The 44,552-nt window shown below is 64.6% G+C and carries 43 protein-coding genes (1 of these 43 only partly in view); 16 read left to right on the forward strand and 27 right to left on the reverse strand.

Annotated elements, in window-relative coordinates; genetic code table 11:
* Nucleotides 1-168: the end of a lipid A biosynthesis lauroyl acyltransferase gene (locus AC1VNY_RS19680; RefSeq protein ID WP_482406443.1), read on the forward strand. It extends 768 nt beyond the left edge of the window; only the last 168 of its 936 coding nucleotides appear in the window; its start codon lies off the left edge, out of view; the stop codon is at nucleotides 166-168.
* A gap of 145 nt (nucleotides 169-313) precedes the next feature.
* On the opposite strand, the gene AC1VNY_RS19685 is transcribed toward AC1VNY_RS19680, so the two are convergent.
* From AC1VNY_RS19685 to AC1VNY_RS19715, 7 genes are all read right to left on the reverse strand, one after another.
* Nucleotides 314-1,423 (reverse strand): polyamine ABC transporter substrate-binding protein, encoded by a 1,110-nt coding sequence (locus AC1VNY_RS19685; protein ID WP_482406444.1) that lies wholly within the window; start codon nucleotides 1,421-1,423, stop codon nucleotides 314-316.
* Nucleotides 1,424-1,429: 6 nt separating this feature from the next.
* Nucleotides 1,430-2,599 (reverse strand): aminotransferase, encoded by a 1,170-nt coding sequence (locus AC1VNY_RS19690; protein ID WP_482406445.1) that lies wholly within the window; start codon nucleotides 2,597-2,599, stop codon nucleotides 1,430-1,432.
* Between the two features lie 8 nt (nucleotides 2,600-2,607).
* Entirely contained in the window at nucleotides 2,608-2,937 is a 330-nt protein-coding gene (locus AC1VNY_RS19695; RefSeq protein WP_016848419.1) for a rhodanese-like domain-containing protein, read from the reverse strand.
* A gap of 136 nt (nucleotides 2,938-3,073) precedes the next feature.
* On the reverse strand, nucleotides 3,074-4,999 hold the full coding sequence (locus AC1VNY_RS19700) for a potassium transporter Kup (RefSeq protein WP_482406446.1): 1,926 nt from the start codon (nucleotides 4,997-4,999) through the stop codon (nucleotides 3,074-3,076).
* Nucleotides 5,000-5,150: 151 nt separating this feature from the next.
* The gene (locus tag AC1VNY_RS19705) at nucleotides 5,151-7,049 is read right to left on the reverse strand and encodes a potassium transporter Kup (protein WP_482406447.1); all 1,899 of its coding nucleotides are present in this window, start codon (nucleotides 7,047-7,049) and stop codon (nucleotides 5,151-5,153) included.
* Nucleotides 7,050-7,161: 112 nt separating this feature from the next.
* Nucleotides 7,162-7,992 carry an OmpA/MotB family protein gene (locus AC1VNY_RS19710; protein WP_028334286.1) on the reverse strand — a complete coding sequence of 277 codons (831 nt, stop codon included), beginning with the start codon at nucleotides 7,990-7,992 and terminating at the stop codon, nucleotides 7,162-7,164.
* A 28-nt stretch (nucleotides 7,993-8,020) separates the two neighbouring features.
* A complete protein-coding gene (locus AC1VNY_RS19715) occupies nucleotides 8,021-8,794 on the reverse strand; it encodes a motility protein A (protein ID WP_016848416.1) in 774 nt (257 codons plus the stop codon).
* Between the two features lie 374 nt (nucleotides 8,795-9,168).
* Between AC1VNY_RS19715 and AC1VNY_RS19720 the strand changes: the two genes are divergently transcribed.
* Nucleotides 9,169-10,149, forward strand: a complete 981-nt coding sequence (locus tag AC1VNY_RS19720) for an NADPH:quinone oxidoreductase family protein (RefSeq protein ID WP_482406448.1) — start codon at nucleotides 9,169-9,171, stop codon at nucleotides 10,147-10,149.
* Between the two features lie 855 nt (nucleotides 10,150-11,004).
* A complete protein-coding gene (locus AC1VNY_RS19725) occupies nucleotides 11,005-11,193 on the forward strand; it encodes a hypothetical protein (protein WP_482406477.1) in 189 nt (62 codons plus the stop codon).
* A 6-nt stretch (nucleotides 11,194-11,199) separates the two neighbouring features.
* Here AC1VNY_RS19725 and AC1VNY_RS19730 read toward each other — a convergent pair whose 3' ends face one another.
* Nucleotides 11,200-11,352, reverse strand: a complete 153-nt coding sequence (locus AC1VNY_RS19730) for a hypothetical protein (protein ID WP_482406449.1) — start codon at nucleotides 11,350-11,352, stop codon at nucleotides 11,200-11,202.
* A gap of 334 nt (nucleotides 11,353-11,686) precedes the next feature.
* Here AC1VNY_RS19730 and AC1VNY_RS19735 point away from each other — a divergent pair, with 334 nt between their 5' ends.
* The gene (locus AC1VNY_RS19735; RefSeq protein WP_028334283.1) at nucleotides 11,687-11,920 is read left to right on the forward strand and encodes a hypothetical protein; all 234 of its coding nucleotides are present in this window, start codon (nucleotides 11,687-11,689) and stop codon (nucleotides 11,918-11,920) included.
* A gap of 20 nt (nucleotides 11,921-11,940) precedes the next feature.
* Here AC1VNY_RS19735 and AC1VNY_RS19740 read toward each other — a convergent pair whose 3' ends face one another.
* Together AC1VNY_RS19740 and AC1VNY_RS19745 are read right to left on the reverse strand one after the other, a co-directional pair.
* Nucleotides 11,941-13,212 carry an NAD(P)/FAD-dependent oxidoreductase gene (locus AC1VNY_RS19740; protein WP_482406450.1) on the reverse strand — a complete coding sequence of 424 codons (1,272 nt, stop codon included), beginning with the start codon at nucleotides 13,210-13,212 and terminating at the stop codon, nucleotides 11,941-11,943.
* A gap of 42 nt (nucleotides 13,213-13,254) precedes the next feature.
* A complete protein-coding gene (locus AC1VNY_RS19745; protein WP_482406451.1) occupies nucleotides 13,255-14,916 on the reverse strand; it encodes a thiamine pyrophosphate-binding protein in 1,662 nt (553 codons plus the stop codon).
* A gap of 493 nt (nucleotides 14,917-15,409) precedes the next feature.
* Here AC1VNY_RS19745 and AC1VNY_RS19750 point away from each other — a divergent pair, with 493 nt between their 5' ends.
* Together AC1VNY_RS19750 and AC1VNY_RS19755 are read left to right on the forward strand one after the other, a co-directional pair.
* Nucleotides 15,410-15,703: a hypothetical protein gene (locus tag AC1VNY_RS19750; RefSeq protein ID WP_482406452.1), complete on the forward strand. Its 294-nt coding sequence runs from the start codon at nucleotides 15,410-15,412 to the stop codon at nucleotides 15,701-15,703.
* A 106-nt stretch (nucleotides 15,704-15,809) separates the two neighbouring features.
* Entirely contained in the window at nucleotides 15,810-17,300 is a 1,491-nt protein-coding gene (locus AC1VNY_RS19755) for a methyl-accepting chemotaxis protein (RefSeq protein WP_461191203.1), read from the forward strand.
* Between the two features lie 20 nt (nucleotides 17,301-17,320).
* Here AC1VNY_RS19755 and AC1VNY_RS19760 read toward each other — a convergent pair whose 3' ends face one another.
* From AC1VNY_RS19760 to AC1VNY_RS19780, 5 genes are read right to left on the reverse strand one after another with little or no spacing between them, the layout of a single operon-like run.
* Nucleotides 17,321-18,466 carry an acyl-CoA dehydrogenase family protein gene (locus AC1VNY_RS19760; RefSeq protein WP_482406453.1) on the reverse strand — a complete coding sequence of 382 codons (1,146 nt, stop codon included), beginning with the start codon at nucleotides 18,464-18,466 and terminating at the stop codon, nucleotides 17,321-17,323.
* Between the two features lie 12 nt (nucleotides 18,467-18,478).
* The gene (locus AC1VNY_RS19765) at nucleotides 18,479-19,306 is read right to left on the reverse strand and encodes an SDR family NAD(P)-dependent oxidoreductase (protein ID WP_482406454.1); all 828 of its coding nucleotides are present in this window, start codon (nucleotides 19,304-19,306) and stop codon (nucleotides 18,479-18,481) included.
* Between the two features lie 8 nt (nucleotides 19,307-19,314).
* Entirely contained in the window at nucleotides 19,315-19,719 is a 405-nt protein-coding gene (locus AC1VNY_RS19770) for a MaoC family dehydratase (protein WP_482406455.1), read from the reverse strand.
* The gene (locus tag AC1VNY_RS19775) at nucleotides 19,716-20,171 is read right to left on the reverse strand and encodes a MaoC family dehydratase N-terminal domain-containing protein (protein WP_028344581.1); all 456 of its coding nucleotides are present in this window, start codon (nucleotides 20,169-20,171) and stop codon (nucleotides 19,716-19,718) included. Before AC1VNY_RS19775 ends, AC1VNY_RS19770 begins: the two co-directional genes overlap by 4 nt.
* An 8-nt stretch (nucleotides 20,172-20,179) precedes the next feature.
* A complete protein-coding gene (locus tag AC1VNY_RS19780) occupies nucleotides 20,180-21,364 on the reverse strand; it encodes a lipid-transfer protein (protein ID WP_482406456.1) in 1,185 nt (394 codons plus the stop codon).
* 95 nt (nucleotides 21,365-21,459) lie between these two features.
* Between AC1VNY_RS19780 and AC1VNY_RS19785 the strand changes: the two genes are divergently transcribed.
* From AC1VNY_RS19785 to AC1VNY_RS19795, 3 genes are all read left to right on the forward strand, one after another.
* Nucleotides 21,460-22,254, forward strand: a complete 795-nt coding sequence (locus AC1VNY_RS19785; RefSeq protein WP_482406457.1) for a TetR/AcrR family transcriptional regulator — start codon at nucleotides 21,460-21,462, stop codon at nucleotides 22,252-22,254.
* Entirely contained in the window at nucleotides 22,184-23,740 is a 1,557-nt protein-coding gene (locus tag AC1VNY_RS19790; RefSeq protein WP_482406458.1) for an acyl-CoA synthetase, read from the forward strand. The genes AC1VNY_RS19785 and AC1VNY_RS19790 overlap by 71 nt, the downstream gene beginning before the upstream one ends.
* Before the next feature lie 193 nt (nucleotides 23,741-23,933).
* A complete protein-coding gene (locus tag AC1VNY_RS19795; RefSeq protein WP_283062095.1) occupies nucleotides 23,934-24,530 on the forward strand; it encodes a DUF2889 domain-containing protein in 597 nt (198 codons plus the stop codon).
* Between the two features lie 110 nt (nucleotides 24,531-24,640).
* On the opposite strand, the gene AC1VNY_RS19800 is transcribed toward AC1VNY_RS19795, so the two are convergent.
* Nucleotides 24,641-26,254 carry a winged helix-turn-helix domain-containing protein gene (locus AC1VNY_RS19800; protein WP_482406459.1) on the reverse strand — a complete coding sequence of 538 codons (1,614 nt, stop codon included), beginning with the start codon at nucleotides 26,252-26,254 and terminating at the stop codon, nucleotides 24,641-24,643.
* A 363-nt stretch (nucleotides 26,255-26,617) separates the two neighbouring features.
* On the opposite strand from AC1VNY_RS19800, the gene AC1VNY_RS19805 reads away from it, so the two are divergent.
* Both AC1VNY_RS19805 and AC1VNY_RS19810 read left to right on the forward strand, forming a co-directional pair.
* Entirely contained in the window at nucleotides 26,618-27,631 is a 1,014-nt protein-coding gene (locus AC1VNY_RS19805) for a methyltransferase (RefSeq protein WP_482406460.1), read from the forward strand.
* Nucleotides 27,632-27,723: 92 nt separating this feature from the next.
* Nucleotides 27,724-29,064, forward strand: coding sequence for an MFS transporter (locus tag AC1VNY_RS19810; protein WP_482406461.1), 1,341 nt, complete (start codon nucleotides 27,724-27,726; stop codon nucleotides 29,062-29,064).
* Nucleotides 29,065-29,078: 14 nt separating this feature from the next.
* On the opposite strand, the gene AC1VNY_RS19815 is transcribed toward AC1VNY_RS19810, so the two are convergent.
* Both AC1VNY_RS19815 and AC1VNY_RS19820 read right to left on the reverse strand, forming a co-directional pair.
* Nucleotides 29,079-29,549 (reverse strand): carboxymuconolactone decarboxylase family protein, encoded by a 471-nt coding sequence (locus AC1VNY_RS19815; protein ID WP_482406462.1) that lies wholly within the window; start codon nucleotides 29,547-29,549, stop codon nucleotides 29,079-29,081.
* Nucleotides 29,546-29,953 carry a cupin domain-containing protein gene (locus tag AC1VNY_RS19820; protein ID WP_057017276.1) on the reverse strand — a complete coding sequence of 136 codons (408 nt, stop codon included), beginning with the start codon at nucleotides 29,951-29,953 and terminating at the stop codon, nucleotides 29,546-29,548. Before AC1VNY_RS19820 ends, AC1VNY_RS19815 begins: the two co-directional genes overlap by 4 nt.
* 88 nt (nucleotides 29,954-30,041) lie before the next feature.
* On the opposite strand from AC1VNY_RS19820, the gene pdxR reads away from it, so the two are divergent.
* Nucleotides 30,042-31,496 (forward strand): MocR-like pyridoxine biosynthesis transcription factor PdxR, encoded by a 1,455-nt coding sequence (gene pdxR, locus AC1VNY_RS19825; RefSeq protein ID WP_482406463.1) that lies wholly within the window; start codon nucleotides 30,042-30,044, stop codon nucleotides 31,494-31,496.
* On the opposite strand, the gene AC1VNY_RS19830 is transcribed toward pdxR, so the two are convergent.
* Nucleotides 31,474-32,301: an SDR family NAD(P)-dependent oxidoreductase gene (locus tag AC1VNY_RS19830; protein ID WP_304499721.1), complete on the reverse strand. Its 828-nt coding sequence runs from the start codon at nucleotides 32,299-32,301 to the stop codon at nucleotides 31,474-31,476. The genes pdxR and AC1VNY_RS19830 overlap by 23 nt on opposite strands.
* Nucleotides 32,302-32,631: 330 nt before the next feature.
* Between AC1VNY_RS19830 and AC1VNY_RS19835 the strand changes: the two genes are divergently transcribed.
* Both AC1VNY_RS19835 and AC1VNY_RS19840 read left to right on the forward strand, forming a co-directional pair.
* Nucleotides 32,632-32,925, forward strand: a complete 294-nt coding sequence (locus tag AC1VNY_RS19835) for a hypothetical protein (RefSeq protein WP_028344571.1) — start codon at nucleotides 32,632-32,634, stop codon at nucleotides 32,923-32,925.
* Nucleotides 32,926-33,103: 178 nt separating this feature from the next.
* Entirely contained in the window at nucleotides 33,104-33,736 is a 633-nt protein-coding gene (locus AC1VNY_RS19840) for a TerC family protein (protein WP_482406464.1), read from the forward strand.
* Between the two features lie 56 nt (nucleotides 33,737-33,792).
* Here AC1VNY_RS19840 and AC1VNY_RS19845 read toward each other — a convergent pair whose 3' ends face one another.
* From AC1VNY_RS19845 to AC1VNY_RS19860, 4 genes are all read right to left on the reverse strand, one after another.
* Nucleotides 33,793-34,512: an RraA family protein gene (locus AC1VNY_RS19845; RefSeq protein WP_482406465.1), complete on the reverse strand. Its 720-nt coding sequence runs from the start codon at nucleotides 34,510-34,512 to the stop codon at nucleotides 33,793-33,795.
* Nucleotides 34,513-34,877: 365 nt separating this feature from the next.
* Entirely contained in the window at nucleotides 34,878-35,756 is an 879-nt protein-coding gene (gene pssA / locus AC1VNY_RS19850; protein WP_482406466.1) for a CDP-diacylglycerol--serine O-phosphatidyltransferase, read from the reverse strand.
* Between the two features lie 221 nt (nucleotides 35,757-35,977).
* Nucleotides 35,978-36,676 (reverse strand): phosphatidylserine decarboxylase, encoded by a 699-nt coding sequence (locus AC1VNY_RS19855; RefSeq protein ID WP_028344567.1) that lies wholly within the window; start codon nucleotides 36,674-36,676, stop codon nucleotides 35,978-35,980.
* 53 nt (nucleotides 36,677-36,729) lie between these two features.
* Nucleotides 36,730-38,718 carry an ABCB family ABC transporter ATP-binding protein/permease gene (locus tag AC1VNY_RS19860; RefSeq protein ID WP_482406467.1) on the reverse strand — a complete coding sequence of 663 codons (1,989 nt, stop codon included), beginning with the start codon at nucleotides 38,716-38,718 and terminating at the stop codon, nucleotides 36,730-36,732.
* Nucleotides 38,719-38,931: 213 nt separating this feature from the next.
* Between AC1VNY_RS19860 and AC1VNY_RS19865 the strand changes: the two genes are divergently transcribed.
* A complete protein-coding gene (locus AC1VNY_RS19865) occupies nucleotides 38,932-39,537 on the forward strand; it encodes an LOG family protein (RefSeq protein ID WP_482406468.1) in 606 nt (201 codons plus the stop codon).
* Nucleotides 39,538-39,697: 160 nt separating this feature from the next.
* On the opposite strand, the gene AC1VNY_RS19870 is transcribed toward AC1VNY_RS19865, so the two are convergent.
* The 4 genes from AC1VNY_RS19870 to cysS all read right to left on the reverse strand — a co-directional run bounded on the left by AC1VNY_RS19870 (nucleotide 39,698) and on the right by cysS (nucleotide 43,689).
* On the reverse strand, nucleotides 39,698-40,075 hold the full coding sequence (locus tag AC1VNY_RS19870) for a VOC family protein (RefSeq protein ID WP_304499715.1): 378 nt from the start codon (nucleotides 40,073-40,075) through the stop codon (nucleotides 39,698-39,700).
* 100 nt (nucleotides 40,076-40,175) lie between these two features.
* Nucleotides 40,176-41,774, reverse strand: coding sequence for a citramalate synthase (gene cimA / locus AC1VNY_RS19875; protein WP_482406469.1), 1,599 nt, complete (start codon nucleotides 41,772-41,774; stop codon nucleotides 40,176-40,178).
* A complete protein-coding gene (locus tag AC1VNY_RS19880) occupies nucleotides 41,771-42,277 on the reverse strand; it encodes a GNAT family N-acetyltransferase (RefSeq protein ID WP_482406470.1) in 507 nt (168 codons plus the stop codon). Before AC1VNY_RS19880 ends, cimA begins: the two co-directional genes overlap by 4 nt.
* Entirely contained in the window at nucleotides 42,274-43,689 is a 1,416-nt protein-coding gene (cysS, locus tag AC1VNY_RS19885; RefSeq protein ID WP_482406471.1) for a cysteine--tRNA ligase, read from the reverse strand. The genes AC1VNY_RS19880 and cysS overlap by 4 nt, the downstream gene beginning before the upstream one ends.
* A 457-nt stretch (nucleotides 43,690-44,146) precedes the next feature.
* Between cysS and AC1VNY_RS19890 the strand changes: the two genes are divergently transcribed.
* Nucleotides 44,147-44,470, forward strand: a complete 324-nt coding sequence (locus AC1VNY_RS19890; RefSeq protein ID WP_482406478.1) for a hypothetical protein — start codon at nucleotides 44,147-44,149, stop codon at nucleotides 44,468-44,470.
* Nucleotides 44,471-44,552: the final 82 nt, after the last annotated feature.

Raw genomic sequence — 44,552 nt, forward strand, 5'->3', positions numbered from 1 at the left:
CCCGACGGCCGCTTCCGCGGCGAGGTCACCGAGGAAATCAAGCCGGTGTTCGACGCATCCGGCCAGATCGATATCCAGGGCACGATGCAGGCGATCACCGACGTCGTCGAGGGCTGGGTCCGTGAGTATCCCGATCAATGGCTCTGGCTGCACCGGCGCTGGCGGTAGGCTCATCCGACTTGTCATTCCGGGCGATGCGAAGCATCGAACCCTCAGGTGCGCAATTGCGCACCGAGAATCTCGAGATTCCCCGATGCGCAATTGCGCATCTCAGGTCTAGTGCTGACGCACCATCCCGGAATGACGCGTCGCGTCATTTCCCGGTCTTCACTCTCGTCCACAGCCGGTTGATGATCCGCTGCGTCGCCGGATCGCGCGCGGTGATCACGAACAGCTTCTTCTGCATCGCTTCGTCGGGATAGATGTTCTTGTCGTTGAAGATCTTCGGATCGATCAGCTTCTGGCTCGCCAGATTGCCGTTGGCGTAGGACAGGAAGTTCGAGTTCTTCGCCGCGACCTCGGGACGGTAGAGGTAGTTGATCAGCTCATAGGCCTCGGCGACGTTCTTCGCGTCCGACGGAATCGCGAGATTGTCGAAGAACATCTGCGCGCCCTCCTTCGGGATCGTGTAACCGATCTCGACGCCGGTGTTGGCTTCCGCCGCCCGGCTGCGCGCCTGCATGATGTCGCCCGACCATCCGACCACGAAGCAGATTTCGCCCGAGGCCAGCGCGCTGAGATATTCGGACGAGTGGAATTTGCGCACATAGGGCCGGATCTTGATGACGAGATCGGCGGCCTTCTCGAGGTCGGCCTGCTTGGTCGAATTCGGATCGAGGCCGAGATAGCTCAGCGCCGCCGGCAGGATGTCGTCGGCGGAATCCAGCATGTGGATGCCGCAATCCTTGAACTTGGCGAGGTTCTCCGGCTTGAATACCATGTCCCAGCTGTCGATCTTCGCGTCGGGACCGAGAATCTTCTCCGCGATCTTGACGTTGTAGCCGATGCCGGTGGTGCCCCACATGTAGTTGGCGCCGTAGCTATTGCCGGGATCGTAGGTGGCGAGCTGATTGGTCACCACGGGCCAGGCATTGGCGAGGTTCGGCAGCTTCGACTTGTCAAGCTTGAGGAACACCTTCGCGGTGATCTGGCGCTGCAGGAAGTAGCCGGTCGGCACCACGACGTCATAGCCTGACTTGCCGGCGAGCAGCCGCGTCTCCAGCGTCTCGTTGGCGTCGAACGTATCGTAGACAACCTTGATGCCGGTTTCCTTGGTGAAGTCCTCGAGGACTCCCGGCGCCATGTAGTTCGACCAGTTGTAAAAGTTGACCGTGCGCTCCTCGGCGTTGGCGGAGGCCGAGAGCAGCAGGACCGTCGCGACCGCGCCGACGAAGCTGACGAGACGACGGTTCTGCTCTCGCATTCTGGCCTACCTCTTGCGGCGGTGGACGGCGTCCGACAACCGCTCCAGCGCGGCATCGAGCGTCGAGTCTTTCTTGGCGAAACAAAAGCGCACGACCGACGTCACCGCATCCTGCTCGTAGAACGCCGACACCGGGATCGCCGCAACCTTGTAGTCCTGCACGATCCGCCAGCAGAACTCGGCATCGGTCTCGTTGAGCCCGAGCGGCGACAGATCCACGGTGAGGAAATAGGTCCCCTGCGACTTCAGCACCGGAAAGCCGATGCTCTCCAATCCCTTGGTCAGGCGGTCACGGCTCCGCGCCATGTCCTTGCGCATGTCGAGGAAATAGTCGTCGGGCTTGCCGAGGCCATATGCCACCGCCGCTTGCAAATTGGGCGCCGTCGTGAAGGTGAGGAACTGGTGCACCTTCGCAGCGACGCGCAGCAACGGCGGCGCGGCGCAGACGAAGCCGATCTTCCATCCGGTCAGCGAGAAAATCTTGCCGGCGCTGCCGACCTTGATCGTGCGGTCGCGCATGCCCGGAATCGTGATCAGCGGGATGTGCTCGCGGCCGTCGAACACCACGTGTTCCCAGACCTCATCGCAGATCGCGACCACGTCGAATTCCTGGCAGAACCGCGCCAGCAGTTCGAGGTCCTCGCGCGGATAGACCACCGCCGCCGGATTGAGCGGATTGTTGAACAGCACCGCCTTGGTCTTGTGGTTGAAGACGCTGCTCAGCATCTCCTCGCTCAGCCGCCACTCCGGCGGTTCGAGCCGCAGCAGCCGCGGAATGCCGCCGGCCTGGCGGATGATCGGCAGATAGGAATCATAGACCGGCTGGAAACACACCACCTCGTCACCGGGCTCGACCACGGAGAGGATCGAGGAGGTCAGCGCCTCGGTGCCGCCCGAGGTGACCATCACCTCGGTCATCGGATCGAGCTTGAGCCCGTGCCAGTGGCCGTAATGCGATGCGATCGCCTGACGGAGCTCCGGGATGCCCATCATCGACGGATATTGATTGTAGCCGTTGATCGAGGCGTCCGCGGCGGCGCGGCGGATGTCCTCCGGACCGGGATCGTCGGGAAAGCCTTGGCCGAGATTGATGGCGTTGTTGTCGCGCGCGGCCTGCGACATCGCCTCGAAGATGGTGACAGGAAGGTCCGCGAAGACCTTGTTCATGGAGGTCATGTCGGGGATCAGCCGCCGGTCTTGGTCGGCAGTCCCGCCGCCTTCCAGCCGATGATGCCGCCCGCCAGGTGCTTGTCGTAGGGCAGGCCCGCAGCCTGGGCGGCCAGCGAGGCCGTCACCGAGCGCTTGCCGGAGCGGCAGGCGAACACCACCTGCTTGCCCTGCGGATCGGGAATCGCCGCCGGATCGAACGTCGACAGCGGCACCACGACGCCATCGGGATAGGCCTCGACGGCGACCTCGTTCGGCTCACGGACGTCGACCAGCAGATAGCGGCCTTCCGCTATGCCCTTCGACACCTCGTCCGGAAACAAATCTTCCACCTTGTGGTCCGCCACGGAAATATCCTCCCGATATCAGCTTGGCGAGCGTCGCGCGGCCCGCCGTTCCGGGCCGCAAAGTCGCCTCTTGCGCAGAGAAAATCAAGCGTCCGAAACGGGTTAGATGACTTGCAGGATGTGACTGGCAGGACCGCTAGATCGTGACCTGCGTGCCGACCTCGACCACCCGCCCGGTCGGGATCTGGAAATAGTCGGTGGCGTCGTTCGAGGAGCGGCTCAGCGCGATGAACAGATGGTCCTGCCAGCTCGGCATGCCCGAATGCGCCGCCGGCTTCAGCGCACGGCGGGACAGGAAGAACGAGGTCGACATGATGTCGAACTGCCAGCCGAGCTTGCGGGCGATCGCCAGCGTCTTCGGCACGTTAGGCTGTTCCATGAAGCCGAACTTCAGCGTCACCTTGGAGAAGGTCTCGCTCAGCTGCTCCATCCGCACCCGCTCGGACGGATCGATGCGCGGCGTCGGCGCGGTCTCGATGGTCAGGATGACGTTCTTCTCGTGCAGCACCTTGTAGTGCTTGAGGCTGTGCATCAGCGCGGTCGGCGCGCTGACGGGGTCGCTGGTCAGGAACACCGCGGTGCCGGTGACGCGCTGCGGCGGCCGCTTCTCCAGCATCGCGACGAGATCGGCGAGCGGGAATTCCAGCTTGCGCGACTTCTCGAACAACAGCCGGCTGCCGCGCCGCCAGGTGTACATCACCACGATCATCGCGCCGCCAAGCGCGAGCGGCACCCAGCCGCCCTCGAACACCTTGAGCAGGTTGGCGGCTAGGAAGGTGATGTCGAGGAACAGGAACGGCGCGACCAGCGCGGCGGCCGCAATCGGCGACCAGCGCCAGACCTTCCAGATCACGACAAAACCCATCATCGCCGTCACCACCATGGTGCCGGTCACCGAGATGCCGTAGGCCGAGGCCAGCGCGCTCGACGAGCGGAACATCAGCACCAGCACGATGACCGCGATGAACAGGAAGCGGTTGATGCGCGGCATGTAGATCTGCCCGGAATGGGCTTCCGAGGTGTGGCGGATCTCGAACCGCGGCAACAGGCCGAGCTGGATTGCCTGCCGCGTCAGCGAATAAGCACCGGTGATGACCGCCTGGCTCGCGATCACGGTCGCCATGGTCGCCAGCGCGACCATCGGGATCAGGGCCCAGTCCGGGAACATCAGGAAGAACGGGTTCTCGATGCCCTTGGGATTGCCGATCAAGAGCGCGCCCTGCCCCAGATAGTTCAGAGCCAGCGACGGCAGCACGATGAACAGCCACGCGGTCTGGATCGGGCGTTTGCCGAAATGGCCGAGATCGGCATAGAGCGCCTCGGCGCCGGTCACGGCGAGGAAGACCGCACCGAGCGTGATGAAGCCGATCACGCCGTGATGCAGCATGAACGACACCGCGAGGATCGGATTGAGCGCGTACAGCACTTCGGGATGCCGCACGATCTGCGGCAGCGCCGCGACCGCGATCAGGGCGAACCACACGCACATCACCGGGCCGAAGAAGGCCGCGACGCGCGCGGTGCCGCGCGACTGCACCGCGAAAAGCACGACCAGGATCACCACCGTGAGCGGCACGACATAGGGATCGAATGTCGAGGTGACGAGCTTGATGCCTTCGATTGCCGACAGCACCGAGAGCGCCGGCGTGATGACGGCGTCGCCATAGAACAGCGCGCCACTGATGATGCCGAGCAGCACGATCGCGGCGCCGCCCTTGGTCGCCGCGCGCTGCGCCAGCGCCATCAGCGCCAGCGTGCCGCCCTCGCCATTGTTGTCGGCGCGCAGCAGGATCACGACGTATTTCAGCGTGACGACGACGATCAGCGCCCAGAGAATCAGCGAGAGCACGCCGAGCACCGCATGCGCCGTCACCGCGCCCTCGCCGCCGGCGGCCGCCGCGACGGCCTCGCGCAAGGCGTAGAGCGGGCTGGTGCCGATGTCGCCATAGACGACACCGATGCTGCCGAGCATCAGGGCCTTGAAGGTGGCGGTGGAATGCGCCTCGCCATTGCCGTTTGCCGCCGGCGTTTCCGCCGCGGTGATCGCACTCTCGGATGACATGGGGAAGCTGAGCCTCTGTCTTCTACCGCACCGCACAATGCCGGATCGCAGGCCTATACTCCCGGCAGGAATGCATAGGTTAGCCCGGATTCAGGCCTCCGCCATGCAGATCACGCATGGATCACGGTCAACATCAGAATCCTGCGCCGGATCAGATAGTTACCTGGGTACCCACTTCAACCACCCGGCCGGTCGGGATCTGGAAATAGTCGGTGGCATCGTTGGCGGACCGGCTCATCGCGATGAACAGATGGTCCTGCCACTGCGGCATCCCGGACTGGGCCGACGGCTTCAGCGAGCGGCGCGACACGAAGAACGAGGTCGCCATGATGTCGAACTGCCAGCCGAGCTTGCGCGCGACCGCCAGCGCCTTCGGCACGTTCGGCGATTCCATGTAACCGAAGCGCAGCCGCACCGCGGTGAACTTTTCGCTCACCTTCTCCATGTTGACGCGCTCGGACAGATCGACGCGCGGCGTCGGCGCGGTCTCGATGGTCAGGATCACATTGTGCTCGTGCAGCACCTTGTTGTGCTTGAGATTGTGCAGCAGCGCGGTCGGCACGAAACTGGGATCGCTGGTCAGGAATACCGCGGTGCCCTTGACGATATGCGGCGGCCGCTTCTCCAGACTGTGGATCAGGTCGCGCAGCGGCACCTCGATGCGTCGGGTCTTGGCGACCAGGATGGCGGCGCCGCGGCGCCAGGTCCAGATCATCGTCGCCATGACGACACCGAACAGCAGCGGCACCCAGGCGCCCTCGAACAGCTTGAGGAGATTGGCGCTGAAGAACGTCATGTCGACGATCACGAACGGCAGGATCAACGCTGCCGCCGACGCCACACGCCAGTTCCACAGCTTCCAGATCACGATGAAGCCCATGATGCCGTCGGCGACCATGGTGGTGGAGACGGCGATGCCATAGGCCGACGCAAGCCCGCTCGAGGTGCGGAATAGCAGCACCAGCAGCAGCACGCCGATCAGCAGCAGCCGGTTGACGCGCGGCAGATAGATCTGGCCGGCATGGGTCTCCGAGGTGTAGCGGACCTCGAAGCGCGGCAAGAGCCCGAGCTGCACCGCCTGGCTGATCAGCGAATAGGCGCCGGTGATGACCGCCTGGCTCGCGATCACCGTCGCGGCGGTGGCGAGCCCGACCAGCGGCAGCAGCAGCACGTCGGGCACCATGCGGTAGAACGAGTTCTCGATCGCGCTGGGATCGGACAGCACCAGCGCGCCCTGCCCGAAATAGTTCAGCAGCAGTGACGGCAGCACGAAGAACAGCCAGCCCGACTGGATCGGCTTGCGGCCGAAATGTCCGAGATCGGCATACAGCGCCTCGCCGCCGGTCACCGCGAGGAACACCGCGCCCAGCGTCACCAGGCCGATGGTGCCGTGGGTCAGCATGAACTGGAGCGCGTAATAGGGATTGATCGCCGCCAGCACCGACGGGTCGTCCATGATGTGGACGAGCCCCATCACCGCCAGCGAGGCGAACCACACCACCATCACCGGACCGAAGGCGGAAGCGACGCGCGCGGTGCCAGAACTCTGCACCGAGAACAGCACGACCAGGATCAGGATCGTCAGCGGCACCACATAGTGCTCGAGATGCGGGGTGGCGAGCTTGAGGCCTTCGACCGCCGACAGCACCGAGATCGCCGGCGTGATCATGGAATCGCCGATGAACATCGAGGCGCCGACCACGCCGAGCGCGAGCAGCGGCCAGCTGCGCCGACCGATCGCGCGCTGGCCGAGCGCCATCAGCGAGAGCGTGCCGCCCTCACCATTGTTGTCGGCGCGCAGCAGCAGCAGCACGTATTTCGCGGTGACGACGGTGAACAGCGCCCACAGGATCAGGCTGAGCACGCCCAGCACCATGATGCGGGTGACCGGCTGGCCGTGCGCGGCGCCGCCGACCGCCTCGCGGAATGCGTAGAGCGGCGAAGTTCCGATGTCGCCGAACACCACCCCGATGCTGCCGAGTGTCAGGGCCCAGAAGCTGGAGGTGGGTTGCCCTTCCTGAGCTTCGGTAGATGAGACGCTGACAGCCATGGCGAGGTTGGAACGCCCGATCGGTTGATTTGATCCGCGCGGCTATCGACGCTTCCGCTCCGCGTGTCAACCGCGCAACTGTGGTAGTCGACGGTAGTATGGTAACCCAGAGCTACGGCTTCAGATCCGGCGGCAGTGGCGGATTTTCCCGCATCAACGTGATGGTCACACGACGGTTGGCCGGCAGCGTCGGATCGTCGGGAAACAGCGGCTGGCCGTCGGCCTTGCCGGAAACCGCGAAAATATGCGACGGCGGCAGCCCTTCCCGCTCCAGGATCTGCCGCACCGCGTTGGCGCGGTCCGCGGATAGGTCGAAGCCGTCATAATCGCTGCGCGCCGGCACGAAGCCTGCGGCTGTATGCCCCACGATCGCGACCCGCAGCGGCGTCGCCTTCAGCGGCGCGGCCAGCTTCTGGATCAGCCGGCGGGTGCGGTCATACGGCTCCCTTGAACCGTCGGCGAACATCGAGCGGCCGTCCTGGTCGACGATCTCGAGGTTGAGCCCCTCCTTGGTCTCCTCGAACATGATGTTCTTGGAGATCTCGGTCAGCTCCGGCATGTCCTGCAGCGCCTGGCGGAGCGAGGCCGAGGCGAGCGCGAATTCGCGGTCGATCTTCAGCCGCGCGCCGTTGATCTGGCTGCGCTCCTTCTCGTCCGGTGTCGGATTGGCCGAAGACTCCTCCGGCGAGATGTGCTCGACGTTCTTCAGCTTCGGCCGGGTCGGCAGGCCGTCGGATTCGACGATGCCGGAATAGCGCACATTGGTCTGCACGCCGAAAGCATCGCGCATCGAGCCGGCGACGATCTTCAGCTTGTTGTTGTCCATGGTGGAGAACGCGACGAGCATCACGAAGAAGCTCATCATCAGGCCCATCAGATCGGCGAAGGTCACGAACCAGCCGTGACCTCCGGTGTGAGCGTCGCCGCGCTTTTTCTTGGCCATCGCTGTGTTTCCCGAAAGCGCGGTCCGGTCAGGCCGGAACCGGCTCGCCTTCCTCCTGGCGATGCTTCTCCGGCAGATAGGCCAGCAGCATCTCGCGCACCAGCGCGGGGCTCTTGGAGTCGCGGATCATCAGGATGCCGTCGATGATCAGCGTGCGGTTGGTCTCCTCGTCGAGCAGCTTGCCGTGCAGCTTGTCGGCGATCGGCAGGCAGAACAAATTGGCGACCAGCGCACCGTACAGCGTCGCGAGCAGCGCGGTCGCCATGAACGGGCCGAGCTTGGAGGGGTCGGTCATGTTGGCGAACATCTGCACCATGCCGATCAGCGTGCCGATCATGCCGAACGCCGGCGCGCAGTCGCCGATCGCGCGGTAGATCTTGCTGCCCTCGTCGAGGTGCATCAGGAAGTTGTCGCGGTCGCGTTCCATGTTGTCGCGGATGAATTCGAGGTCGTAACCGTCGGCGACGTAACGGATGCCCTTGGCGAGGAACGGCTCGTCGGTCTCGACCTTCTCCAGCCCAACCGGGCCCTGCTTGCGGGCGATCTCGGCGATGCGGGCGAGTTCGTCGACGAGGTCGCGGGCCGACAGCCGGCTCATGGTGAAGGCGAATTTGGCGCCGAGCGGCAGGCCGTGCAGCATCACGCCGAGCGGAAAACGGATCATCGTCGCTGCGATCGAGCCGCCGAAGATGATGATCATGGCGTGTTCGGAGATGAACATGTGCAGGTCGCCGCCCATGAACATCATCACCGCGATGACGATGATGCCAGCCAACAGCCCGGCGCCAGTCATGATATCCATAGGAGACTCCAACGCGTACGCAACCTGCCCGTCCTGGACGGCGCGCAGCCCAAGGCGGGCCGCGTGGAAAACCCTAGCGTTAACGCCATTAAGGACGCGTTACCGAATTTGGTAGGGATAACAACGGGTAAACGCCGGTCTTTTCGCGATGTCGTTGAAGATGCTGGCTTTCCGCATGCGAGCCTGCCGTTGCATGCACAAAACCCCTCCCCGTAGAACAACGGACATGGGATAGGATTGCCGGAAGCGTTTTCGCGCGAACTGGCTACCGGCTCGCGTGAAGAGAACGCGTCAACACAAGAAACCAGGGCCCCGTTCCGATTCAATCGGAACGGAAAAGGCTCTCGAGGAAACCAACCAATGAGCAGGACAGGATGAAGGCGGTCGTCGTCGAGCAATACGCACCCATCGATCAGATCGGGCTGAGGGAGATCGCCACCCCCGAACCCGGCCCCGGACAGATCCGAGTCCGCGTCCACGCCGCGAGCATCGGCTTCGTCGATGGGCTGAAGGTCGAGGGCCGCTACCAGACCAGGGATGCCCTGCCCTTCACGCCGGGCGCGGAATTCGCCGGCGTGGTCGATGCGGTCGCGGGCGACGTCGCCGGCATCGCGCCGGGCATGCGGGTGATGGGCGCGGCGCGCTCGGGCGCGCTGGCCGAGCATATCGTGGTGCCGCCCGATGCCGCCGAGATCATGCCCGACGGGCTGTCGATGGAGGCCGCCGCGGCCTTTCGCACCAATTACCTCACCGCGCTCTATGCGCTCGGCGAGCGCGGCTCGCTCAAGGCCGGCGAGCAGTTGCTCGTGCTCGGCGCCGCCGGCGGCACCGGCATCGCCGCCATTCAAGTCGGCAAGCTGCTCGGCGCGCGCGTCGTCGCCGCGGCCTCGACGGAGGAGAAGCGCCACTTCGCCGCAAGCTTCGGTGCCGACGCGGTCGTCGACTACACGAGGCCCGACTGGCGCGACGCGCTGAAGGACGCGACCGCCGGCCATGGCCCCGACGTGATCTTCGATCCGGTCGGCGGCGAGGTCTCGCTGCAGGCGTTCCGCTCGATCGCCTGGAACGGCCGCCATGTCGTGGTCGGCTTCGCGGCCGGCAACATCCCCGCGCTGCCGTTCAATCTGCCGCTCCTCAAGGGCGGCCTCCTGGTCGGCGTCGACGCCGCCCAGATCGCGCGCCGCGAGCCCGAAGCGCAGGCGCGCGTGATGGCGCAATTGTCGGCATGGCTGAACGATGGCCGGCTGACGCCCGTGGTCGGCAAGGTGTTCGCGTTCGAGGACTTTCGCGCGGCCTTCACCACGATGCAGACCCGCGCCGCGCTCGGCAAGATGGTGGTGCGGATCGGGTCGTGAGAGGGGCAGCGCTATCGCCTCATCCTCGCTGTCGTCCCTGCGAAAGCAGGGACCCATAACCACAAGTGCTGATTGGTGTGCTTCGCTGGAATGACGAGCTCTGTTCACGACATCCGCCACGGCGTATGGGTCCCTGCTTTCGCAGGGACGACACTGAATGTGTTGCGCGGTCTGTGAGTCAAACAAACGCATTCTCGCGACATGAATCGTCCGAGCTTTGCTTTTCGTTTCGCCGCTCTGGAAACAGAGGGCGCAGGGAAAGCCGGGTGCCGATCGCACCCATGGGCCCCGAGCAATAGGTAGAAAGCTCGGGGGTAGGACCACAGGTGTAACCGGAAACAACCCGGCTTTCCCTGCGCGATGGGTTACGGCTTATACGTGCTCTCCCCGGTGAGACTGGGCTTGTTTGTCACCGTCTTCACAACGCGCATCGCGCAATGCGAAAAGACACCTGCCGCTAGGGCGTCAGGACCACACGATTTCGCCGTCCGCCTCTCATGCATGTCGTCGCACACATGCTCGGCGTCCACCGCATCTCGACCCGCGTTCGTGACGATCGCGAAGCGCCCCTCGATCGGGTGAGACGGATGTATTGAACATCTGAGTTGGGTCATCCGTCAAGTTAAATTCTGAAAAGCCGAACGAATTGTTGAGCCCACAGACTGACGAATGACGAACAGCAAGCTGCGGGAGGGCGCCGACCTCCTGGAGAAGCCGGTCTCGCAAGCCAAGCTCGACTTGAGGATCGGAAAGATACGCGACCCTCGCGAAGGTTCGCGAAAAGTATCACAGGTTATTGTTGCGGGGTTCTGTGCCGCCTTAGCGTTGCGGACTACGGCATTCGGGGACGAAAAAATGCAGGACATGCTCACGCATCTCGAAAAGCTTCGCCGCGACGCGGCGGAGTGTGCGTTGATCCGCGACCTGGCGACTGACTTGCGCAAGCGCGAGCTGTTCAGCAAACTCGCCGAACATCTCACCGCCCTTGCCACCGAGGTGGAGGAGACCATCAAGGCGGCACGCAAGGAGGACCAAGTCATCTAGCGAGGCCTACGTCGTCCGTTCGAACGTATCGACACTTGTCGTGACAGCTCGCCACCAGTTCACGGACTTCAGGGCCGCCGCTTCACCCTCTCGGGCCGCGACCAGCGCCTTGTCCGACACGACAAACCACGCCGTTTCCATTTTTTGATCCCACGTCATCTCGTCCTCGCGGCAACGCATGCCCCTCGAACGAGCGGGGCAACTTGCCCAGGAAATCGACGTTCCCAACGTCGCCCAGGTCCTGGGAGGACGTGGCAATTTGCCGGATGGAACCAACGTCGCAACGGCGCATTGTCATTTCACCCATCGGTTGACAGGTAATATGCCGCCAGTATCGGTAGACGTGCCGATCCTGTAGCATTGCTGGTTCGCCGAGGAGCCTATTCGCCGCAATGTGTTGTATTTCAGGATTCTTTGTCTTGGCACTTTTTGCACATCGAGCATCGAGCACGACGTCGCGATCGCGCGGGCGGATTACCACCAAAGAGGCGCGATGAAGACCGACAAGGCCATCTGGTACGTCTCGTTCGCCATGCGAAATCCTGACGCCGGACATCACCGCTTCGCACGCCAGACCCGTACCTTCACGACCGAGCAGGATGCCAAGGCGTTTGCGCGCACGCTGCTCGTTCAGACGCAGGACGTCAGTGCCGGAACGATCAATCCGCATATACCGAGACGCGTGATCGCGCCGGCCGCGATCACGGCCTGGGCCGGCGACAGCTGAGGCTTCGCCGCCGTTGCTTCCTACAGGAAGCGCGAGGGCGCAAACGGGGCGAGCGGAATCTCCGGCGCCTTGCCGCTCAGGAGTTGCGCGACCAGCCGGCCGGTGCGGGCCGATCCGACGAGGCCGACATGGCCGTGGCCGAAGGCGTAAACCACGTCGCTCGTCGCACGGGCATAACCGATGCAGGGGCGCCCGTCCGGCATGCTCGGCCGATGGCCGAACCAGGTCTTGATCCGCGATGGCGGAATATCCCTCGGCAGCTTCGGGAACATGCTGAAGAGATGCTCGCGCAGGATTTCGGCGCGCTTCCAGTTCGGCGCGGCGTCAAGCCCCGCGATCTCCACCGTACCTGCGGCGCGCAGGCCCTTGTCGGTCCAGTTGACAACCATCTTGGCATCCGAGGCCATCATCGAATTGCGCGGGCCGGATTCCGGATTCTCGATCATGACGTGATAGCCGCGCTCGGTCTCCAGCGGCAGCGGATCGCCGATCGAGGCGGTCAGTTGCCTGGAGCGAGCGCCCGCGGCGACGACAGCCGCGTCGCAGGCGATCTCGCCGCTCTCGGTGACCACGGCGACCAGCTTGTTGCCGGCAAGCTTGAGGCCCGTGGCCTTGGCGGCGACGCGCTCGGCGCCATCAGCGATGGCGTGCGCGGCGAGCGCCGCGACATAAGCGCCGGGATCGCGGCAGCGTCCCGCCTCCTCCACCACGACGCCGAATTTGTAGCGCGGATGCAGATCGGGCTCGCGCTGGCGCATCTCGTCTTCATCGAGCTCCAGCCATTCGATGCCGACACGCTTGCGGATGCGCCAGCCGAGATCGCGGTCGAACGGCGCGCGCGAGGGAAACACATGCATCACCCCGCGCCGCTCGATCAATTCGGCCACGCCGGCTTCCTCGGCGAGTTGCCGGTGCAGCAGCGGCGCGTCCTTCAACAGATCACGCATCGCCCGCGCAGTGGCCTCGACCTGCGCCTCGGTCCGGCTCGACAGCAGATACTTGACCAGCCAGGGCAAGGCCTTCGGCAGGTACGACCAGCGGATCGCCAGCGGACCGAGCGGATCCATCAGATAGCCCGGCACCTTCTTCCAGGTGCCCGGATCGGCCGGCGGGATCACCGAATGCGACGACAGCCAGCCGGCATTGCCGTAGCTCGCCGCCTGCGTGCCGCCGGGCTCGCCCGGATCGATCAGCGTGACTCTGTGGCCCTCGCGCAGCGCCTCGATGGCGCTGATCACGCCGACCGCGCCGGCCCCGATGATCGCGACGTGACGGGACTCTTGTTTGGGCATGATCTCCTCGGAAAACCGCTTCGCACTTTTCCGGATCATGCCCTAGCGCGTAGCCTGCGGCGCAAGATCCTTACCTACCGACAGCGCGCGCTGATCGACCAGGCAGTGCAGGATCGCGGGCTTGCCTGAGGCCAGCGCGCGCTCGAACGCGGGCGCGAAGTCTTCGGTGCGCTCGACACGCTCGCCATGGCCGCCGAACGCCTTGGCATAAAGCGCGAAGTCCGGGTTCTTGAGCTGGGTGCCGACGACGCGGCCCGGATAGTCGCGCTCCTGATGCATGCGGATGGTGCCGTATTGCGCGTTGTCGATGACGACGACGATCAGCGGCGCGTCGTACTGCACGGCGGTGGCGAACTCCTGCCCGTTCATCAGGAAGCAGCCGTCGCCGGCGAACGCCACGACGACGCGGTCCGGATGATGTCGCTTGGCCATCACAGCCGCCGGCACGCCGTAGCCCATCGAGCCCGAGGTCGGCGCGAGCTGCGCGGCGAAAGCGTGGAAGCGATGGTGGCGGTGAATCCAGCCGGCGTAGTTACCGGCGCCGTTGCAGACGATGGCATCCTTCGGCAGGCGATCGCGCAGCCAGGTCACGACCTCGCCATACTGGAAGCTGCCCGGCAGCTCGCGCGGCTTGTCGGTCCAGGCGAGGTAGTCCGCGTGCGCCTTGACCGCCTCTCCTTTCCAGGCGGGCGCGGCCGCGGGCTTCATGGTCTCGACCGCGGCGGCGAAGGCTGCGGGCGTCGCCTGGATCGCGAGCGCCGGCTGGTAGACGCGGCCGAGCTCTTCGGCGCCGGGATGGACATGGATCAGCTTCTGGCTCGGCACCGGAATGTCGAGCAGCGTGTAGGACGAGGACGGCATTTCCGACATGCGGCCGCCGATCAACAGAATGACATCGGCGCCGGTGATGCGATCCCTGAGCTTCGGGCTCGGGCCGATGCCGAGATCGCCGGCATAATGCGAGTGATCGGCGTCGAACAGCGAGGCGCGGCGGAACGAGGTTGTAACCGGCAGGTCGAAGCGCTCGGCGAAGCGCGCGATGCCCCTAGCGGCCTCCGCAGTCCAGGCCGAGCCGCCGAGCACCACGATCGGCGCCTTGGCGCCGGCGAGCATGCTGCCGAGGCGCTCGAGATCGGCCGGCGCCGGCCAGGTCGCCGCAGGCTCGACCTTCGGCGCGTCGGCGACCGCAGCGGTTTCAGTCAGCATGTTCTCCGGCAGCGAGATCACCACCGGACCGGGCCGGCCCTGCAGCGCGACGCGGAAGGCACGCGCGACCAGTTCCGGAATGCGGTCCGGACGATCGATCTCGACCGCCCATTTCGCCATGGTGCCGAACACCGCCTTGTAGTCGAGTTCCTGGAACGCCTCGCGCTCGCGCATGCCGGTGTCGACCTGGCCGACGAACAGGATCATCGGGGTGGAATCCTGCATCGCGATGTGGACGCCATGGGCGGCATTGGTCGAGCCCGGACCGCGGGTGACGAAGCAGATGCCCGGACGTCCCGTCAGCTTGCCATAGGCCTCCGCCATCATCGCGGCGCCGCCCTCGGCGCGGCAGATCACGACGTCGATCGGGCTGTCGTGCAAGGCGTCGAGCGCCGCCAGATAGCTCTCGCCCGGCACGCAGGTGACGCGTTCCACCCCTTGCGCGACCAGCTGGTCGATCAGGATCTGGCCTCCGGTGCGGGCATTGCTTTTGGTCATGAGGGCTCCCTGCAAGTACTGGCGCGCGCTTGAGCTTCGCGCGGATCGTGGTCCCACGGGGTATGATAGACGGAAATGGGGTGCAAGGCCGAAGCTGCGTACCGCGGGCGTAGCGGCGCCAAGCCATGCGGTAAGCAATGGGCAACGCTGTTTCGTCATCGATTTCCGCAGAGCGGAGGATCGCCGGCAGGATTGAAGCCGCCGCCGGCAAGCAACGCAGGTCACCGTCGGCCGGCTCCAGGGCAATCTCGTCGCGCTCAAGCGGGACCGATGTCACGACGCCGGTTTGCGGCCCCGATCGGGTCTCGCGCAACGTGATCAACCTGTGCGTGCTTCTTTCAGGGGAACTCCCATCGACGATGGCGCGCAACCTCGCGATCATCACGAGGCGCCGATCGCCGCAACAGAGCGCAGGCGGAAAAATGCCCGCACGCCACAACCCCAAGACTGGCAGCGCGCGGCCGCCGATACGATTGCAGTCAGGAGCTCTCCGATGCGCGCCATGGCGTGGCACGATCTGCATAAGCCAACGCGTCATGTGCACGATAACAATCATTGGGAGCGCACGGTTTGCTTCCGTAAGACTACGGTGCAACGATCGGTCGCTTCGCATCTTCACCGCACGATCGCATGGATTTCACGGCAAATCGCGGTGTTGCGCGGCGCTTTCGATTGCGCTCATCGCGAGCATCGCGCGTTCGACTTTGCGCGAGCGCACGCGGCGCATTGCACGCCCTTCTTGATGGAACTCGAATCGCCTACCGTTTCACGCAGTCAGAAATTGTAAATCGTGTAGCGCACCTGCGTGGGGCCGGCGGTGGAAGGCGTTCCGCTGCCGATCAGGTGCACCGTTTCAATTCACCAAGATCATTATCAAGGCTGGAGGGCAATGCATGTTGGGGATGAAGAGCGTCGCAAGCGTCGTCGGCTCGGACAGTTCGTACCGGCTGTTCGACGACATGCCGATCAGTGTCATGCTCTGCGAGCTGGACAATTTCAAGATCACCTACATCAACGAGTCGACGCGACAGAACCTGAAGAAGATCGAGCATGTGCTGCCGGTGAAGGTCGACGCGCTGATCGGGCAATCGATCGACATCTTTCACAAGAACCCGCAGCATCAGCGCCGGCTGCTGTCCGACCCGAAGAACCTGCCGCACAGGGCGCGCATCACCATCGGCGGCGAGACGCTCGATCTCACCGTGACGGCGATGACCAATTCGCGCGGCCGCTACACCGGACCGATGCTGACCTGGGAGCTCGCGACCGAGAAGGCGCGGCTTGAAACCCAGACCGAACGGCTGTTGCAGATGCTCGACAACATGCCGATCAACATCATGATGTGCGATACCGACTTCAACATCACCTACATCAACCAGACCAGCCTCAAGACGCTCGACACCGTGAAGCACCTGCTTCCGGTGGCGCCGGACAAGATCCTCGGCAACTCGTTCGACATCTTCCACAAGAACCCGGCGCATCAGCGCCGCATCGTCGGCGATCCCAAGAACCTGCCGCATGCGGCCAAGATCAAGCTCGGTCCGGAAACGCTCGATCTGCGCGTCTCCGGGCTGACCGACAAGCGCGGCAACTACACCGGCGCGATGCTGAGCTGGTCGGTCGTGACAGGCAATGTGAAGCTGGCCGACGATTTCGAGAAGGATGTGAAGGGGCTTGCCGGGATGCTGGCGTCGGCCTCGACGCAAATGCAGGGCACGGCTCGATCGCTGACGACGACCGCCGAATTCGTCAATCAGCGCTCGGCGAGCGCGGCGTCCGCGTCCGAGGAGCTGTCGTCCTCGGTCAACGAGATCAGCCGCCAGGTGGCCGAAGCGAGCCGCATCGCCCGCATGGCGGTCGACGAAGCCGAGAAGTCCGACAAGCTGGTCGCGGGCCTCGTGACCATGGCGCAGAAGATCGGCGACGTCGTCGCCCTGATCAGCCAGATCGCCGGCCAGACCAACCTGCTTGCGCTCAACGCAACCATCGAGTCCGCGCGGGCCGGCGAAGCCGGGCGCGGCTTCGCCGTCGTCGCCTCCGAGGTGAAGGCGCTGGCCAACCAGACCGCCAAGGCCACGGAAGACATTTCGGCGCAGATCAACGAGATGCAGGCCGCGACCGGCAACACCGCCACGGCGCTGAAGGCGATCTCGCAGGTCATCGTCCAGATCAGCGAGATATCGACCGTGATCGCCAGCGCCGTCGAGGAACAGGCCGCGGCCACCAAGGAGGTCACCGCCAACATCAACGGCACGACCAAAGCGATCGACGATGCCAGCAAGGCCGCCGAGAACGTGCTGGCGGCCTCCGGAGAGCTCGCCAGCAACGCCTCCGAGCTGGAAGTTCAGGTCGACAAGTTCCTCAAGAACGTGCGCGCGATGTAATCGCCGGATCGCGCGCTTGCCTACAGCGAGCGCGCGATCAGGAGCTTCATGATCTCGTTGGTGCCGCCATAGATCTTCTGGATCCGGGAATCGATGAACATGCGCGAGATCGGATATTCCTGCATGTAGCCGTAGCCCCCATGCAGCTGCAGGCATTCGTCGGCGGTCTCGACCTGCTTCTGCGAGCACCACCATTTCGCCATCGACGCCGTCACGGTGTCGAGGTCGCCGGCGACCAGGCGCTCGACGCACCAGTCGACGAACACGCGGGCGATCATCGCCTCGGTCTTGCGCTCGGCGAGCTTGAAGGCGGTGTTCTGGAATTCAAGCAGCGGCTTGCCGAACGCAGTGCGCTCCTTGGTGTATTCGGCGGTGATCCTGACCGCGCGCTCCATCGAGGCGACCGCGCCGATCGCGAGCGACAGCCGCTCCTGCGGCAATTGCTGCATCAGCTGCACGAATCCGTTGCCCTCCTCGGCCCCGAGCAGGTTTTCCGGCGGCACCGTGACGTTGTCGAAGAACAGCTCCGACGTGTCTGATGCGTGCAGCCCGATCTTGTCGAGGTTGCGCCCGCGGCGGTAGCCCTCGGCGCCCTCGGTTTCAACGACAATCAGCGAGATGCCCTTGGCGCCCAGAGCCCCGGTCCGCGCCACCACGATGACGAGATCCGCGGCCTGGCCGTTGGTGATAAATGTCTTCTGGCCGTTGATGACGTAGGAATTGCCCTGCTTCTTCGCCGTGGTCTTGACGGCTTGCAGATCGGAGCCGGTGCCGGGCTCGGTCATCGCGATGGCGCCGACCATCTCGCCCGACGCCATCTTCGGCAGCCAGCGTTTCTTCTGCTCCTCCGAGCCGTAGTTGACGATGTAATGCGCGACGATCGCGCTGTGCACGGAGACGCCGGTGGTCAGTTCCGGCACCGTGCTCTCGAGGTCATCGAGCACGGCGGCGTCATAGGCGAAGCTGGCCCCTAAGCCGCCATAGGCCTCGGGCACGCTCGGCAGCAACGCGCCCATTTCGCCGAGCGCGCGCCAGGCTGAGCGGTCGACCAGCTTCTGCTCGCGCCATTTTTCGGCGTGCGGCGCCAGATCCTTGGCGAGGAATTTGCGGAACTGGTCACGGAAGGTGTCCAGCTCCTCGGTCATCCAGGATGATCGGTAGTGCATTCTGCCCTCGTATTAAATCAGCAGACCGCCGCCGGCGACGATCACCTGACCACTGATGTAGTTCGATTCCGGAGCGCAGAACAGATAGACCGCATCGGCTGCCTCCTCCGGCGTGCCGCCGCGGCCGAGCGGGATCATGCGGCCCATCGCTTCCAGCATCTGCGGCTGGACGCCGACCTTGATGTCGCGGCCGGCGACGTCGATGGTCTTCTGCTGGCTCTCGATCGGCTGGGTCAGGCGGGTATTGATCAGGCCGAACGCGACGCAATTGACGTTGACCTTGTAGCGGCCCCACTCCTTGCACATCGTGCGCGTCAGCCCGATCAGCGAGGCTTTGGCGGACGAATAGCTCGCCTGCCCGGCATTGCCGTAGAGGCCCGCGATCGAGGAGATGTTGACGACCTTGCGGAACACCTCGCGGCCCGCTTCGGCCTCCCTCTTCGCCATCACCCGGATCGGCTCCGACGCCGCGCGCATGATGCGGAACGGCGCGACCAGATGGACGTCGAGCATCGCCTGGAACTGCTCGTCGCTCATCTTCTGGATCGTCGAGTCCCAGGTGTAGCCGGCATTGTTGACGATGATGTCGAGGCCGCCGAACCGATCGATCGCGCTGCCTACGAAGCGATCGGCAAAGCCGGCTTCGGTCACGCTGCCATTGACCGCGATCGCCTCGCCGCCCATGGCCTTGATCTCGGCGACGACCGCATCGCCCGGCTCGGCATCGAGATCGTTGACCACGACGCGTGCGCCCTCGCTGGCGAGCTTCAGCGCGATCGCGCGCCCGATGCCGCGGCCGGATCCTGAGACGAGCGCGACTTTGCCTTGCAGTTTCGACATGATCTCTCCTAGAGCGCGATAATGGCTTCCCCGGCGAGCTTGATCTCGCCGTTCTGATCCTTCGTCGTCAGCGCGAGCTTTGCGCGCTTCTCACCGCCCTGCTCGATCAGTTCGGTCACCGTGCCCTCGCAGGTCAATTGCGCGCCGAGCTGGGTGATCGCGGCAAAGCGGGTCGAGAACGAGCGGATGCGCGACGGCGCCACCGCGTCGGTCAGCGCCTGGCCGAGATAGCCCATCACCAGCATGCCGTGCGCGAACACGTCAGGAAAGCCGGCCGCCTTCGCGAAGTCGATATCGACATGGATCGGGTTGTGATCGCCGGAGGCGCCGCAATACAGCGCGAGGCGATGGCGGGTGATCGGCGGAAACTTCTTGTAGACGATGATATCGCCGACCGCTGGAGAACTGCTCATGACGGCCTCGCATTGCGCACCACGACGGTGCGCGAGACATCGGCGACATGGACGCCGTTCTGGTTGGTGACCGGCGTGTCGACCACGATCAGCGTCATCGCCCCGCCCTTCTTGTCGGTCACGCCAGTGACGCGCGGGCGGAACGTCAGCGTGTCGCCGACGACCACGGGCGCGTGATAGTCGAAGCGCTGCTCGCCGTGCAGCACGCGGGCCAGATCGATGTCGAGCGCCGTGAGGAACTCGAACGGGTCAGGTGCATCCATCATCTCGAGGCAGAACAGATAGGTCGGCGGCACCGGTGCCGCCGTGAAGCCAGCCGCCTGCGCGGCCGTCTCGTCGCGATAGACGGCATTCGTCTCACCGAGCGTATCGAGGAAGAAGCGCAGGCGCCCCGGCTCCACGCGCGCGGTCACGGGCGTGAATGTACGCCCGACAGCGGATTGATCGACCATGGGCGGCCTCAGGCGCGTTCGTAGAGCGTCACGACGCAGGCGCCGCCGAGGCCGAGATTGTGCTGCAAGCCGATCCGCGCGCCCTCCACCTGCGTCGCCGCAGCGGTGCCGCGCAGCTGCCGCGTCAGCTCATAGCATTGCGCAAGCCCGGTGGCGCCGAGCGGATGGCCCTTCGACAGCAGCCCGCCGGACGGGTTGGTGACGATCCTGCCGCCATAGGAGTTGTCGCCGTCGTCGATGAATTTCGCAGCCTCGCCCTCGCCGCACAGGCCAAGCCCCTCATAGGTGATCAGCTCGTTGTGCGCGAAGCAGTCGTGCAGTTCGACAACGTCGAGATCATCGGGCCCGATGCCGGCGGCCTCATAGACTTTGCGCGCGGCATCGCGCGCCATGTCGTAGCCGACCACCTGCATCATGTCTGACGCACCGAAGGTCGACGGCGTGTCGGTCGTCATCGCCTGCGCCGCGATGCGGACCTGCTTGTTGAGGCCGCGCTGGTCGGCGAATTTCTCCGAGACCAGGATTGCGGCGGCGCCGCCGCAGGTCGGCGGGCACGCCATCAGCCGCGTCATCACGCCGGGCCAGATCACCTGGTCGTTCATCACGTCGTCGGCGGTGACCTCTTTCCGGAACAGCGCCAGCGGATTGTTCTTGGCATGCCGGCTCGCCTTGGCGCGCACTTTTGCAAAGGCGGAGAGCGGCGTGCCGTATTTCTTCATGTGGCTGAGGCCGGCGCCGCCGAAATAGCGCAGCGCCAGCGGCACGCCGGGCGCGTCGACCAGCTTGTCGGCCGCGGCGTCGAAATCGTCGAACGCGCTGGGACGATCGGTGAACACGGCGCCGAGCGCGCCGGGCTTCATCTGCTCGAAGCCGAGCGCCATCACGCAATCGGCGGCGCCTGACTCGATCGCCTGCCGCGCCAGGAACAGCGCGGTCGAGCCGGTCGAGCAGTTGTTGTTGACGTTGACGATCGGGATGCCGGTCATGCCGATCGGATAGAGCGCGCGCTGCCCGCAGGTGGAGTCGCCATAGACATAGCCGACATAGACCTGCTGCACACGGCCGTAGTCGAGGCCGGCATCGGCGAGCGCCAGCTTCGCCGCCTCGGCGCCCATCACGTGATACGGCGCATTGGCGCCTGGCTTGACGAACGGGATCATGCCGACCCCGGCAACATAGGTGCGTGACGTCATCGCGTGTCCTCCCGGAAATTACCCACTGGACTATTTATTACCCATGGGTAATATACGGGCGATCTTCCGGAGTCAATGCGACAGCACCCCACGCGATGGACGCCAGCTCTCCCTCTTCCAGCAACGAGTCGCCCTGGCTGCCGTTCGAAAGCCGGCGCCGCGCCCGCGACGAGAAGCGCGAGGCGGTGCTGCGCACGGCCGTCGCCCTGTTCCTCGAACAGGGTTATCACCGCGCCACGCTGAACGACGTCGCCAAGCGGCTCAACATCACCAAGCCCGCGCTCTACAACTACTTCCGCGGCAAGGACGAGATCCTGTTCGAGTGCTGGTCGATCGGCAATGAGCTGGTCGACGAATGCATCGCCGAGACGTCGGCCGGCGGCGGCTCGGGGCTCGACAAGCTGCGCAAGCTCACCGTCCGCTATGCCGAGCTGATGACCGCGGATTACGGCAAGAGCCTGGTCCGCTTCGACATCCGCGATCTCAGCGAGGACAACCGCAAGATCGTGCAGACTGCCAAGCGGCGGATCGACCGCGCCTTCCGCGACTATATCGCACAGGGCGTCGAAGACGGTTCGGTGAAACCGTGCGACCCGAAGCTCGCGGCGTTCGCCATTGCCGGTTCGCTGAACTGGATCGGCCACTGGTTCCAGCCGGGCGGCGAACTGAGCGGACGTGCCGTCGCTGAGGAATTCGCGATCCGTCTCACCGAAGGCATCGCCAAAACAACAACGCAAACGACATCAACGCGCAAGACAACGGCGCATGAGAAGGCGGACAAACCGCCTCGCAAGGGAAACGCATCAAGGGAGGAGACGAGTGAACATCACACACGGACTGCGGCGCGCGCTGCAGGTCAATCCAAACGGGCTCGCAGTCGTCTGCGGTGAGCGGCGGTGCAACTGGCGTGAGGTCGGCGACCGCGTCGCCCGCCTCGCCGCCGCGATCCGCGGCCTCGGCGCCCAGGACGGCGACCGCGTCGCGATCCTGTCGTTGAACTCCGACCGCTATCTCGAGCTCTACCTCGCGGTCGGCTGGGCCGGCGCCGTGATCGTGCCGCTCAACATCCGCTGGTCTCCGATCGAGAACGAGGACGCGCTGCGCGACTGCCGCGCAACGATCCTGTTCGTCGACAAGGCGTTTGCGCCGGTCGGCACTGCGCTGGCAGGCGCCATCCCCGGCCTCAAGCTGGTCTATGCCGACGAGGGCGAGACGCCCGCCGGCATGGAGAATTACGAGACGCTGATCGCGCGCAGCGCGCCGATGGCAGATGCCATGCGCGGCCGTGACGACCTTGCCGGCATCTTCTACACCGGCGGCACCACCGGCCGCTCCAAGGGCGTGATGCTGAGCCACGGCAATCTGATGGCCAACGCGCTCAACGCGCTCGGCGAAGGCCTGTGGCCGAGCAGCACGATCTATCTGCATGCGGCGCCGATGTTCCACCTCGCCAATGGCGCGGCGATGTATTCGGTGCTGCTGTCCGGAGGATCCAACGTCGTGATCCAGGGCTTTACGCCTGACGGCGTCGCAGCGGCGGTGCAGAAGGAGCGCATCACCGACGTGCTGCTGGTGCCGACCATGATCCAGATGTTCGTCGACCACCCGACGCTCGGCAATTACGACCTGTCGTCCTTGAAGCGGATCTCCTACGGCGCCTCCGTGATCAGCGACGCCGTGCTGATGCGCGCCATGAAGGCGCTGCCGCATGTCGAGTTCACGCAAGCCTACGGCATGACCGAGCTGTCGCCGATCGCGACCCTGCTGCACTGGAAGGAGCATATCGGCGACGGTCGCGCCAAGGGCCGGCACCGCGGCGCCGGCCGGGCGACGCTCGGCTGCGAGGTCAAGATCGTCGACGCCGAGGACAAGGTGGTGCCCCTGGGCACCGTCGGAGAGATCGCCGTGCGCGGCGACGTCGTGATGATGGGTTATTGGGAGCGTCCGGAGGAGACCGCGCGTGCCGTGATCGACGGCTGGATGCACACCGGCGATGGCGGCTACATGGACGAGGACGGCTTCGTCTACGTCGTCGATCGCGTCAAGGATATGATCATTTCCGGCGGCGAGAACGTCTATTCGGCCGAGGTCGAGAACGCCCTCGCCCAGCACGCGGCGGTGGCGCAATGCGCCGTGATCGGGATCCCGAGCGAACGCTGGGGCGAGCAGGTTCACGCCGTCGTGGTGATGAAGAGCGGCGCCAGCGCCACGCCGGAAGAGCTGATGGAGCACTGCAAGGTGCTGATCGCCGGCTACAAATGCCCGCGCAGCGTCGACATCACCGCGACGCTGCTGCCGCTCTCCGGCGCCGGCAAGATTTTAAAGCGCGAGCTGCGCAAGCCGTATTGGGAGAACCGCGAACGGCGGGTGAGCTGAGGGACAGCTCTCAACGTCACCCCCGGCATTCCGAGGCGATGCGAAGCATCGAACCCGGAATCTCGAGATTCCGGGTCTGGCGCTAAGCGCCATCCCGGAATGACGACGTCTCATGACGCCATTCGACCGCGAGCGTTGACATCGGAGCGCACGGCCGATTGGATCGGTTCGAGATTCAATCCAGCGAGTTCCGATGTCCGCACCCGATACCAATACCAACGGCAAGCCCCGCCGCCTGATGCACCGCCGCTCCGTCGAATGTCTCGGCTATCTCCGTGACGACGGATTGTGGGAAGTCGAGGCGCGGCTGGTCGACACCAAACCCTATGCCCGACAGGACAAGCATCGCGGGCTGCAGCAGCCCGACGATCCCGTGCACGACATCCGCCTCCGGCTCGCGGTCGACGACAGTTTTACGATCCGCGAGACCGGCACCACGATGGCCTCGACGCCCTACCCGTCCTGCCTCGACGTCGAGGGCATCTTGCAGCGCCTGGTCGGCGAACGCATCGGCAAGGGCTGGCGCGAACTGGTCCGTCGCAAGATCGGCAGGCTCGAAACCTGCACCCATCTCGCCGAGCTCCTGGGACCGGCGGTGACGACGCTGTTCCAGACCGCAACCTCCGGCAAGGATCCGCAGGGCCGCGGTGCGCTCGATCACCAGCGCGATGTTACCGAGCCGCCGTTCTTCGTCGGCGGCTGCTATTCATGGCGGCTGGATGGGCCTGTCGTGGCCGAGACCTTTCCGCAGTTCGCGCAGAAGTCGACCGAGGCGAAGCACAGTTCGTGAGCGGTGCCCCGCCGCTGGCCAAGGCGAGTGCATGGTGCGCCGCTGCTGGAGCTCAAATGCAGCTCCTCGTCGCAGCTTTATCCCATTCACGCAGATGATCGAACGCGGCACTAGCTCTCCGGCACGCCGGCCATGCGCATTCCCTCATAAAAGCGCTTACGCTTGGCGAGCCATACCGGATTGTCGGACAGGAAGACGACATTGACGTCGTATCGACGAATGCTGAAGTTGGGATCGAGTGCCAGTCCGGCTTTGGCACTGGATCGTGCTTCCTCGAGGTCTCCCATCATGGCCAACGCGCCAGCCAAGTGAAAGTGAGCGAGCGCAAAATTGGGATTAGCCTCAATGCTCCGGCGAAGCCAGTCCAGCGCCTCGAGGTCTGCGTTGGTGCAGGACATCAACTTGGCCATCCCGACAACCATGATCCAGAGAAAGGCACGCGTATCGCGAGGGGACAGTCGTAACGCCTCTTGAATATGCCCCTCGACTTCCTCACCACGCCCCAGCGCATGCTTCCCGAGGCCAATGAACCCATGCGCATCGGCCAAATTCCGATCGAGCGCCAGCGCCTGGCGACATTCAGCGATACCCTTTGCAGCGCGGTGTGTCCGAATTTGAACCGCGCCGAGCAACATGTGGGCTCGGGGGTGATTGGGCGCACGCAACAACACGCCATTCAGCGCCTTCTCCGCGGCCCTGAAATATGCCGGTCCGTCATCGGCCATGGAGGAAGAACCGATCGCAAAATCGACCTGAGCCGCGGCAACCGCTGCTTCAATATTGTCGGGATCAAGCGCGAGGGCGCGCATGAAGAAATCCCTTGCTCGCGCCATAACTGCAGGCGCTATTCCTTTATTCAGGACAGCCCTGCCCTGAAAATAGAGATCCATCGCGTCCGGCTGGGGCAACCGTTCTGCCCGTCGTGCTTCGGCCTTGATAAGCTCGGCGTTCAACGTATTGGCGAGCCGGGATACGATCTCATCCTGCATGTCCAACAAGTCGGCAGCGGGCTTGTCGAAGCGCTCGGCCCACACATGGGCTCCGGTTTCCGTGTCAGTCAACTGAACGTTCAGGCGAAAGCGGTTGCCGCCGCGTTGCACCGACCCTTCCAGCGCGTAACGAACATTCAATTCGCGGCCGATCTCCCTCACGTCCACCGCCTTGCCCTTGAAGGTGAACGCGGTGCCCCGGCCGATGACGAACGCACCGGCGATGCGCGACAGGTCGGTAGTCAGACTGTGAGTCACGCCATCGACAAAATATTCCTGCTCCAGATCGCCGCCAATATTTGTGAATGGTAGAACAACAATGGACAGGTGCGGGATCGAAGATGAACCCGCTGGCTTTCCGGCGTTGTCCGGCATCGACGAGGTCGTGACGCTGGCAGAAGCCGGGCGGTCGGCCTGCTCGCCATCCACGACCAGCATGTAGCCGCGGCGAGGCAAGGTTCTCAAGGCCAATCGGCCTGCCTCTCCCAAGGCCTGCCTGATGTCGCCGATGGCCTGGACAAGCGAGTCTTCCGTGACCTCGCAGTCCGACCAGACCTCATCCAATATCTCGTCCTTATGCACCAGGCGCCCGACGCGTTGCGCGAGGAGCCGCAGCACCGCCCAGGCTTGAGGACGCAACGGCACGATGTCGCCGCGCGCGTCGAGCAGCAATTCGCGGGCCAGGTCCAAGGTCCGGTCGCCGATCACAATCGAAGGCTGCGATGACTTAAGCAAGAACGCCTCGTTGGGCCATTTCGGAAAATATCGGCAGAATATCGGCGAGGTTTCGGGACCTGGCGGCAATTGTACAGCATCATCTTGCGGCGCGGGATAGCAAAACCGTCCCGAGCAGCGATCCACCAAAAGCGGTCAGCGCCAGGCAGGCCTCCATGATCAGTTCTGTCATCCATACTGCGCTAAGTATTTCAGGTTTCAACCCTTCCCCGGTTGCGGGGACGGACCAGCGATGCGGCCCCGGCGTCACCGACACCGAGATCAGGATCGGCCAATCGATGCCGCACAGCGCGCCGCAGCCTGAGCAGGTTTGCCCGGGAGCGCTGGACCGGCACCAACGAGCAGCATGAGAGGGAATGATCGATGTCCTCTATCCACGCATCCGCAAGATTGCTGCACCTTATTCAGTCGCAGCGCGTGACCGCGGTCATCTATGTCGCCGCGAAGCTGGGGATCGCTGAGTTCCTGCGCGATAGATCGCGGCCCCTTGGCGAACTCGTTGAGGCGACCGGCGCGAACAAGCAGGCGCTCCGCCGCCTGCTGACCGCGCTTTCGACCATAGGCATTTGCACGGTCGCTGAAGAGCAATACGCATTGACCGAACTGGGGGCTTGCCTTGATGGGGCCGCAACCCAGTCCCTCAAGAACTGGACGATCTTTGAAGGCCAGTTCCTGACCGAATCGTGGACCGGGTTGCTGGACTCGATCATGACGGGCAAGACCGCCGCGCAACTGCTTGGCCATGAAAACAGCTTTGATCTGATGGCGCGCGATCCGGAGATGGTCAGCATATTCAACGCAGCGATGATGGAGGGGACGCGTCTGGCGATTCCGGATATCCTGGGGGCCTACGACTTCGGTGCGTTCGCTCATCTCATGGATGTCGGCGGCGGCTCCGGCGAACTCGTTGGCGCCATAGCCGGGCAACATCCGCACATCCGAGGGACCATTTTCGACCTTCCGCGCTGCGCCGAATCCGCGACTGGCCACCTGAGGCGCAGCGGGCTCAGTGACCGCGTCGAATTCATGGCCGGCGATTTCTTTCAGACGATTCCATCGATCGCGGATGCCATCGTCATGAAGAACATCATTCACGATTGGAGCGATGAGCGCAGCATGGTCATCCTCGCAAACTGTCGAAGGGCGCTCCCCGGAGGTGGCGTGCTCCTGCTTATCGAACGGATCATGCCGGAATTCCCGAGCGTAAGCGATGCGCACAGGGAACAGACGCTGACCGATCTGCTCATGCTTCGCGGGCCTGGCGGTCTCGAAAGAACGGAAAAGCAGTACGCTTGGCTGTTTCGCGAATCCGGCTTTACTCACACCGCGACCTATCCGGCCGGGCGTCTCAGCGTCATCGAGGCAAAGGTCGCCTGAGCTTTCGAGGTCAGACCATTACTCCCGCGCAATGGAGCAGCGACTGGTTCGAAGGACATCATAGGCAAAAGCATACTTTGGAAGGAACAGGAATGCATCTGCCTGCTGCAAGCAAGTCGTCGTCGCCCATATTAGAGAACCCGGCGTACAAGGCCGTGTTCGCCAAGGTCGACTGGCGCCTTATACCTTTGCTGCTGATCGCCAGCATGGTCGCCTTTCTCGACCGCATCAATATCGGCTTTGCACAACTTCAGATGAAGCAGACACTGCCGTTCGATGATGCAGTCTACGGGCTCGGCGCGGGCATCTTCTTCGTCGGATATTTCCTGTTTGAGGTGCCCAGCAATCTTCTTCTGGAAAGGATCGGCGCGCGCAAGACCCTGTTGCGGATCATGGTGCTCTGGGGATTGGCGGCGACCGCCATGATGTTCGTATCGACGCCGCTCCAGTTCTATGCGGCGAGGTTCTTCCTTGGTGTCTTTGAGGCCGGCTTCGCCCCGGGCGTGCTGCTGTATTTGACGTACTGGTACCCGTCGGTGAGGCGCGGGCAGGTCATCGCGATCCTCGCGTCGGCGCCCCCCATTGTGATGTTCATCGCTGGTCCGCTGTGTGGTTCGATACTGAAGTATTCCGACGGCGTCAGCGGTCTTTACGGCTGGCAATGGCTGTTTCTGATCCAGGGGCTGCCCGCGCCAATCCTCGGCGTTCTCGTGTATTACCTGCTCAAGGACAAGCCGTTCCAGGCCGCGTGGCTCTCGAAGGGAGAGAAGGCGCTGCTGGACGATGCTTTACAGCATGACGAAGAGAACATCGTGAAGGCAACCTCGGGGACGTTCCGGCAGCTGCTGCGAGACCCGAAGGTCTACCTGTTGTCGCTGGCCTGTTTTTGTCTGCTGGGCGCCAACTACACGATGGTATTCTGGATGCCGACCCTGATCCATAGCTGGGGAGTGAAGGATCCGCTACTGGTCGGCGTCTATCACGCAGTGGCCAACGCCGCGGGTATCGTCTGCATGATCCTGATCGGTCGTCATTCGGACAAGCGGCATGAGCGCCGCTGGCACTATGCGACCTGCGTCACGATTGCCGCCGGCGGCTTGTTCTTTCTCATGTTGCTCCACGGCACTTTTGTTGGTTCGATCCTGGCTCTCTCCTTCGCCGTCATCGGGTTTGTGTCAGCGCCGCCGCTCTTTTATGCATTGACCAGCGAGTATCTCTCAGCAGGCGTGGCGGCCGGCGGCCTTGCCCTCGTCACCAGCCTCGGAAACCTCGGTCCGGCGGTAAGCCCGTCGATCACGGGGTTCATCGTGCGGAACACCGGCGACAACATCTATGGCATGTACTTCGTCATGGCGCTGTACTTGCTCTCCGGCGCACTCCTGCTGCTGAGCATGCGGCCCGCAACAAATGAGTTGCTCCTGTCGAGGAGTTGACCATCCAGCCAAGTTCAAGCCGCCGCTGCGGAATGCTCGACCACGGCCTGCGGCGGGTTGCGGAAGCCGATCGCGATCCGGTTGTAGGTGTTCATCAGACCGATCGCGATGGTCAGGTCGACCAGCTGCTTCTCGCTGAACACGGCGCGCGCCGCTTCATACGCGTCGTCCGGGACCGCGGTCTCCGCCACGCGGGTGACGGTTTCGGCCCAGGCCAATGCGGCGCGCTCCTGATCGTCGAACAACGCCTCCGCCTCGCGCCAGACCTGCAGCAGCGCCAGCTTCTCGACCTTGACGCCCATCTTCTGCAGTGAGCGGGTGTGCATGTCGAGACAATAGGCGCAGCCATTGATCTGCGATATCCGCAGATAGACCAGTTCGACGAGCTGCGCGGAAAGGCCGCTTTGCGTGATGTAGCCATAGACGCCGCCGAGCGCCTTGATGCCCGCGGGCGCGACCTTGTTGTAGTCGATCCGCATGCTCATTGCTTGTGTCCTTCCTTGTCGAAGACGGTCAGCGCCTTGTCGTTGCTGTCGACGACGAACACCGCAAGCAGCTTTGCCGGTTCGGTCGCGCTGGCGTTGCGCCCGAGCACATGATGCGCGCCGGGCGGCTCGAAGAAGCTGTCGCCGGCCCGATAGATGTGCGCGGCCTCGCCCTCGAGCTGGCTCTCGATCGCGCCCTGGAGCACGTAGACATAGAGAAACGCCGATTTGGCGTGATGATGCGGCGCCGAGGGCTCGCCGGGCGGGAAGTTGACTTCGACCGCGATCAGCGACTTGCCGGGAATGTTCGTGATCATATGCTCGAATTTCGGCGTCACCGATTGCGCCATCGCCGGGGTCGCAAGCGCGGCGCAGGCCAGCAGCGTCGTCATCAAGGTCTTCATCTCGTGCCTCCATTGCTAACGGATAGATGCGGGCACGCATGGCCAAAAAGAAGCACCAAGAATGAACCGAATTGGTGTACCACGAGCCATGCCCAACCCGCTTCCCATCGCGCTCGACCGGTCGGCCAGAACGCCGCTCTCCGAGCAGATCCGCAAGGCGATCGCGGCGGCGATCGACAATGGCGTGCTGGTGCCGGGCGCCCGGCTGCCCTCCTGGCTTGACCTCGCCGCGCAGCTCGGCGTTGCGCGCGGCACCGTGCGGGCAGCCTACGACAAGCTGTCGGACGCCCAGCACATCGTGTCGTCGAAGGCGGGCGGCACCACCGTCGCGAGGCGGCCACGGAAGGCCGCCAAGCCCGATGCGCCGGTCGTTCCCGGATCGGTCGTGGAGATGTTTAGAGATCTGAGCGGTCAGGGACACTTCCGGATGGGCGTCCCCGCGCAGGATAGCCTCCCCGCCAAGCTGCTGGCGCGAATCCGCGCGCGCGCCGTCCGGGCGGAATTGAGCGCGGTGACGCGCACCATCGATCCGCGCGGCGAGCTCGAATTGCGACGGGAGATCGCGGCGCACCTCGCGATCGCGCGCGGGCTCGAATGCTCGCCCGCGCAGATCGTCATCACCTCGGGATTCAGCGGCGGACTCGGCCTCGCGCTGCGCGTGCTCGGCCTCGAAGGCCGCCGCGTATGGATGGAAGAACCGGGATTTCCATTGACGCGAAAGGGCCTCGAGCTCGCGCGGCTGGAGGTCGTCCCGATATCAGTCGATGCCAATGGCGTCGATGTCGAGTACGGCCTCAAGCATGCCCCCGACGCGGCACTCGCGGTTGTGACGCCGGGCCAGCAGGCGCCGCTCGGCCCGCCGCTGTCGCCGAAACGTCGCGCGCAGCTGCTCGACTGGGCCGCGCAAACCGGAGCCTTCATCATCGAGGACGACTATCTCGGCGAGTTGCAGCTCGACGGCCGTGCCGCGCCGGCGCTTGCCTCGCTCGACCGCGCCGGCCGGGTGATCCATCTCGGCTCCTTCAGCAAGACGATCTCGCCGACGCTTCGCCTCGGCTTCCTGGTTGCTCCGGAGCCATTGGCGGCGCAGTTCGCCGATGTCGCGACGTGCCTGGTCCCTGCTCCCGGCCCGGCGGTGCAGCTGTCGACCGCCGAGTTCATGCGCGACGGCCACTACATCCGCCATCTCAGGCGAACCAAGCGGGCCTATTGCGACAGGCGCGATGCGCTGACGACGGCGCTACGGAGCTGGAGCAACGACGTGCGGGTTGCCGGCCTCGCGGTCATGCTGACGCTGCCGGACAAGACCGTCGATGTCGAGATCGCCCGAGCACTGCTCGCGCACGGGCTGGCGCCCGCCCCGCTGTCGCCCTGGTATGTTTCACCGAAGCACGCGCAGCCGGGTCTCTTGCTCGGCATTGCAACGGTGCCGGATCGCGGCGTTCCGGCCGCATGCAAGCGCCTGTTCGAGGCGATCCGCGCCCAAGGTCGCATCCAAGAGGCGCCGGCGCCGCGCCGGATCAGGAAGCCCGCAACCCGGTGAGCGTAAGACTCAACGCCTTGAGCCGCTTGCGCGCCTCGGCGTCATAGGCCTGGGCATGGGCCCGCGCCTCGCGCTTGCCGTCGAAGAACAGCCCGCTCCGGCCTGCCACATCGTCATCCTGGACCAGACGCAGGATGGCATCACCGCCCTGCTCGACGGTCGAGATCGGCGTCGCGCCGCTGGCGCGCACCATCGTGGTGTTCATATAGGTCGCGGGGTGCAGCGAGTTAACGGTCACGCCGGAGCCTTCGAGCTCCGCGGCCAGGTCGATGGTGAACATGATCTGCGACAGCTTGCTCTGCGCATAGGCGCGCGCGCCGTTGTAGTTCTTCGTGATCATCACATCGCCGAAATCGATCGGGTGCTGGCCGAGTGACGCGACATTGACGATGCGCGCCGGCGTGCTCGCCTTGAGCCGCGGCAGCAACAGATGCGCGAGCAGGAAGCCGGCGAGATAGTTGACCGCGAAGCGCAGCTCGTGGCCGTCCTTGCTGGTCTGCCGCGCCGGCCCCTCGTTTTGCGAACCGATGCCGGCGTTGCTGACGAACACATCGAGGCGCTCCTGGTCGTCGAGCACAAGCTGGGCGAACTCGCGGACCTCGGCGAGCGAGGACAGATCGGCCTGGTAGAACATCGGCTCGCGGCCGCTGAGGCGCTTGATCTCGTCGGCGAGCGTCTGCGCCCGCTTGGTATCGCGGCCGTGGATCAGGACCCGGGCGCCGGCCGACGCCAGCTTCATCGCGACGTAACGGCCGACGCCGTCGGTGGAACCGGTGATCAGCACCGTCTTGCCTGCCATATTCATCGAAATTGCCTTTCGATCGTTCGCCCAGCGCTGTCAGCAAAGATAAAGGGGCCGCGCGGACTTTGCCATGGCATGCCACCGCGCCGGCGGCGCCAAAACGGCGCCAAAAAAGTCACCCCGGGCACGGGCCTTCTCCGGAACCGCATACGTACATCTTGTCGCGCGGCCGGCGGTCGCGCGGCGCCGCGTCGCGCCTCAGGGAGATCGTGTTCTGATATCCTCGACGTGAACGACAAGCCAGGATCGGCACAAGATCGGCAAAGGACCGGAATGTCCTCGACCATTCCAGACAGGATCTTGCGAAAGACTCCCTCGCTGGAGCCGTTCGGCATGCTGCTGTTGTTCGGCGCGCTGACCGCGCTGCCGATCGTCCTGACGCTCCGTCTGGTTGAGCCCGCACTCGTGCTGCCCGTGCTCAGCCTGTTGTTGTTCGTCCAGGCAGCCATTACCGCGATTGCGGCGCGCGTGATCCACGTGCGCACAAGCGTGGCGAACCTCACGCTGTGGGATTTTGCCGGCGCGTTCACCTTCATGGGGTGCGCAGCGGCAATCCTCGGCGAACCGGATCAGGCGGCGCTGTTCTTCGAGGAAGAAGCAGCAATGCGTCCGGTGTCACGACCGTAATCCCAGGCCGGGCCCCTCTGGCAGCCACAAGCTGCGATGTCGGACTGGAACTCAGTTGGAGTGGCCCTGCTTCGACCCGTGACGCGGATAGGCGTCGCGGTGGATTTGCCGTCCGCATGACGGCAAGAGCCGGTTTCGTCGAAAGGGTCCGCTCCCCGACCTCAAGGGGAATGCGACCATGTCCGAACTATTTTCGCCCGAATTGTTTTCACTCGACGCCCTCAGCGCATTGCTGCAAGTCGTCGTCATCGACCTCGTGCTGGCCGGCGACAATGCCGTCGTGATCGGCCTTGCCGCGGCCGGCCTGCCGGCGAAGCAGCGCGGCAAGGCGATCCTGATCGGCATCGGTGCCGCGACACTGCTGCGCATCCTGTTCGCCCTCGTCACCACGCAGCTGATGCAGATCGTCGGCCTGCTGCTGGCCGGCGGCATCCTGCTATTGTGGGTGTGCTGGAAGATGTGGCGCGAGCTGCGCGCCGACGCGCACGAGACCACGGCCGAACATGCCGATGGCGCAAAGGGCCAGCGCAAGACGCTGTGGCAGGCCACCACGCAGATCATCGTTGCCGACGTCTCGATGTCGCTCGACAACGTGCTGGCGGTCGCGGGCGCGGCGCGGGAGCAGCCGATCGTGCTGGTGTTCGGTCTCGCGCTCTCGATCGCGATGATGGGCGCGGCCGCCTCCTTCATCGCGCGGCTGCTGCAGAACCACCGCTGGATCGCCTATGTCGGCCTCGCCGTGATCCTCTATGTCGCCATCGACATGACGGTTCGCGGGGCGAACGAGATCGCGCAGGTTGCGCCGGCCTGACGAAAGCAAAACGGCGGGCCCTTCGGCCCGCCGTTCCGCAAATCGACAACGCGCGCTCAGTGGATTTCCGCCGAACGCTTCAGCGCGTCCTTCAGCTTCTCGAGCGAGAAATCCTTGGAACGCGCGATGTCCAGGATCGGGGTCTCGCGGCGGCCGCAGAGTTCGGCGGCCTCGGGCAGCTTCGCCGCGACCTCGTAGGGGATCACGATGGCGCCGTGGCTGTCGGCGTGGATCAGGTCGTCGGATCGCACCGTCATGCCGGCGACGCGGACCTCGCCGCCGAAGCCCTCCGCATGCACCCAGGCGTGCGACGGGCCGATCGAGCCGGCCAGCGCCTGGAAGCCCGGCGCCCATTGCGGGATGTCGCGGATCGAACCGTCGGTGATGACGCCGAGGCAGCCGAGCGCCTTGTGCACGTTGCTCTGCACCTCGCCCCAGAATGCGCCGTAGCCGACGTCCGGGCCGTCGATGTCCTGGATGACAGAGATGCGCGGGCCGAAGCCGGTGCCGACATATTCGTAATATTCGATGCGGCGCTTCGACTGCTCCTCGGCCGAGAGGCCGGATTTCAGCACCGAGCGGATCGTCGTGGTGCGGGCGTAGCCGACCATCGGCGGCAGCGTCGGGAACGGACAGACCAGCGGCTTCACGGTGTAGCCGATCAGACGGCGCTCCGGCGCGACGATCTCCATCGCGTTGCAGATCGTCGGCGTGTCGTAGCGCGCCAACGCTTCAAGGACGGAAGCAGGAAGCGGGGCGGAAGCGGATGTCGTCACGGCGTTTCTCTCCTGATTTTTGGCGTCAGATCATGATGCGTTTCCACGGAAACGCATCATGATCTCATTTCTTTGTTTGAGCATGATCTTTTCGGAAAACCGGTCTCCACTTTTCCGGATCATGCTCGAGCGGCCATCTCAGCCTATAGCCGAGATCGCAGGCGAACCCAACCGAGGCACGCTCATGGCTGATATTTGCTGGAATGAAGCAACCACATCACCGTCACCCCCGCGCAACGGCGAAGCCGTTGTCGCTGGAGGAGACCGCGCAAGCGGCCGTCTCGAAGGGTCGGCGGCCCCGCCGGTGGCCGTCCATTCTTCGAGACGCGCTACGCGCCCTCAGGATGACGGATCATAGAGAGGCATCAGTGCAGGTGCGTCGGACGATCGTCGCGATCGCTCTCCGTGACCGGCGTTGCATAGGGAGCAGCAGCGGCCGCCGCCGGCGCGCCCGTGCCTTGCGTCTGCGCGGCAAGCTGGCGCTCCTGGTCGCGATAGGACTTCCAGCCCCAGGGCAGGCTGATCAAATAGGCAACCGAGCCCGCCGACAGGATGTGCCAGGGATAGCCGATCAGCAGCGCGACGAAGAACACCACGGCAACGAACACCGGCAGCACCATTTCCGGCGGCACGCGCATCTTCACGGTCTTGCCGGAGAACACCGGCAGTCGCGACACCATCAGGAAGGCGATCAAGAGCGTGTAGAACGCCGTCAGCGTCGCCGGCGGCATCGGCACGCCGAGGAAGGCGAGATAGATCGGCAGCAGCACGGTGATCGCACCGGCCGGCGCCGGCACGCCGGTGAAATAGTTGGCGGCGAAGGCCGGCTTGTTCGGATCGTCGATCGAGGCATTGAAGCGCGCAAGCCGCAGGCCGCCCGAGATCGCGAACACCATCGCGGCGATCCAGCCGCCATTGTTCAATTCATGCAGCTGCCAGAAATACAGGATCAGGCCCGGCGCGACGCCGAAATTGACGAAGTCGGCGAGGCTGTCGAGCTCCGCGCCGAATTTCGACTGGCCCTTGATCATGCGGGCGACGCGGCCGTCGATGCCGTCGAGGATCGCGGCGAACACAATCGCGGCGACCGCAAGCTCCATCCGCCCTTCGGTCGACAGCCGGATCGCGGTGAGTCCGGCGCAGATCGCCAGCAGCGTGATCATGTTCGGCACCAGCATCCGCACCGGGATCGGGCGGAACCGGCGGCGGCGATACTCGGTGGAATTCGGATCGAATGGCGTCATGGTTTTGCAATATAGCAAGCGCTGCCCCGCTCCGCCATCGGTGCGGGAACCGGCCGATCGGGCCGGAGAAACAGAGTTAATTGCCTGATCCAGGCGTACCCCCTCATGGTGAGGAGCGCGGAACGCGCGTCTCGAACCATGAGGCCCCTCTCGGTGGCCTGCATCCTTCGAGACGCCCGCTTTGCGGGCTCCTCAGGATGATGGGCTAGATGTGCGAGCAATCAATCGGCGCGGTAAGTCCGGCCCGGATCGGCGCCCCGGAAATCCGCCAGAATCGTCTCGCCGGCGACCGCGGTCTGCCCCTCGGAGACCAGCGCCTTGGTGCCCTCGGGTAGATAGACGTCAAGCCGCGAGCCGAAGCGGATCAGGCCGAAGCGCTCGCCGGCGCCGATCGACTGGCCCTCCTTGACGAAGCAGACGATGCGCCGCGCCACGAGGCCCGCGATCTGGACCACGCCGATGCGCCCGTTGGAGGTCGAGATGACGAGCGAATTGCGCTCATTGTCCTCGCTCGCCTTGTCGAGCTCGGCGTTGATGAAGGCGCCGGGCCGGTAGGCGATGCGGTCGATGCGGCCGACCACCGGGCTGCGGTTCACATGGCAGTTGAACACGCTCATGAACACCGAGACCCGCGGCAGCGGCTTGTCGCCGAGCCCGAGCTCGGCCGGCGGCAGCGCCTGCACCACCATCGAGACGCGGCCGTCGGCCGGCGACACCACGATGCCGTCGCGCAGCGGCGTCACCCGGACCGGATCGCGGAAGAACAGCGCGCACCAGACGGTCAGCAGCGTCCCGATCCAGCCCAGCGGGGTCCAGATCCAGAACAGGATCAGGCTCGCCAGAGCGAAGCCGCCAATGAAGGGATAGCCCTCCGGGTGGATCGGCGGGATCTGCGCGCGGATGGAATTGGCGATCGACATCAGAGCTCGCTTGCGTTTCCCCGCCCCATTTGGCGGGAGAGGCCCTAAATCGACTATTCCGCGGCGGTCGGCAAGGGTTTCTCACCCGCGTCAGGGCTGGAATCCTCCGACGATTCAGTGACCGCCGGCGGCAGCCGATTCGGCGCGGTGCCGTCGTCATCGACCTGGGCGAGCCGTTCGCGGGCCTCCTCGGCCTCGCGTTGCCGGTTCCACATGCTGGCATAGAGGCCGTCGGCGGCCAAAAGCCGCGCGTGGGTGCCGCGCTCGGCGATCCGGCCCTGGTCCAGCACGATGATCTCGTCGGCGCCGACGATGGTCGACAGCCGGTGCGCGATCACCAGCGAAGTGCGGTTGCGCGAGACCCGCTCCAGCGCGCCCTGGATCTCGTGCTCGGTGTGGCTGTCGAGCGCGGAGGTCGCCTCGTCCAGCACCAGGATCGGCGGCGCCTTCAACACCGTGCGCGCGATCGCAACGCGCTGCTTCTCGCCGCCGGAGAGTTTCAGGCCGCGCTCGCCGACCTGGGTCTCATAGCCCTGCGGCGACATCCGGATGAAGCCGTCGATCTGCGCGAGGCGCGCCGCCTCCTCCACCTCGTCGTCGCCGGCGTCCCAGCGGCCATAGCGGATGTTGTAGCGGATGGTGTCGTTGAACAGCACGGTGTCCTGCGGCACCATGCCGATCGCCGAGCGCAGCGAGGCCTGCGTCACGGTCTTGATGTCCTGGCCATCGATCAGGATGCGGCCGCTCGAGACGTCGTAGAGGCGGAACAACAGCCGCGAGATCGTCGACTTGCCGGCGCCGGAGGGACCGACGATCGCAACCGTCTTGCCGGCCGGCACCTCGAAGCTCAGGCCCTTGAGGATCGGCCGGTCCGCCTCGTAGGCGAAGCGGACATCCTCGAAGCGCACGCTGCCGGCGGATACCGCGAGCGGCTTGGCCCCCGGAATGTCCTGCACCTCGGGATCGCGCGCCAGCACGTCGAACATCTTCTCGATGTCGATGATCGCCTGCTTGATCTCGCGATAGACCATGCCCATGAAGTTCAGCGGCTGGTAGAGCTGGATCATCATCGAATTGATCAGCACGAAATCGCCGACGGTGTGGGTGCCGTTACGGATGCCGAACGCGCACATCAGCATGGTCGCGGTCAGCCCGGCGGTGAAGATGATCGCCTGCCCGGTGTTGAGCACGGCGAGCGAGGTGTAGGTCTTCACACTGGCCTGCTCGTAGCGCTCCATCGAGCGGTCGTAACGCCGCGCCTCGCGCTCTTCGGCGCCGAAATATTTCACCGTCTCGTAGTTGAGCAGCGAGTCGATCGCCTTGGTGTTCGCCTCGGTGTCGGAATCGTTCATCCTGCGGCGGATCTCGATCCGCCACTCGGTCGCGACATAGGTGAAGTACATGAACACGACGACCGTGAGCAGCACCGCGAGCACGTAGCGCCAGTCGAACTGCCAGAGCAGCACCGCCGCCAGCAGCGCAACCTCGACGATGGTCGGGATCAGCTGCAGGATCACCATCCGCACGATGGTCTCGATGCCGGAGCGGCCGCGCTCCAGCACGCGGGTCAGGCCACCGGTCTTGCGCTCGAGATGGAAGCGCAGCGACAGCTCGTGCATATGCACGAAGGTGATGTAGGCGAGCCGCCGCACCGCATGCATGGCGACGCGCGCGAAGATGCCGTCGCGCCACTGCGTCAGCACCGCCATGATGATGCGCACCGCGCCGTAGCTGATCGTCATCAGCACCGGCGAGGCGATCAGCCATACGACCCAGTTCGAGGCCGCGACCGGCGCCGAGCCCGTGCCGTTCAGCGCATCGATCGCCCATTTGAAGGTGAACGGCACTGACAGCGTCGCGAGCTTGGCGAACAACAGCAGCACCACCGACCAGATCACGCGCGTCTTCAAATCGGCGCGATCGCCGGGCCAGATATAGGGCCAGAGATGAACGAGGGTGCCGAGCAGCGTCCCCTTCTCGGCGGCCGGTGTCGTGGCCGTGGGCTCAGCGGCGCCGGTCACATTCTGTTGCGGCGGCACCATCAGGAGCCCGCCGGCGCGATCGCGGCGCGGCGGTCCGCTGCCACATCTTTTCCACGGTTTGCCATTGTGCCCGTCATATAGATCGTTTGAACGCGGCGTACAGGCTTATGATGAAAATTGTTCGCGATTCGCGGGAATTTACGGGATTTTTCGCCTCTCAATCCCCATATCCGACTCTTGACCCTGTTTACGCTGCAGTGCCACAAGGATCGTATGAACCAAATCAAGACTGTCTGTGTTTATTGCGGCTCCGGCCCCGGTAACAATCCCCGTTTCGTTGAAGCTGCCGTCTCGCTCGGCAAGAGCTTTGCCGAAAACAACGTTCGCCTGGTCTATGGCGGCGGCTCGATCGGCCTGATGGGCGCGGTCGCGAAATCCACGCTCGACCACGGCGGCTCCGTCACCGGCATCATTCCCGAATTTCTTCGCGCGCGCGAGAACGCGCTGACCTCGGTTCAGGAGATGATCGTCACGCCCGACATGCATGAGCGCAAGCGCCTGATGTTCGAGCGCTCGGATGCATTCGTCGCGCTGCCCGGCGGCATCGGCACGCTGGAGGAGCTGGTCGAGCAACTGACCTGGCAGCAGCTCGGCCGTCACCATAAGCCGATCCTGCTCGCCAACATCGATGGCTTCTGGGAGCCCTTGCTGTCGCTGCTCAACCACATGCGCATGACCGAATTCATCCGCCCGACGCTGCCGATCAACGTCCTGATGGCCGACCGCGTCGACGAGATCCTGCCGCGGCTGCGTTCGGCGGTGGCACGCACGCCCGAGGCTGCGAAGGATCTCGCGCCCGAAGTGGCGCGGCGGCTATAACTGTTCGCCGCAGTTTCGGCTCCATCACCGTCATGCTGAGGAGGCCGCAAAGCGGCCGTCTCGAAGCACGAAGGCCCCGCTGGTGGCCGCGCATCCTTCGAGACGCGCTACGCGCTCCTCAGGATGACGGGTCGAGATAAGTGCTAGCCTGAAATCCTTACTACTCGCTCGGAAAAGTCACGGCCTCGATGCGGTTGCCGTCGGGATCGAGGACGAAGGCCGCATAGTAGCGCACGCGGTCGTGCGGGCGCAGGCCCGGAGGGCCATCGGAGAGGCCGCCTGACGCCAGCGCCGCGGTGTGGAAGGCATCGACCTCGGCGGTGGTCTTCGCGCGCAGGCAGATATGGGTGCCGCTCTCGTGCGGCACCTGCGCCATCGCCGCGCGCAGATTGATCCAGAATTCGGGATAGGCCTTGCCGAACCCGATCGTCGCCGGCCGCGTGACGAGGCGGCTCAGGCCCAGCGCGGCCAGCGTCGGCTCATAGAACCGCGCGGCCCGTTCCAAATCGCGGACACCGACGGAGACGTGGTCAATCATGGGCCCTCCTCCCGGACTTGTAGCCCGGATGAGCGAAGCGACATCCGGGGAAACCGATCGAGACGCCCCGGATATCGCTTCGCTCAACCGGGCTACAGTCTCACGCCTGCGCGCCCGACTTCACCAGCTTGTAAAACACCGAATCCATCAGCGCCTGGAACGAGGCGTCGATGATATTGGGCGAGACGCCGACCGTGGTCCAGCTCTCGCCGGTCTCGTCCTCGCTTTCGATCAAGACGCGCGTGACCGCTTCGGTGCCGCCATTGAGGATACGCACGCGGTAGTCGATCAGCTTCAGGCCATCGATATATTTCTGGTACTTGCCGAGATCCTTGCGCAGCGCGACGTCGAGCGCGTTGACCGGGCCGTTGCCTTCGGCGGCCGAGATCAGCCGCTCGCCGTCGACATCGACCTTCACCACCGCGAGCGCCACCGTGACGCGCTGGCCGTTGGCGTTGTAGCGCTGCTCGACATTGACGTCGAACTGCTCGACCTTGAAATATTCCGGCACCTTGCCGAGCGTGCGGCGCGCCAGCAGATCGAACGATGCGTTGGCGGATTCATAGGCAAAGCCCGCCGCCTCGCGCTCCTTCAACTCCTCGACCAGCCGCGTCAGCCGCGGATCGCTCTTGTCATAGGCGATCCCGGCACGGTCGAGCTCGGCCATCACGTTGGAGCGGCCGGCCTGATCCGACACCAGCACCTTGCGGTGATTGCCGACCAGTTCGGGCAGCACGTGCTCGTAGGTCTGCGGATCCTTCATGACAGCCGAGGCATGGATGCCGGTCTTGGTGACGAACGCGCTTTCGCCGACATAGGCCGCATGGCGGTTGGGCGCGCGGTTCAGCATGTCGTCGAGCGTGCGCGACACCTTCATCAGCGTCGCCAGCTTCTCCGTGGTGACGCCGATCTCGAACTTGTCGGAAAACTCCTGCTTCAGCTTCAAGGTCGGGATCAGCGAGCAGAGATTGGCGTTGCCGCAGCGCTCGCCAAGGCCGTTGAGCGTGCCCTGGATCTGCCGCGCGCCGGCCCGCACCGCGGCGAGCGAATTGGCGACCGCCTGCTCGGTGTCGTTATGGGCGTGGATGCCGAGATTGGCGCCCGGCACGTGCGTGACGACGTCGCCGACGATGGTCTCGATTTCATGCGGCATGGTGCCGCCATTGGTGTCGCACAGCACCACCCAGCGGGCGCCGGACTGATAGGCCGCCCTGGCGCAGGCGAGCGCGTAGTCGCGGTTCTCCTTGTAGCCGTCAAAGAAATGCTCGCAGTCGACCATCACCTCGCGGCCGAGCGCCTTCGCGGCCGCGACGCTGTCGCGGATCGAGGCGAGGTTCTCCTCATTCGTGGTTTCGAGTGCGACCCGGACCTGGTAGGCCGAGGATTTTGCGACGAAGCAGATCGCATCCGCATTGGCTTCAAGGATGCCGGCAAGCCCCGGATCGTTCGACACCGAGCGGCCCGGCCGCCGCGTCATGCCGAAGGCGGTGAAGCGCGCGTGCTCGAAGGCGGGTTTCCTGCTGAAGAACTCGCTGTCGGTCGGATTGGCGCCGGGATAGCCGCCCTCGACATAATCGATGCCGAGCGCGTCGAGCATGCCTGATATCACCTGCTTGTCCTGCAGCGTGAAGTCGACGCCATTGGTCTGCGCGCCGTCGCGCAGCGTGGTGTCGAACAGATAGAGGCGCTCGCGGCTCACGCGTGGCCCCCCGGGGTGGCGACACCATCGAGCTGCTTCTGCATCGTGGTGTTGGCAAGCCACTCGTCGTTGATAGTGACCGAGTTGCGCTGCTGGGCGACGTAGCCGCGCTTGCGGAAGAATTCCAGCGCGGTGTCGCTGGCATCGACCTTCAGGGTCTTGGTGCCGCGGGCACTCGCGATCTTCTCCAGCGCATCGCACAGCGCGCTGCCGACACCCTGCCCGACCGCGCTCGGATGCACATAGAGCATGTCGATGAGATCGGCGCCCTTCAGCGAGGCGAAACCGATCGGCGCGCCCTGCAAGGTCGCGATCAGCGTGAGCTGGCCGGCGAGCTTCTTGCCGAAGGCCGCCTCGTCGTCGGCGGCCATCGCCCAGGCTTCCTGCTGCGCCTCACTGTAGTCGTCGCCGGTCAGGTCCATGATCGAGGCCGCGAAGATCGCCGCCAGCAGCGGCGCGTCGTCGGGCAGATACGGGCGCAGTGCGGGTGCGGAACGGCTCATCGCGCGACCTCCCAGGTGGTGATCGGCTTTCCTTCGGCATCCTTTCCGTCCTTGATCGCCACGCCCATCGCGGCGAGCTGATCGCGGATCCGATCGGACTCCTTGAAATCCTTGCGCGCCCGCGCCGCGGTGCGCTCGGCGATCAGTGCTTCCACCGCGGCGGCATCGACGCCGCTCGCCTGCTGCTTGCGCGCCTCCCACGCAGCCGCGCTCTCCGACAGGAAACCGAGCAGCCGGAGCGAGCCGGCAAACTCCTTGCGGCTCTGTTCGCTGCTCGACGCGGCACTGCGCAGGCCGTGCAGCACGGCCATCGCCTGCGCCGTATTGAGGTCGTCGTAGAGCGCCTCGACCATCGCCGGCGACGGCGCGCCGGGCTCGGCGTCGGCCGCGACCGCGTACCAGTCGTCGAGTGTCTTCGCGGCCTCCTCGGTGGCCTTGGTGGTCCAGTCGAGCGGCGAACGATAATGCGTCTTCAGCATGGCAAGCCGCAGCACTTCGCCGGGCCAATCGGCCAAGAGATCACGGATCGTGAAGAAGTTGCCGAGCGACTTCGACATCTTCTCGCTTTCGATCTGCAGGAAGCCGTTATGCATCCAGACATTGGCCATTCGGTCGGAGTGGAACGCGCAGCAGGTCTGGGCGAGCTCGTTCTCATGGTGCGGGAACACCAGGTCGATGCCGCCGCCATGGATGTCGAACTTCTCGCCGAGATGCTTCCAGGCCATCGCCGAGCACTCGATGTGCCAGCCGGGGCGGCCCTCGACCTTGATGCCGGCCGGCGACGGCCATGAGGGCTCGCCCGGCTTCGACGGCTTCCACAGCACGAAGTCCGTGTTGTCGCGCTTGTAGGGCGCGACGTCGACGCGGGCGCCCGCGATCATCTCGTCGAGCGAACGCTTCGACAGCGCGCCGTAGCGCGGCAACATCGAGTTGGCCGCGTTCATCGCCTGCGGCGAGAACAGCACGTGATCCTCGGCGACATAGGCAAAGCCACCGGCGACCAGCTTCTCGATGATCGCGCGCATCTCCGGGATATGCTCGGTCGCGCGCGGCTGCACGGTCGGCGGCAAGCAGCCGAGCGCCGTGACATCGTCCTGATACTGCTGATAGGTCAGTTCGGTGACCTTGCGGATCGCCTCGTTCAGCGGCACGCCGGGATAATCCCGCGCGGCGCGGACGTTGATCTTGTCGTCGACGTCGGTGATGTTGCGGACATAGGTCACGTGATCGGCGCCATAGCGATGGCGCAGCACGCGAAACAGCACGTCGAAAACGATGGCGGCGCGGCCGTTGCCGATATGGGCGAAGTCGTAGACCGTCGGTCCGCAGGCATACATGCGGACGTTGTCGGCATTGAGCGGCACAAACGGCCGCTTCTCCCGGGTCAGCGTATCGTAGAGGCGCAAATCCATGGAAACCGTTCCCAGTGCCGCCTGTGATTTGAAGTTCCTGCTGTAATGGCAGGGAGATCGTTCAGGAACTTCAAATCACAGGCGGCATTAAACTTTACCTTTGTTGGCACCGGACCGGCTCTCGCATTCGCAACCCCGTTCGCCGCAAGAACGTGCGAATGCGAGAGCCGGTCCGGTGCTGGCCGGGCGGTCCAATGCTCTCATGTGTTGAGAAAAGACGGCCTCAGCCAGCGAATCGCTAGCTCATAATCTCGCGGCAAATGCTGCAGATGGCGAGGTGGCCGTTCATGGTTCCACCATGTCTCACGGCCCCTTTATCGCGTCAAGGGGCTGTTTTCGGGCGGTTTGCCACCCGGCCCGCGCTGAAATCACGTCAACGCCCTCATGGTTAATCATTATTAAGGATTTGGGCGTATCCGGACGCATGCGGATTCCCTGCCATTTTCACCGGTGCACCATGCGGCCTGTTTCAGCATTGATTGCCTGCACGCTTTTCCTTGCTCCGTCTTTCCTTGTCTCCTCGGCCGCATTGGCCGACAGCCGCGTTTTCATCGTCGCCAACCAGGCGGACGGCTACGGCATCGACCAGTGCCTCGCCCGCGGCGACCGTTGCGGTGCCTCCGCCGCCCGCGCCTATTGCCGGTCACGCGATTTTGCGCAGGCCACCAATTACCGCCGCGTCGATCCCGACGAGATCACCGGCGCGGTTCCGCACGCCGCGAATGAAAAATGCAGCGGCAACGGCTGCGGCGAATTCGTCGCCATCACCTGCCAGCGCTGAGCCAAGCCGCTGGTCGGGCGGGGTTATTGCCACACCGGCGCCCCGGAAACGACGTGACGCTGCCCCGAGAAACGGCTATTGC

It is taken from the genome of Bradyrhizobium ferriligni, from assembly GCF_056837965.1.

Bases quoted from the DNA above. Each gene is read 5' to 3' on its own strand.
- AC1VNY_RS19685 (WP_482406444.1), bottom strand. From the start codon at position 1,423: ATGCGAGAGCAGAACCGTCGTCTCGTCAGCTTCGTCGGCGCGGTCGCG.
- AC1VNY_RS19690 (WP_482406445.1), bottom strand. From the start codon at position 2,599: ATGACCTCCATGAACAAGGTCTTCGCGGACCTTCCTGTCACCATCTTC.
- AC1VNY_RS19700 (WP_482406446.1), bottom strand. From the start codon at position 4,999: ATGTCATCCGAGAGTGCGATCACCGCGGCGGAAACGCCGGCGGCAAAC.
- AC1VNY_RS19705 (WP_482406447.1), bottom strand. From the start codon at position 7,049: ATGGCTGTCAGCGTCTCATCTACCGAAGCTCAGGAAGGGCAACCCACC.
- AC1VNY_RS19710 (WP_028334286.1), bottom strand. From the start codon at position 7,992: ATGGCCAAGAAAAAGCGCGGCGACGCTCACACCGGAGGTCACGGCTGG.
- AC1VNY_RS19715 (WP_016848416.1), bottom strand. From the start codon at position 8,794: ATGGATATCATGACTGGCGCCGGGCTGTTGGCTGGCATCATCGTCATC.
- AC1VNY_RS19720 (WP_482406448.1), top strand. From the start codon at position 9,169: ATGAAGGCGGTCGTCGTCGAGCAATACGCACCCATCGATCAGATCGGG.
- AC1VNY_RS19725 (WP_482406477.1), top strand. From the start codon at position 11,005: ATGCAGGACATGCTCACGCATCTCGAAAAGCTTCGCCGCGACGCGGCG.
- AC1VNY_RS19730 (WP_482406449.1), bottom strand. From the start codon at position 11,352: ATGACGTGGGATCAAAAAATGGAAACGGCGTGGTTTGTCGTGTCGGAC.
- AC1VNY_RS19735 (WP_028334283.1), top strand. From the start codon at position 11,687: ATGAAGACCGACAAGGCCATCTGGTACGTCTCGTTCGCCATGCGAAAT.
- AC1VNY_RS19740 (WP_482406450.1), bottom strand. From the start codon at position 13,212: ATGCCCAAACAAGAGTCCCGTCACGTCGCGATCATCGGGGCCGGCGCG.
- AC1VNY_RS19745 (WP_482406451.1), bottom strand. From the start codon at position 14,916: ATGACCAAAAGCAATGCCCGCACCGGAGGCCAGATCCTGATCGACCAG.
- AC1VNY_RS19750 (WP_482406452.1), top strand. From the start codon at position 15,410: ATGCGCGCCATGGCGTGGCACGATCTGCATAAGCCAACGCGTCATGTG.
- AC1VNY_RS19755 (WP_461191203.1), top strand. From the start codon at position 15,810: ATGTTGGGGATGAAGAGCGTCGCAAGCGTCGTCGGCTCGGACAGTTCG.
- AC1VNY_RS19760 (WP_482406453.1), bottom strand. From the start codon at position 18,466: ATGCACTACCGATCATCCTGGATGACCGAGGAGCTGGACACCTTCCGT.
- AC1VNY_RS19765 (WP_482406454.1), bottom strand. From the start codon at position 19,306: ATGTCGAAACTGCAAGGCAAAGTCGCGCTCGTCTCAGGATCCGGCCGC.
- AC1VNY_RS19770 (WP_482406455.1), bottom strand. From the start codon at position 19,719: ATGAGCAGTTCTCCAGCGGTCGGCGATATCATCGTCTACAAGAAGTTT.
- AC1VNY_RS19775 (WP_028344581.1), bottom strand. From the start codon at position 20,171: ATGGTCGATCAATCCGCTGTCGGGCGTACATTCACGCCCGTGACCGCG.
- AC1VNY_RS19780 (WP_482406456.1), bottom strand. From the start codon at position 21,364: ATGACGTCACGCACCTATGTTGCCGGGGTCGGCATGATCCCGTTCGTC.
- AC1VNY_RS19785 (WP_482406457.1), top strand. From the start codon at position 21,460: ATGGACGCCAGCTCTCCCTCTTCCAGCAACGAGTCGCCCTGGCTGCCG.
- AC1VNY_RS19795 (WP_283062095.1), top strand. From the start codon at position 23,934: ATGTCCGCACCCGATACCAATACCAACGGCAAGCCCCGCCGCCTGATG.
- AC1VNY_RS19805 (WP_482406460.1), top strand. From the start codon at position 26,618: ATGTCCTCTATCCACGCATCCGCAAGATTGCTGCACCTTATTCAGTCG.
- AC1VNY_RS19810 (WP_482406461.1), top strand. From the start codon at position 27,724: ATGCATCTGCCTGCTGCAAGCAAGTCGTCGTCGCCCATATTAGAGAAC.
- AC1VNY_RS19815 (WP_482406462.1), bottom strand. From the start codon at position 29,549: ATGAGCATGCGGATCGACTACAACAAGGTCGCGCCCGCGGGCATCAAG.
- AC1VNY_RS19820 (WP_057017276.1), bottom strand. From the start codon at position 29,953: ATGAAGACCTTGATGACGACGCTGCTGGCCTGCGCCGCGCTTGCGACC.
- pdxR (WP_482406463.1), top strand. From the start codon at position 30,042: ATGCCCAACCCGCTTCCCATCGCGCTCGACCGGTCGGCCAGAACGCCG.
- AC1VNY_RS19830 (WP_304499721.1), bottom strand. From the start codon at position 32,301: ATGAATATGGCAGGCAAGACGGTGCTGATCACCGGTTCCACCGACGGC.
- AC1VNY_RS19835 (WP_028344571.1), top strand. From the start codon at position 32,632: ATGCTGCTGTTGTTCGGCGCGCTGACCGCGCTGCCGATCGTCCTGACG.
- AC1VNY_RS19840 (WP_482406464.1), top strand. From the start codon at position 33,104: ATGTCCGAACTATTTTCGCCCGAATTGTTTTCACTCGACGCCCTCAGC.
- pssA (WP_482406466.1), bottom strand. From the start codon at position 35,756: ATGACGCCATTCGATCCGAATTCCACCGAGTATCGCCGCCGCCGGTTC.
- AC1VNY_RS19855 (WP_028344567.1), bottom strand. From the start codon at position 36,676: ATGTCGATCGCCAATTCCATCCGCGCGCAGATCCCGCCGATCCACCCG.
- AC1VNY_RS19860 (WP_482406467.1), bottom strand. From the start codon at position 38,718: ATGGTGCCGCCGCAACAGAATGTGACCGGCGCCGCTGAGCCCACGGCC.
- AC1VNY_RS19865 (WP_482406468.1), top strand. From the start codon at position 38,932: ATGAACCAAATCAAGACTGTCTGTGTTTATTGCGGCTCCGGCCCCGGT.
- AC1VNY_RS19870 (WP_304499715.1), bottom strand. From the start codon at position 40,075: ATGATTGACCACGTCTCCGTCGGTGTCCGCGATTTGGAACGGGCCGCG.
- AC1VNY_RS19880 (WP_482406470.1), bottom strand. From the start codon at position 42,277: ATGAGCCGTTCCGCACCCGCACTGCGCCCGTATCTGCCCGACGACGCG.
- cysS (WP_482406471.1), bottom strand. From the start codon at position 43,689: ATGGATTTGCGCCTCTACGATACGCTGACCCGGGAGAAGCGGCCGTTT.
- AC1VNY_RS19890 (WP_482406478.1), top strand. From the start codon at position 44,147: ATGCGGCCTGTTTCAGCATTGATTGCCTGCACGCTTTTCCTTGCTCCG.